The 57,671-nt window shown below is 43.6% G+C and carries 48 protein-coding genes (1 of these 48 running past the window's edge); 16 read left to right on the forward strand and 32 right to left on the reverse strand.

Annotated elements, in window-relative coordinates:
* Window positions 1–536: 536 nt before the first annotated feature.
* On the reverse strand, window positions 537–848 hold the full coding sequence (locus FZC79_RS19455) for a DUF3889 domain-containing protein (protein ID WP_252183404.1): 312 nt from the start codon (window positions 846–848) through the stop codon (window positions 537–539).
* 166 nt (window positions 849–1,014) lie between these two features.
* Between FZC79_RS19455 and FZC79_RS19460 the strand changes: the two genes are divergently transcribed.
* A complete protein-coding gene (locus FZC79_RS19460; RefSeq protein ID WP_148940975.1) occupies window positions 1,015–1,269 on the forward strand; it encodes a YhdB family protein in 255 nt (84 codons plus the stop codon).
* A 524-nt stretch (window positions 1,270–1,793) separates the two neighbouring features.
* Here the strand turns inward: FZC79_RS19460 and FZC79_RS19465 are convergent.
* From FZC79_RS19465 to FZC79_RS19495, 7 genes are all read right to left on the reverse strand, one after another.
* On the reverse strand, window positions 1,794–6,137 hold the full coding sequence (locus FZC79_RS19465; protein ID WP_148948385.1) for a S8 family peptidase: 4,344 nt from the start codon (window positions 6,135–6,137) through the stop codon (window positions 1,794–1,796).
* Between the two features lie 837 nt (window positions 6,138–6,974).
* Complete coding sequence (locus FZC79_RS19470) at window positions 6,975–7,613, reverse strand: response regulator (protein ID WP_148948386.1); 639 nt, start codon at window positions 7,611–7,613, stop codon at window positions 6,975–6,977.
* A 12-nt stretch (window positions 7,614–7,625) separates the two neighbouring features.
* On the reverse strand, window positions 7,626–8,741 hold the full coding sequence (locus FZC79_RS19475; RefSeq protein WP_148948387.1) for a GAF domain-containing sensor histidine kinase: 1,116 nt from the start codon (window positions 8,739–8,741) through the stop codon (window positions 7,626–7,628).
* A 373-nt stretch (window positions 8,742–9,114) separates the two neighbouring features.
* Complete coding sequence (locus tag FZC79_RS19480; protein ID WP_148948388.1) at window positions 9,115–9,843, reverse strand: SDR family oxidoreductase; 729 nt, start codon at window positions 9,841–9,843, stop codon at window positions 9,115–9,117.
* 143 nt (window positions 9,844–9,986) lie between these two features.
* The gene (locus tag FZC79_RS19485) at window positions 9,987–11,732 is read right to left on the reverse strand and encodes a phospho-sugar mutase (RefSeq protein WP_148948389.1); all 1,746 of its coding nucleotides are present in this window, start codon (window positions 11,730–11,732) and stop codon (window positions 9,987–9,989) included.
* Between the two features lie 435 nt (window positions 11,733–12,167).
* Complete coding sequence (locus FZC79_RS19490; protein WP_148948390.1) at window positions 12,168–13,709, reverse strand: bifunctional GNAT family N-acetyltransferase/carbon-nitrogen hydrolase family protein; 1,542 nt, start codon at window positions 13,707–13,709, stop codon at window positions 12,168–12,170.
* A 62-nt stretch (window positions 13,710–13,771) separates the two neighbouring features.
* Window positions 13,772–14,323 carry a hypothetical protein gene (locus tag FZC79_RS19495; RefSeq protein WP_148948391.1) on the reverse strand — a complete coding sequence of 184 codons (552 nt, stop codon included), beginning with the start codon at window positions 14,321–14,323 and terminating at the stop codon, window positions 13,772–13,774.
* 178 nt (window positions 14,324–14,501) lie between these two features.
* On the opposite strand from FZC79_RS19495, the gene FZC79_RS19500 reads away from it, so the two are divergent.
* The 3 genes from FZC79_RS19500 (at window position 14,502) to FZC79_RS19510 (ending at window position 16,891) form a co-directional block, all read left to right on the forward strand.
* Entirely contained in the window at window positions 14,502–14,930 is a 429-nt protein-coding gene (locus tag FZC79_RS19500) for a disulfide oxidoreductase (protein ID WP_148948392.1), read from the forward strand.
* Complete coding sequence (locus tag FZC79_RS19505) at window positions 14,927–15,394, forward strand: thioredoxin family protein (RefSeq protein WP_148948393.1); 468 nt, start codon at window positions 14,927–14,929, stop codon at window positions 15,392–15,394. Before FZC79_RS19500 ends, FZC79_RS19505 begins: the two co-directional genes overlap by 4 nt.
* Before the next feature lie 585 nt (window positions 15,395–15,979).
* The gene (locus FZC79_RS19510) at window positions 15,980–16,891 is read left to right on the forward strand and encodes a nuclease-related domain-containing protein (RefSeq protein ID WP_252183406.1); all 912 of its coding nucleotides are present in this window, start codon (window positions 15,980–15,982) and stop codon (window positions 16,889–16,891) included.
* A 540-nt stretch (window positions 16,892–17,431) separates the two neighbouring features.
* Here the strand turns inward: FZC79_RS19510 and FZC79_RS19515 are convergent.
* Window positions 17,432–17,827: a DUF5365 family protein gene (locus FZC79_RS19515; RefSeq protein ID WP_148948394.1), complete on the reverse strand. Its 396-nt coding sequence runs from the start codon at window positions 17,825–17,827 to the stop codon at window positions 17,432–17,434.
* A gap of 174 nt (window positions 17,828–18,001) precedes the next feature.
* Here FZC79_RS19515 and FZC79_RS19520 point away from each other — a divergent pair, with 174 nt between their 5' ends.
* Window positions 18,002–18,913 carry an RluA family pseudouridine synthase gene (locus FZC79_RS19520; RefSeq protein ID WP_148948395.1) on the forward strand — a complete coding sequence of 304 codons (912 nt, stop codon included), beginning with the start codon at window positions 18,002–18,004 and terminating at the stop codon, window positions 18,911–18,913.
* 60 nt (window positions 18,914–18,973) lie between these two features.
* Here the strand turns inward: FZC79_RS19520 and wrbA are convergent, their stop codons facing one another.
* The 7 genes from wrbA to FZC79_RS19555 all read right to left on the reverse strand — a co-directional run bounded on the left by wrbA (window position 18,974) and on the right by FZC79_RS19555 (window position 26,532).
* Window positions 18,974–19,579, reverse strand: a complete 606-nt coding sequence (gene wrbA / locus FZC79_RS19525; protein WP_148948396.1) for an NAD(P)H:quinone oxidoreductase — start codon at window positions 19,577–19,579, stop codon at window positions 18,974–18,976.
* 292 nt (window positions 19,580–19,871) lie between these two features.
* Window positions 19,872–20,702 (reverse strand): aldo/keto reductase, encoded by an 831-nt coding sequence (locus FZC79_RS19530; RefSeq protein ID WP_148948397.1) that lies wholly within the window; start codon window positions 20,700–20,702, stop codon window positions 19,872–19,874.
* Between the two features lie 132 nt (window positions 20,703–20,834).
* On the reverse strand, window positions 20,835–23,105 hold the full coding sequence (helD, locus tag FZC79_RS19535; protein ID WP_148948398.1) for an RNA polymerase recycling motor HelD: 2,271 nt from the start codon (window positions 23,103–23,105) through the stop codon (window positions 20,835–20,837).
* A gap of 871 nt (window positions 23,106–23,976) precedes the next feature.
* Entirely contained in the window at window positions 23,977–24,186 is a 210-nt protein-coding gene (locus FZC79_RS19540; RefSeq protein ID WP_148948399.1) for a hypothetical protein, read from the reverse strand.
* Between the two features lie 411 nt (window positions 24,187–24,597).
* Window positions 24,598–25,035, reverse strand: a complete 438-nt coding sequence (mscL, locus tag FZC79_RS19545; RefSeq protein ID WP_148948400.1) for a large conductance mechanosensitive channel protein MscL — start codon at window positions 25,033–25,035, stop codon at window positions 24,598–24,600.
* 61 nt (window positions 25,036–25,096) lie between these two features.
* Window positions 25,097–25,654 (reverse strand): hypothetical protein, encoded by a 558-nt coding sequence (locus FZC79_RS19550; protein ID WP_148948401.1) that lies wholly within the window; start codon window positions 25,652–25,654, stop codon window positions 25,097–25,099.
* The gene (locus tag FZC79_RS19555) at window positions 25,654–26,532 is read right to left on the reverse strand and encodes a hypothetical protein (RefSeq protein WP_148948402.1); all 879 of its coding nucleotides are present in this window, start codon (window positions 26,530–26,532) and stop codon (window positions 25,654–25,656) included. The genes FZC79_RS19550 and FZC79_RS19555 overlap by 1 nt, the downstream gene beginning before the upstream one ends.
* A gap of 521 nt (window positions 26,533–27,053) precedes the next feature.
* On the opposite strand from FZC79_RS19555, the gene FZC79_RS19560 reads away from it, so the two are divergent.
* The gene (locus tag FZC79_RS19560; protein ID WP_252183408.1) at window positions 27,054–27,671 is read left to right on the forward strand and encodes a nitroreductase family protein; all 618 of its coding nucleotides are present in this window, start codon (window positions 27,054–27,056) and stop codon (window positions 27,669–27,671) included.
* 889 nt (window positions 27,672–28,560) lie between these two features.
* Here FZC79_RS19560 and FZC79_RS19565 read toward each other — a convergent pair.
* Window positions 28,561–30,210 (reverse strand): M20/M25/M40 family metallo-hydrolase, encoded by a 1,650-nt coding sequence (locus FZC79_RS19565; protein ID WP_148948404.1) that lies wholly within the window; start codon window positions 30,208–30,210, stop codon window positions 28,561–28,563.
* A gap of 176 nt (window positions 30,211–30,386) precedes the next feature.
* Between FZC79_RS19565 and FZC79_RS19570 the strand changes: the two genes are divergently transcribed.
* The 4 genes from FZC79_RS19570 (at window position 30,387) to FZC79_RS19585 (ending at window position 35,095) form a co-directional block, all read left to right on the forward strand.
* Entirely contained in the window at window positions 30,387–31,685 is a 1,299-nt protein-coding gene (locus FZC79_RS19570) for an NCS2 family permease (protein ID WP_148948405.1), read from the forward strand.
* A 1,274-nt stretch (window positions 31,686–32,959) separates the two neighbouring features.
* Entirely contained in the window at window positions 32,960–33,907 is a 948-nt protein-coding gene (locus FZC79_RS19575; protein ID WP_148948406.1) for an L-lactate dehydrogenase, read from the forward strand.
* A 93-nt stretch (window positions 33,908–34,000) separates the two neighbouring features.
* Entirely contained in the window at window positions 34,001–34,423 is a 423-nt protein-coding gene (locus tag FZC79_RS19580) for a transporter (RefSeq protein WP_187442899.1), read from the forward strand.
* A 9-nt stretch (window positions 34,424–34,432) separates the two neighbouring features.
* Complete coding sequence (locus FZC79_RS19585) at window positions 34,433–35,095, forward strand: SIMPL domain-containing protein (protein WP_187442900.1); 663 nt, start codon at window positions 34,433–34,435, stop codon at window positions 35,093–35,095.
* 25 nt (window positions 35,096–35,120) lie between these two features.
* Here the strand turns inward: FZC79_RS19585 and FZC79_RS19590 are convergent, their stop codons facing one another.
* A complete protein-coding gene (locus FZC79_RS19590) occupies window positions 35,121–35,966 on the reverse strand; it encodes an alpha/beta fold hydrolase (protein WP_148948408.1) in 846 nt (281 codons plus the stop codon).
* A 246-nt stretch (window positions 35,967–36,212) separates the two neighbouring features.
* Between FZC79_RS19590 and FZC79_RS19595 the strand changes: the two genes are divergently transcribed.
* Window positions 36,213–36,830 (forward strand): spore coat protein, encoded by a 618-nt coding sequence (locus FZC79_RS19595; RefSeq protein WP_148948445.1) that lies wholly within the window; start codon window positions 36,213–36,215, stop codon window positions 36,828–36,830.
* A gap of 143 nt (window positions 36,831–36,973) precedes the next feature.
* Here the strand turns inward: FZC79_RS19595 and proC are convergent, their stop codons facing one another.
* The 7 genes from proC to FZC79_RS19630 form a co-directional block, all read right to left on the reverse strand.
* Complete coding sequence (gene proC, locus FZC79_RS19600) at window positions 36,974–37,780, reverse strand: pyrroline-5-carboxylate reductase (protein WP_148948409.1); 807 nt, start codon at window positions 37,778–37,780, stop codon at window positions 36,974–36,976.
* A 75-nt stretch (window positions 37,781–37,855) separates the two neighbouring features.
* Window positions 37,856–38,872, reverse strand: a complete 1,017-nt coding sequence (locus tag FZC79_RS19605) for a phosphotransferase enzyme family protein (protein WP_148948410.1) — start codon at window positions 38,870–38,872, stop codon at window positions 37,856–37,858.
* A 218-nt stretch (window positions 38,873–39,090) separates the two neighbouring features.
* Window positions 39,091–40,257: a sporulation protein YhbH gene (gene yhbH, locus FZC79_RS19610; RefSeq protein ID WP_148948411.1), complete on the reverse strand. Its 1,167-nt coding sequence runs from the start codon at window positions 40,255–40,257 to the stop codon at window positions 39,091–39,093.
* 1,214 nt (window positions 40,258–41,471) lie between these two features.
* A complete protein-coding gene (locus FZC79_RS19615; protein WP_148948412.1) occupies window positions 41,472–43,367 on the reverse strand; it encodes a PrkA family serine protein kinase in 1,896 nt (631 codons plus the stop codon).
* 364 nt (window positions 43,368–43,731) lie between these two features.
* Window positions 43,732–44,481 carry an oxygen-insensitive NADPH nitroreductase gene (gene nfsA / locus FZC79_RS19620; RefSeq protein ID WP_148948413.1) on the reverse strand — a complete coding sequence of 250 codons (750 nt, stop codon included), beginning with the start codon at window positions 44,479–44,481 and terminating at the stop codon, window positions 43,732–43,734.
* 535 nt (window positions 44,482–45,016) lie between these two features.
* Complete coding sequence (gene trmL / locus FZC79_RS19625; protein ID WP_148948414.1) at window positions 45,017–45,490, reverse strand: tRNA (uridine(34)/cytosine(34)/5-carboxymethylaminomethyluridine(34)-2'-O)-methyltransferase TrmL; 474 nt, start codon at window positions 45,488–45,490, stop codon at window positions 45,017–45,019.
* Window positions 45,491–45,557: 67 nt separating this feature from the next.
* On the reverse strand, window positions 45,558–46,424 hold the full coding sequence (locus FZC79_RS19630) for an amidase domain-containing protein (protein WP_148948415.1): 867 nt from the start codon (window positions 46,422–46,424) through the stop codon (window positions 45,558–45,560).
* Between the two features lie 383 nt (window positions 46,425–46,807).
* On the opposite strand from FZC79_RS19630, the gene FZC79_RS19635 reads away from it, so the two are divergent.
* The gene (locus FZC79_RS19635; protein ID WP_187442901.1) at window positions 46,808–47,689 is read left to right on the forward strand and encodes a glycerophosphodiester phosphodiesterase; all 882 of its coding nucleotides are present in this window, start codon (window positions 46,808–46,810) and stop codon (window positions 47,687–47,689) included.
* Between the two features lie 207 nt (window positions 47,690–47,896).
* Here the strand turns inward: FZC79_RS19635 and FZC79_RS19640 are convergent, their stop codons facing one another.
* Window positions 47,897–48,181: a protein mistic gene (locus tag FZC79_RS19640; RefSeq protein WP_187442902.1), complete on the reverse strand. Its 285-nt coding sequence runs from the start codon at window positions 48,179–48,181 to the stop codon at window positions 47,897–47,899.
* 188 nt (window positions 48,182–48,369) lie between these two features.
* On the opposite strand from FZC79_RS19640, the gene FZC79_RS19645 reads away from it, so the two are divergent.
* Both FZC79_RS19645 and FZC79_RS19650 read left to right on the forward strand, forming a co-directional pair.
* The gene (locus tag FZC79_RS19645; RefSeq protein WP_252183407.1) at window positions 48,370–49,761 is read left to right on the forward strand and encodes a sodium/glutamate symporter; all 1,392 of its coding nucleotides are present in this window, start codon (window positions 48,370–48,372) and stop codon (window positions 49,759–49,761) included.
* Window positions 49,762–49,848: 87 nt separating this feature from the next.
* On the forward strand, window positions 49,849–50,121 hold the full coding sequence (locus FZC79_RS19650; RefSeq protein WP_148948419.1) for a DUF1292 domain-containing protein: 273 nt from the start codon (window positions 49,849–49,851) through the stop codon (window positions 50,119–50,121).
* A gap of 166 nt (window positions 50,122–50,287) precedes the next feature.
* On the opposite strand, the gene FZC79_RS19655 is transcribed toward FZC79_RS19650, so the two are convergent.
* From FZC79_RS19655 to FZC79_RS19670, 4 genes are all read right to left on the reverse strand, one after another.
* A complete protein-coding gene (locus tag FZC79_RS19655) occupies window positions 50,288–50,704 on the reverse strand; it encodes an NUDIX hydrolase (protein ID WP_148948420.1) in 417 nt (138 codons plus the stop codon).
* An 18-nt stretch (window positions 50,705–50,722) separates the two neighbouring features.
* Window positions 50,723–52,003, reverse strand: a complete 1,281-nt coding sequence (locus tag FZC79_RS19660) for an MFS transporter (protein WP_148948421.1) — start codon at window positions 52,001–52,003, stop codon at window positions 50,723–50,725.
* Between the two features lie 12 nt (window positions 52,004–52,015).
* A complete protein-coding gene (locus FZC79_RS19665; RefSeq protein ID WP_148948422.1) occupies window positions 52,016–52,624 on the reverse strand; it encodes a TetR/AcrR family transcriptional regulator in 609 nt (202 codons plus the stop codon).
* A 150-nt stretch (window positions 52,625–52,774) separates the two neighbouring features.
* A complete protein-coding gene (locus FZC79_RS19670) occupies window positions 52,775–54,004 on the reverse strand; it encodes a Bcr/CflA family efflux MFS transporter (RefSeq protein WP_148948423.1) in 1,230 nt (409 codons plus the stop codon).
* 208 nt (window positions 54,005–54,212) lie between these two features.
* Between FZC79_RS19670 and FZC79_RS19675 the strand changes: the two genes are divergently transcribed.
* Entirely contained in the window at window positions 54,213–54,926 is a 714-nt protein-coding gene (locus tag FZC79_RS19675; RefSeq protein ID WP_148948424.1) for a hypothetical protein, read from the forward strand.
* 129 nt (window positions 54,927–55,055) lie between these two features.
* On the opposite strand, the gene queG is transcribed toward FZC79_RS19675, so the two are convergent.
* Window positions 55,056–56,192 carry a tRNA epoxyqueuosine(34) reductase QueG gene (gene queG / locus FZC79_RS19680; RefSeq protein WP_148948425.1) on the reverse strand — a complete coding sequence of 379 codons (1,137 nt, stop codon included), beginning with the start codon at window positions 56,190–56,192 and terminating at the stop codon, window positions 55,056–55,058.
* Window positions 56,193–56,334: 142 nt separating this feature from the next.
* On the opposite strand from queG, the gene FZC79_RS19685 reads away from it, so the two are divergent.
* Window positions 56,335–57,006: a B3/B4 domain-containing protein gene (locus tag FZC79_RS19685; protein WP_148948426.1), complete on the forward strand. Its 672-nt coding sequence runs from the start codon at window positions 56,335–56,337 to the stop codon at window positions 57,004–57,006.
* A gap of 339 nt (window positions 57,007–57,345) precedes the next feature.
* Here FZC79_RS19685 and FZC79_RS19690 read toward each other — a convergent pair whose 3' ends face one another.
* A protein-coding gene (locus tag FZC79_RS19690; protein WP_148948427.1) for a phosphotransferase family protein crosses the window boundary here: on the reverse strand, window positions 57,346–57,671 show its final stretch. It continues 538 nt past the right edge of the window; 326 of the gene's 864 nt are visible here — the last part of the coding sequence; the start codon falls outside the window, past its right edge; the stop codon is at window positions 57,346–57,348.

Raw genomic sequence — 57,671 nt, forward strand, 5'->3', positions numbered from 1 at the left:
TACTTTTAACAATTGCTTATAACATTCTAAAAACAAAAGAACCCTATCAGGAACTAGGCCCTGATTATTATCAGCAGAAAGAACAAAACAAAGACCAAAAAATAATTCAATATCTAAAGAAGAAAGGCTACAACATAGAATTGAGAGAAGATAAGTCTGCCTAATAATCAATAAGTAATAAATTAGCTAACAGATGATCCTTGGCCCCCAAAAAAATGAGAAGATGGAGGGCTTAGCTTAGTGTTGCCTTCTGGCCAAAGGAGTTTTCATACAAAGAGCTATATAAAAAGTATAGTATTTATTATTTTAAAATTCCAATAAAACACAATATAGCGAGTAGAAAGCAGCAGTAGCACTCACCTCAAGCTTTAAAACCAAGGTGGGAAAGGATGTATTACCAACGCCTCCGAGGGACAACAAGCCAAAAAAATTCCGCAGTTCATGTACCCGCTCTGCCTCTTAGCTTCTCAAAGTGTACAAAAAAATGATGCACCCCGCTTATTAAGCAAGATACATCAAATTCGGTAAACATCCACCTATTTTACTTCAATCACTGAGAGGCTCAATTCGGTTGGCTTTGCAGGATTATGCACAACGTTCACTTTGACAATTATTTCCTTGCTCCCTTTTACAACTTCAAAAGTAAAGCTGTCTTGAACCTGGCCGCCGGATAGTGTTTTCCTGCCATCATATTTGTAATCCGCCAGTTTTTCTCCTGTGTAATCTTCTTTGACAACCGCTGTTGCAATGCGGCCGAATTTTTGATAATCAGGCTGCTGTGCCAGGGCTGGCTGAACCGACAAAAGGAGTAATGCCATGGAGATAATAGAGATCCATTTTTTCATCATTGCTTCACCTCTGCATATAATTTCATCCTTAATATGCTTTTTTATTTTGAACACTATTCATCCAATAGAAGGAAAGCCTTTAAGGACAAGATAACCAACTTTTTCAGTGAAATTCTCAAGCCTTCGCGAACATACTACTAGTAACCCTTCAGAAGGAGGGAGTTTATTGAATAAAGTTGATTATGACAGAGCTTTGTACTATACACACCGCAGTGAATGGGATAACCTTCTCATTCTTATGGTACGGACGAAAGATGATCTTTTAGCCAAAAGAATTGAGCAGTTTCTGCATGCTTACCATTTTTCCCGTGATTACTCAATCATTGAACAAAACATGTATACCCTTCTCAGATATATTGAGCACGCCAACCTGACTGCCAGTGAAAGAGAACCAATGGAAGAACATGCAATGAAAATATAGGATTCCACCAATCCTGCGGGCTGATTCGTTCAGCCCGCTTTCATTTTTGAAGAAGAGGTGACATGTGAAAGACATACATAAATCAAAAAATATTACCGGCAAATGTCGTAGAACAGTCAAAATATTTTTAACAAGAAAGGTTAGGCTGTGAAGTACAGAGTGGCGGGTGACAAGGGAAGGTTTCACCGGTCTTGACCTACACAGAATCACTGGAAGATGTGCAGCCAAATAAACCGGTAAAAGTGACGGAAACAGGGTTTGATCTGTGTTGTAATACATAATATTGGAAGTCACTGAACAAGCTTTATTAAGTGGTTGTTGCTGTTCGGTCTTGTGTTGAGGAGGAGAAAGGTTCCTGGAAGAAATTGATGCTTGCTGGATTGCGTTAAGCGGCACCGACAAAGGTTGGCTTGGAACTTCGTTTGCTGTCTTTCTCTAACGAAAAGGGAGCTGCAAACAGCTTATGAAACATCTCAAGAAAAGCAAAAAGGAGAGCCAATCAATCGGCTCTCCTTCCTTACTGTTTATTTCTTTGTATTGATATACAGCTTGCCTTCTGCTCTCTTCGTGCTCACATTTCCAAACTCATCAGATACCTTCACTTCGATGACAGCACCAGGTGCTTTGACATTCGAGGTGGCAGTATAGTATCCGACATAGTGTCCTTCCGATGTTTCCATCATAGGCAATTCAGTGGCATTCGCAACAAGAGATTTGGCATTTGTCAGCGGCATATGAATCACAAACGCTGCATCTAATCCAGGTTCACTGTCAAATTCGATCTTAACTGATTCACCTTTTTTCAGCTGTTTGTCTTCTCCCGGAAGAAGGTTGTCAATGGCCAAATCACCAAATTTCGCTTCCACTGTGACGGTTTGTTTCTTTTTGTTGCCGGCTTTGTCTTTGGCAATGACTTGAATGACGTTCTCACCTTCATTCAAAAGCATTCTATGGCTGAATTGACCTTCATTTACAGAAGCCTTTTGGCCGTTCACTTTTACCCATGCAAGGTTCTCATCGGCTACTGTTCCAGTTACGGTAATGGCTTCTTTATTTGTTTTGAGTCCTTCTTCTGGAGATGTGATCTCTAATTCAGGTTTTTCCTGATCGAGCGTGATTGTTACAGGCTCTGAAGGTCCTGTAGCGCCTTGCTCTGTCGATGCTTTGGCTGTGATTGTATTTTCGCCGGGCTGTAGTGCTGCCTCAGCCGAAAATGTACCATCCTCAGATGTTTGAACTGCAGCCACTTCTTCTTCTCCATTGAACACAAGAACTGTTGTAGATGGTGCCGATGTCCCTTCCACTGTGACTGTATCATTTTTAGTGAAGGATCCGTCTTTTGGTGAAGTAATCACTGGAGCGGTTACTTCGTAATTGACAGTTGCCCGGATCATGTAGTTTCCTTCATCTTCAGGTGATGGAGACCATGCCCCTCCAACCATCTGCCAGTTTCTTCCTGAGTACTCTCCATTTTCATCTGTACCGAGACCAGGTGAATTTGGATTTGCATGGGTCTGGATATAAACCATGTAGAAGTCACCTTCGACCATGATTCCATGCTGACTTAAATCAACATGTGTCCATTCGCCATTACGTAATGCAGCTGCATCAAAAGGACCAGCCACTTTCTTGCCTGGTGCACCGTCTGTACCTGAAGCATCATAGATGGCAACTTCAAACTCCGTTCCACCAGGTACTGGCCATTCCATATCCCAGAATCGGAACAATCCGCCTGTCACTAAGGCAGCTTCATTTCCATCTTCAAGGGACATCTTCACTGCCCAGCCATTTCCGGCAGCATTGAAGGCGCGGGCATTTTCAGCTGTTCCGTCATCATAGGAGATTTCACCTGGGTAGCCGATGAATGGTTCCAAAGAGACATCCGCACCGGTAGTTTCTCCGCCCTCAACCGTTATGGTAACTTCCTGGCTGTTGTAGTATGGAGCAACAACTTTCAGCGTATATTCTCCTTCATAAGCATTAAGTTCGTATACACCGTTCTCATTGGTTTCAACCGGTTCCACTACTGCATCTTCCAGAAGGAAAATAGTTGCTCCTTCAACCGGTTCTCCAGAAGCCTGATTTGTTACCGTACCCGTCACAGTTCCTCTAGGAATTTCTTCAAGAGTGAAATTGGCCGTTGATACTGCACCCTCTTGAATTGTCACACTTTGAGATTGCGATCTGTAGCCATAAGTTGATGCCTGCAGTGTAAAATCGCCAGCTGCATGCGTCATAGAGTAAGATCCGTCAGCAGGATTTGTGTAGACAGAGCGCCCAGTTTCAAGCACATTCACTTCTGCCTGTAATGGAAGAAGCACTGGCGCAGGACTGCTGTCTTCCGGTACACCCGCAGATTTCTTAACTGCTACAGTAATCTTGTTTGGATTCACTTTCGGTTTTTTAGAAACAGAAGCAGATGGTTCATCCTTTGATTTCAGTCCAAGATTCTTTTGCTTGGAAGGAAGGATGGATTCACCGCTCAATTTCACATCGTCTAAATACCAGCCCTGTTTCACGACACTTCCATCAGTCGTTACATTAAAGGCGATATAAATCCGCTGTCCGGCATATTCACTAAGATCAACTTCTCCATCAACCCATTCTCCCGTGTCTCCATTTACGCGAAGTACTTGAGTCCAGTTTTCCGCGTCTGTAGATACGAAGACGTGTCCGTAATCGTAGTTGTTCTCAAGTTCATGCCATTGCTTGAACTGCAAGAATGAGTTTCCTTCAGGCAGATCTACAGGAGGCATTTGCAGTGACATGTTAGCACTGTTAGCATACGTTCCTGCCAGGCTTGTGGCAAAAACATTTTCCCCTGAAACAGCTGTACCCGGTCCGTTTTCAGGTACTCCGCGTTCCCAGCTGTTCTGCTCTCCATAAGAAGTCCAGCCTGCCGGATTGGATTCAAAGTCATGCTCATATCCAACTGAAATGCCGGGCAGAAGAGTAACAGTGTATTCCTCTGTCTCCACTTCATTTCCGCCAAAATCAAGTGCACTCCACTTATACGCTACACTTTCTCCGGTTAAGTCCTCGCCAGGGATTGAAGCTTCATAGGTTCCTGACGTGTGGTCGCCGGCCGTTCTTACAGCATCAATAGTCGTCCATTCACCAGAAGCATTTTGATACTGCAGTGTCACATTGGTTACACTGATATTATCGGCTGCTTCCGCTTGAAGAGGAAGATTCATTTGGTTGAAAGCTTCACCAGGAGCTTCATGACTGATTGAAGGCGCTTCTGAATCATCGCCTTCTTTTGATACCTGACCTTCAACTTGACCGATTCCGCTCATAACCGAAGAGACGGCATCGAAAGCATTGACCAATCCTTTTCCATAGCCATTGTTCGGTGACTCCGGGAAGGTGCTATCTGTTAATGGTACAGCTGTATTCAACAAAATTTCTTCCATTTCATCAACGGTAAGGCTTGCATCAACCTGTCTTAATAGTGCAGCAACAGCTGAAACATGCGGCCCCGCCATGGAAGTGCCGTTCCACCCTCCTTCATAATTGCTGCCAGGGACTGCAGACCGAATATTCACGCCAGGTGCAGAAATGTCCGGCTTTACCTCATCATAAGGTGAAGGGCCTTGAAGAGAGAAGCTTCCCAATTGATCATTTATGTCTGTCGCTCCTGTAGCAAAAGATTCAGGGTAATTTGCTGGAGTAGCAATTGATCCTGGACCTCCCGGATTAAAGAGCGTCGTGTTGCCAGCGGAAAATTCCGGAAAGATTTCAGCTGCTCTCCAGGCTTCCACCATTGGACGGTACCATTCATCCAGTCCTGATCCTCCTCCCCAAGAGTTGTTGACAACATCAGGCGCCATCTCTGGATGGGGATTTCCTTCTGCATCCTTTGGAGCCAAAATCCATTCTCCTGCGGCAAGAAGGTCCGCATCAGTGCCTCCATCAGCAGTGAACGCCTTGACAGCGATCCACTTCGCTCCCGGGGCAACTCCGATTTGATTGCTGCCATCCGATTCTGCACCGACCATTGTTCCTGTCACGTGAGTACCGTGACCTTGATCATCATAAGGTGCAGATTGGCCTGCTGTAGCATCGAACCAGTTGAATTCGTTTTGTGGCGAGTCAGGGTTTTGCGGGTCGAACCCACGATACTTTTCCTTCAGCGCAGGGTGATTCCACTGAACACCTGTATCGATCGATGCAACGACTGTCCCTGCACCGTCAATTCCCATATCCCATACTGCCGGAGCACCAACCCGGTCGATATTCCACTCGATGTTGGAAGGTGAGTTCTGTGCACTCTTTTCCTTTACTGCAGCACTTGTAGAAGCTTCAGTTTTTACTGGCTGGATAAGCTGGCGCGTCTCATTAGGCATAATTTTCTCCACTTCAGAAAATGCCGCAATTTCTTCCATAACCTCTTTTGTACTCGTCACAGCCATGCCGTTTACTACATAAAAATCTTTTACTTCTTTGACGGCTCCGGACTTTTTCTGTTTCGTTAAGTATTTTTTCACTTCTGCCTGAGTCTTAAGTGCAGTTGAGCGAAGTTCCGAAACGACCATGTTCCGCTTTAATAACTTTTGGCCATTTGCCGATAGCTTTTGTTTCTTCGCACTATCAGCTGCACTCTTCGCTATAGCTGCAGGATCGGCCTGCTCCTTGAACTTCACTAGATAGGTTACATGCTTATCTTTTTTAAATTGGTCTTGTAATTTGGATGTTATCTTGGATTGAGGTTTAATCTTGGCTGTTTCATTTGCTGAAACGGAAGGCCTTTCTTTTGCCTGTGCGGGATTCGCTGCTGCTGAATTGGGTGGAAACATCAAAGGAATAAATAGTACAAGTGTCAGTACAATGGACAACCATTTTACTCTGTTTCTTCTTCCTCTCATTCAATTCCCTCCTGATATAAGTTTGGCAATTCCAGTCATGGTCTCCTTTCGATTTATTCACCTGGAATTATGTAGGTGTTGTACCAAAGATACCCAAACCAATATGTTGAAGGTTGTATTATTGTGTCGACCAATAACTGAATATTCAGAAAATAAACAGAAAGTTACATTGCTCTCTTTTTTTTATAAGCCAATAGCAGGAGAAATTTTATAACTTCAGGCATATAACAGCCAAGTCGTAATCAATGAATAGGTAGATAGGAGTTTTTTTGAATTCCCGAATATCGTAATTTTAATAAAAGAGGATATTTGGTTCAGGGGCGGAAAGATGAATAATAGGAGGTGGTATTTTATACCAGATGAAGACAGAATTTATAATTGATAAAAATTCCCAAAAGAATATTGTGCTGTTTTATCCCGGGTTTGAGCTGGCTTTGAAAATCAAAATGTGACTTATCTCACAACCCAACAAAGGAGGCATGGATCTTTAAGCGTATAGAAAAGCTCAATTTGGATGCATCCTCTTGCAGCCAGCCCCTTCACTTACTGGGTAACACAGAGCAGTCTTCAAGTTGAAGCAATCTCTCCCACACTTGTTTTACCAATGCTGCGGGGAGATTTCCTTCATTACTCAGGTGTCCATACTATCTAAATTCGTTTCCAACAAGGGTACGCCTTCACGGCTATAAGCCTTACCGTCATAGGACTTATACCCCGGCAGAAGTTTACATATATATCCAAATGACTATAAAGGAATAAATCGCAGCTTGCACTCTTATTAATGTCTCATATGCCGCTGAAACTCTTTCTGGCAAAACCTCCCCCCTTGTTAAGGTCTTACTCCCCCAATTTATGCTTGACCGCATAGAGGGCTGCCTGTGTCCGGTCTGCCACCTCAAGTTTTGCAAAGATATTAGAGATATGGGTTTTGACTGTTTTCTCAGTGATAAAGAGGCTGGAGGCAATTTCTTTATTGCTTTTGCCTTTGGTCAGTTGAAGCAAAACATCTTTTTCCCGTTTCGTAAGCTGATGAATTTGATGAGGAAGCTGATGATTACGCGATACCCTTTTCAACAGGTGGTTTGTTGCCTTTGAATGAAGAGAATTTTCCCCGCGTACAAGCTTCCGGATGGATTCAACCAGCTCATCCGGTTCAATATCTTTCAGCTGATATCCTGATGCCCCTGCTTCAATTGCGGGAATAACATGATCTTGATCGGAGAAGCTTGTCAGCATCATAATCTCTATATTTTCATGAGATTTTTTAATGAGTTTTGTTGCTTGAATCCCATCCATCTCCGGCATGACCAAGTCCATCAGAATCAAATCAGGCTGAAGTTTCTCCGCCAACTCTACTGCTTCCCTGCCATTCGCTGCTTCTCCAACAATTTCAATATCCTTTTGTGTCTTCAGAAAAAAAACGAGTCCTCTTCTAACCACATGATGGTCATCCGCAATCAGCACACGTATCGTCATATATCTTCCTCCTTAATATGGAATCTTCACTACTATTTCTGTACCGGTCCCCGGCTCGCTCTTCAACTGAAATCGACCTTCAAGCTGGTTCACTCGTTCCTGCATACCCCTGATGCCCATCGAGGGGATGAATTGAACAGGGATATAATGAAATCCGCATCCAAAATCTTTAATCTTCAGAGTCACAAGATTGGGAGAGGCATTAAGCTGGAAATAAATCGCTTCTTCTCCAGAATGCTTCTTGGCATTATTAATGGCCTCCTGTCCGATTCTCCAAAGTGCTTCTTCAATTTTCGATGGAAGGGCGACAACTCCATCCACCTTCACTTCCACGTTCATTCCAAGCATTTCCCCATACCCATTCAGTGCTTCGCTGAGGCCGTTTTCAAGTCCATGAGGCTTCAGCTGCCAAATCAATGCCCTCATTTCAGTCAAGGCTTCCTGCGCAAGGCCTTGAATAGTTGTAAAAGTTTCCTTCACTTGCTCATCCTCGCTCAGCAAGGTCCCTCCTCTGGCAGTCAAAGTCAGTGAAAACAGCAATTGATTTACAGAGTCATGCAAATCCCTCGCCAATCGGTTTCTTTCCTGCATCAGCGCTATCTCCTGTTCTTTCTTGGTTAAAACAATCCTTTTAATTGCCGACCCGATTTGAAAAGCTACAGATTCCAACAGAGCAAGTTCGTGCTCATGAAAATGAGTCTTTCCAGGAGCTGCTACATTCAGCAGTCCAAATGATTCTTTTCCTGATTGAAGCGGAACCGTTGCATGGTACTCTATATTCCCTGTATCACCCTTATTTTGCGCAATCGATTTTTCAATTCTCTGGCATTCAATGATATTGGAGGCCTTGGTCAATTTACCGGTTCGAAACCGGTTGACACACCAGCAGCCTCCATTCTTTAAGAGGCTACATCCATCATCAGATAAGGATGAAGGAATGTTATGATAGGCTTCCAGCGAATGTCCCTTCTCCTTGTTTATAAAAAAGATCCAGCCTGTTGTAAACTCGGTACCGTTCAGGAAGACCTGAAGAGCACACGAAAGCATCTTCTCCAATTCCGTCTCTTCATTAAGGAGTTCGGCAATCTTTTTTAATAAGTGTATGTTGGCGTTATTCTCTATGTTCAAAAGGCTGACCTCCTTTATAAAAAGCTCTAAACACTCAGATTCTGCTGCACTACAATAAGATAACTATCGTTCGGGAAGGTTTTTATACCCCATAACCGCCTTATATAACAGTATATTAATTCCCCCTGCCCAGGGTATCGCCTAGAAGCAGGATTCCCTTCTACGACTTTAGTTGCAGAACATATTTTCAACTTCGACTTTCCATGAGTTAATAACGTCTGCCCGTGCTGGACAGCGGCAACGGAAATATTATTTCTATATGAACCTAGTTGACTTCATTTTAATGACAGAGACTCCAGTCGGTGGGAATGGTCTCCAGACTAGTTAAAAAATCACCAGGCGTAATGAAACCTGCCTGGTGCAGCCGCAATCCTCAGCTTATTGGGTAATCTTGTACCAGAGGATGAATTTTCATCTCATCGATCACCATGTGCTTGGGTGCTGATGCCATATACAATACAGCGCTGGCTATATCTTCAACCTTCAGCAAATCCCCCTTTTCGGGCAGCCCCTGGGTGGAGCCGGCAAAGTACGTATCCACCATTCCGGGATTCACTGTGCCCACTCTTATACCGTGTTCTCTTACTTCCTGAGCCAGCGAACCGCAGAACCCTTGAACCGCGTACTTACTGGCGACATAGGCAGAACCATTAGGAATGGTGTAACGGGCAACATCTGAAGTGATGGTGATGATGGTGCCTGACTTCTGCAGCTTCATATAAGGAAGGACTGCTTTGGAGAAGTAAAACACTCCGTGCACATTGACATCAAACAGTTTTTTCCACTCTTCAGAGGTTACTTCCTCAGTTGGTTTAAAGAAGCCGATTCCCGCATTATTTACAAGGAGGTCGACCTTTCCAAACTTATTGACCGTTTCCTCAGCAGCTCTCGACACATCCTGCTCATTTCCTGCATCTGCTTGAATAGAGTAAATTTCATTGTAGCCTTCAGCCTTTAACTTTCCTGCTGTTTTATGTATTTGCTTAGAACTTCCGACTACAGAAACTTTAAAAGAGTTTCTTAATAATTGTCGTGCAATTTCAGTCCCTATTCCTCTGGAAGCACCTGTTACGATGGCGACTTTATTTCCCACGGCAAACATCCTTTCCTGATGTAAAATCACAGCAAGCCTGTCAGCCCTTAGCTGGTGCTGGGTTAGGCAGCAATTGAACAACACCCCGCTGCTGCGTCATATGTATAATATTTTCACTGAAAACCCCTAAAAAACAGGAAAAGGCAAATGCCTTATCCTGCGAAAGAGTTCACCATATTTTCGATTTTTTCCATAAGCGCCTTCTTCAGTCCCTCTAACTTTTCCTGACTTTGCTCGAGGGATTTACCAGTGACGCTGAAGTAAAACTTGATTTTAGGCTCCGTGCCTGAAGGACGAAGGCAGATCCATGAACCGTCTTCAAGGAAATATTTGATCACGTTGGATTTCGGAAGTGAGATCGTTTCTTCCAACCCATCCTCAAGCCTCGTGCTCAAGCTTGTTTTGTAATCCTCCACTTTTGCCACGGCAAGTCCCTTGATTTCTTTAAGAGGCTCTTCCCTGAAGGATGAAAGGATAGACTGAATCTGCTCTGCACCTTCTTTTCCTTTTAACGTCAGTGACTCCAGACCCTCTTGGTAATACCCGAATCGCTCATAAAGATCTAAAAGGGCATCATACAGCGTTTTGCCCTGCTGTTTGAAGTATGCAGCTGCTTCGACAGCCATTAACACAGCCTGAACTGCATCCTTATCGCGGGCGAAGTCTCCGATCAAATAACCATAGCTTTCTTCGTAGCCAAACAGGAACTGATACTCTCCGGACTCTTCATAGTTTTTGATTTTTTCACCAATGAATTTAAAGCCTGTCAGGACATCCTCGACAGACGCGCCGTAGGACTCGGCTACTTTTCTGCCAAGCTCGGAGGTTACGATCGTCTTAAACACTCTTCCATTAGCCGGGATCATGTTCTTCTCTTTTTTCCTGCCGAGAATATAATCAATCAGGACCGCTCCTGTTTGGTTGCCTGTCAGCAGGACGTACTCTCCATCTTTGTCCTTTACAGCCACGCCAAGACGGTCTGCATCTGGATCAGTGGCAATGAGGATATCCGCATCCTTTTCTTTACCATCACGGATCGCAAGCTCAAATGCTGCCTTATCCTCTGGGTTCGGCGATTTCACTGTCGAGAATTCAGGATCAGGGACAGACTGTTCTTTGACAATATGGACGTCCGTATAGCCTAATGCATCCAGCCCTCTTTCAACCATCTTTAAAGCTGTGCCGTGCAGCGGCGAAAACACGATGCTCAGGTCTGTTTCCTTTGAAATCTGAGGTTTCTCTGAGATTGAGAGAAGGTGCTCAAGATAGGATTGATCAATTTCTTCCCCAATCATTTTGATAAGACCCTCTTCTTTTAATTCATCTTCAGATTTCACATCGATTCTAAGTTCATTTTCAATTTCATTCACTTTGGCAATCACTTCATCCGCTTCTTTTGGGGGAAGCTGCGCACCATCTTCACCATACACTTTATATCCGTTGTATTCCGGCGGGTTATGGCTTGCTGTCACCACAATCCCGGAGTAGGCTTTCAGAGATCTCACGGCAAAAGAAAGCTCTGGTGTCGGCTTCAATTCATCAAACACGTATGTCTGGATACCGCGGGAAGCCAACGTTTTCGCTGCCTCCATTGCAAACTCAGGAGACTTATGGCGGGAATCATAAGCGATTGCCACACCGCGCTTCTTCGCTTCTTCTCCATGAGACAAGATGTATTGAGCTAAGCCTTCTGATGCTTTTCGTACTGTATAGACATTCATTCGGTTGATGCCTGCACCGATTTCTCCGCGCATGCCGCCTGTTCCAAACTCTAAATCTTTATAAAACGCATCTTCCAGACTCTTTTCATTGTCTTTCATTTCAGTCAAAAGACTGCGCATTTCCTGGTCAAGTTCCTGATGGGAATCCCATTTCTCCCAAGCCGTTTTCCAATTCAAGTTAATCTCCTCCTGTCGATGACTTACTATATGTAATTCTTGGTGGATGACCCTTTTCCTTTTAAAAGAATCCGCCTTTTTTTGACAAAGCTGTTTTTGTTTGATGGCTGCTTTTGATTTACCTATAATACTTAGACTCTTCCTAAACTCTTCTCCAGCCCGGAATCGGACGCTGGAACTGGACCACTCGCTGGATTTGAAGGGTCTCAAGCGGCTTCCCTTCCAATCCCTTTTAAAAGATGTGGCAGAAAGATAGCAAAAAACCAATCCTTGAAAAAGAGCGTTTGACAACCTTTTCATTCGTTTCATTTTAACATAAAAAAGGGTATTTTGGGCGGTATGCAAATAGGTCATTTCGAAGACTCCACCATGTAAAAACAGCACACAATTCTCTCCTTCTCAAAAAAAGACCGCTAATCAGCGGCCTTTTCATTGTTATCTGTTATATTTTACTCCATAAACATCATGGCGGCGGTCTTTCAGCTGTCTGACAGTACCAGATTGGCGCTGGCGCCTGAGGACTTCAAGGTCGACATCACCAATCATCACCATTTCGATATTCGGATTCGTTTCTCCGACTATGCCGTCACGGGCAAACTCAAAGTCTGAAGGAGCGAAAATCCCTGACTGTGCGTATTGGATATCCATATTCTCGGTCTGAGGAAGATTTCCAACTGTACCGGAAATGACTGTGTAAATTTGATTTTCAACAGCACGCGCCTGTGCACAGTAACGGACCCTGAGGTACCCTTGACGGTCTTCCGTACAGAAAGGCGTGAAGATAATCTTGGCTCCCCGGTCAGTGGCGATGCGCGCGAGCTCCGGAAACTCAATGTCATAGCAAATTTGGATGGCGATTCTGCCGCAGTCTGTATCAAAGACTTTGACACGGTCGCCAGGACTGATTCCCCACCATTTCCGTTCATTCGGTGTGATGTGAATCTTATACTGCTTTTCTATTGTTCCATCACGGCGGAACAGATAAGCAATGTTGTAAATCTCATCGTCTTCCTCTTTAACGAAGTGAGAACCTCCAATGATATTGACATTGTAGCGGACGGCAAGATCTGTGAACAGTTCTATATATTCTTCTGTGTACTCAGTCAACTTGCGGATGGCCAAACTTGGTGACTTTTCATCAAGGAAAGACATCAGCTGGGATGTGAAGATTTCAGGAAAGACCACGAAGTCTGACTTGGCATCGGATGCTACGTCTGTAAAGTACTCAACCTGATTCGCAAACTCTTCAAAAGAGTTGATTTTCCTCATCATGTATTGAACGACACAAATTCTGACAGGGTAACTGGTTTTAAAATGCCTCTTGCTGGATGGCCGGTAATCAACATTGTTCCATTCCATCAAAGTGGCGTATTTTTTTGATTTCGTATCATCCGGCAAGTAGTTCGGGTTAATTCTCATAAGCGTGAATCCATTCATCAACTGAAATGAAAGTACCGGATCATAAATTTTATGCCTTGATACAGAATCAACATACTCTCTCGGTAACATCTCATCTGAATGCAAATGGAAATTAGGGATCCGTCCGCCTATGATGATGCTTTTCAGATTGAGCTGGCGGGCAAGTTCCTTCCTTGCTTCATATAAACGATGGCCGACCTTCATCCTGCGGTAATCAGGGTGAACCATCACTTCGATTCCATATAAATTGTAACCTTCAGGGTTATGATTGGTGATATACCCGTTATCCGTTACATCGTCCCATGAATGGCGGTCATCATATTCATCAAAGTTGATGACCAGGCTGGAACAGGAACCAATAATTTCTCCCTCCAGTTCCGCCACCAGCTGTCCTTCCGGGAATACCTCCAAATGGCTTTCCAGATGCTCCCTCTTCCAAGGCTCCATATCCGGGAAGCAGACACTCTGCATCTTGATGATATTCTCTATGTCCTTATGCTGCGTCTGCCTTATGATCATTTTTTTCTCAAACTGAGATAAATCCAGTTTTTCAGACATTTATCGTAACACTCCTTTTGCACTCATCTTTATGTTTTACCCTGAAAAAAGCAGGCCATAAACTAATAACCTGGCCGCCTGTGACATGGCTCTGTAATACCTGTGATTATAACGGGAATCCGTGTTTCTAAAGCTGCATTAACTCCCTCAGAAATCTCTGCATTAGTCAGCCACCGGGATTCTCCATCCTCTATTTTAAACCCTAAAATGATATGATGCATGTTTATTGACTGAAAATGATTTTCAGGAAGAGGCTGATACGCTGCCGAACTGCCATGCAGCCTGAAAACATCCAAGTGTCCGCAGGTTTTGCTTAAAAATTCCATGACTGCCTCAAAGGATTCCCCTGCCGAACTCCTCATCCATATCACAGCCTCATCAAACATTCCATTGAGTTTAATATGCTCCATCAAGGCTCTTATCAATGCGCTGGTGTCAAAATAATCCTCCTGAAGAAATGCCGCTTCCTGCTCCGAGAGGCCATACCTTTCCAGCATTCTGGTAAATTTCTCTCTCGACCTTGCCAGAACAGTAACCTTCTCGCCTTTTCTCACAAGGTGATCAACCACTCCGCCAAGCATTCCTGTGCCGCCGATAATCAAGGTCCTCTTCACACCCAGCCACTCCTTTCTATTAATCCCCCTCAAAACGCAAAGCCATTGGGATAAAATACCCTATTTATAAAAGAGAATTATTTTTGTAAACTTTTATGATAAACTCAGTACAAGAGGTTTTACTTTATCTGTTCACCCATACTATAATCTGAGGTAGAACAATTGAAAGGAAACAATCATGGATAAAAAAATAGAAAATCTGTTACTTACGGCATTCGCTGCCGCATTGATTGCCATGCTGGGAAGCTTGTACTTTTCTGAAATCAAACAGTATGAACCCTGCGTCCTTTGCTGGTACCAGCGCATCATCATGTATCCGATGGCTGTCATCCTCGGAATTGCTGCCGTGAAAAAAGATGCGTTCATAGCCATCTATACGCTCGTTTTATCCGGAATCGGCATTTTGACTTCCCTGTATCATTATTCTTTGCAAAAAGTCGATTTCCTCTATAATACCGCACCTTCATGCGGCCGCGTCCCATGTACGGGTGAATATATCAACTGGCTTGGATTCATCACGATTCCATTCTTAGCATTAACCGCATTCATCGTTATCTTTATAAGCAGCCTTTTACTTATCAAAACAGCAAGGGAGAATAAAGAATGAAAAAAGTCATCATCTTTTTAGCAGTCATTATCGGTATCTTCGCTGCCATCGCGGTCGTCACGACCATGCAGCAAAACCAGGCAGCAGAAGGCAATCCATACAATAAGGCAGACCTGGAACCAGCTACAATCGACCAGCTCGATGACCCCAACTATCAGAATCTGATTCTGCCGGATGAACTTCAAACCAAACTGGAAAATGAAGAGGATGTTACGGTCTACTTCTACAGTCCGACCTGCTCGCACTGTCAAGCTACGACACCAGTAGTAGCTCCGATGGCAGAAGACATGGGTATCGACCTCCTCCAATACAACGTCCTGGAATTTGAACAAGCCTGGAACCAGTTCAATATCGAAGGAACACCAACCATCATCCATTTTGAAGATGGTCAAGAAACAGCACGAATCGTAAGCTCTCAGCCTGCGGAAACGTTTGAAGCCTGGTTTAATGAAAATGTGAAATAGACTATAGTACACAAAACGCCCAGAGGCTTCTGGGCGTTTTTGTATTTGGCTCTTTTCGTAAACTTTGTTGCTATTCTATACTAATTCCAAAAAAACTAATCATAACTCACCTTAATAACCTGGTAATCATGATAAGAAAAGAGCTGCTTTCTTTGACTAGAGAGAAATCCCTTAGTATCCGGGGAAAAATCCGGCTCCTGGGATTTTTCCGAAAGCAACAATCTATGCGAAAACAGCCTTTTTTTTAAGAGCTTAGGAATGTTACTTGCAGGAAACAGATCAATAGAGGGCGAGGAAATTTTGGTCAACTACCGGCGTCTTGTTGCTATCTATGCAGGCTTCCTTAGCTTATTCAAGGGAGTTATAGTTAGAGACAAAAGCTATTGAGAAGAGGAAGATTGTTATGGTAGTAGAGATGAAGAATTTGTTTTTTGTTTTCACATATAATCTCCTTTTTGTGATTTGTATCTTATTATTGATCTTAACATAAATATTCCACAATATTTTCTTACCCACGCAAAGCTCCCTAAGAGGACTACTAAATGAAAAATATGGTAAAATCAAACTGAAAGGAGTGCTGCTGATTTGAAAATAAAGGAACGCACTGAATCAAAGGAATTAATTATTCTTAGAGCTGTAGATTCTCGTAAAAACTTAAATTACGAAGAGGAAAAGCATTTTTTTAACATTGAGAAAGGGTTCCTTGGTGAAAAACAATTCGATGAGTGGCTGCAGCCGGTTCTGAATGACAGGATTCTGCTGCCTGACATGCAGTTTATGAGGAACAGCAATTTTACTCAAATTGATACCATTCTCTTAACCTCACAGCTGAATTATCTTTTTGAAGTAAAAAACTATGAAGGTGACTTTATTTTGGAAGGAGACAACTTGAATAGGACTGATGGAATTGACTTTAAAAACCCTCTAATTCAGATGAAAAGAAACGAGCCACTAGTTCGCAATGTGTTTCAAAGCCTTGGTTGCAATATTCCAATAGTGTCTCTAGCTGTATTTGTAAACCCTTATTTTCACCTCTACAATGCTCCCAAAAACTTACCAATCATTTATCCCGCCCAGTTGCCGCGTTTTATTGAAAAGATCAATCAGAAACCCTCTCAGCTGAATAAAACCCAAATTGATCTTGCAAAAAAGCTGGTTTCTCGCACTCTGGCTGAGAATCCATATGAACGCTTACCGGTCTATAAATATGAGGAATTAAAAAAAGGTATTGTTTGTCCTTTCTGCGGCTGGTTTTACCGCTCTTATTCAAGGGTTCTGAAATGCGAGAGCTGTAATGGAAAAGAAGATTCACTTATAGCTGTATTACGAAGTTTGGAAGAGTTTAGACTATTGTTTCCGGATAGAAGGCTTAGTGTTTCGCAGGCGTTTGATTGGTGTGGAATTATTAAGGATAAGAAGACTATTAAGAACATTCTCTCTAAACACTTTAATTTGATCAAATTAGGGAAGGCTTCGTACTATGATGACTTAAACTGAACTATTTTAAATTTCATCAGCCTTTATTTACTATTAACGGTCCGTTATCTCTCTGTTTCTCCTATCTCATTGGCCCGTATCTACTCTTTACGGGCCGTTATCTCCCCGTTTTTCAATCTCATTGGCCCGTATCTACTCTTTGCGGGCCGTTATCTCCCTGTTTCTCCTATCTCATTGGCCCGTATCTACTCTTTGCGGACCGTTATCTCTCTGTTTCTCCTATCTCATTGGCCCGTATCTACTCTTTGCGGGCCGTTATCTCCCTGTTTCTCCTATCTCATTGGCCCGTATCTACTCTTTGCGGGCCGTTATCTCCCCGTTTTTCAATCTCATTGGCCCGTATTTCTTTGCGGGTCCCATGCCCCCAAACCAACAAAAAAAACCACCAAGCAAAAACACTCAGTGGTCGATTATCCTGCCGAAGCAGAATATAGAGGAGAATTACAAGATGAATCAATGAAGAGATTGGTGAAGATCTCTTCTTGATTATCTAATAGTATGCTCCTTCCTACATCTTTTATTCACACTTAACGAATTTTTTTAAACAAGCAGCTGGTTGGCCGGTTTGGCGTACACACTGACCTTGTCTTCATAGCTGAAGCAATCCCGGAAATGATTCAGATCAAATGGGAAGAAGAGATTGAAGCTCTTTAGGATAGATAGATTATGGTCGTACATTTCCTCGTAATCGGATTTCGTCGTATCCGCCTCGATTAAGGAGATAAGCGTCTGAAGACTCGAGATTACTTGGAATGCTTCTTTTAAGGTACCGTTATACCTGGTGTAATCCGTATCCGTATGTAATACTTCAAGCTGTTCAAATTGCTCGATTTCATCATCTGTAAAATAACGAGGGAAAATAGTACAATAAATATACGTAATAAGTTCTTGAATGGTTTCTTCCTGTTCCTCCGTGGAGGCCAATAGGATTTTCACTTTAAACCCACCTTTGTAACGTTTGTCATCTCTATGTAATAGTTATTCTTAGAATACCATAAATATAGTTCTTTCCGGGTGGTAATTATAGCCATGGTGACATCGGAACTAAATGATTTAAATGAATATATACCTATATAATAACGCTAACACATTGAAAAAAGGAGTTTTTTGATGAACGAACAGGGCAAAGGTCCTAATTTTATTATTTCCATTCCGTCTAAATGGGAGAATGTTACAGCCGAAGCGTTGATGCGGGTGGTTTGGCAGGCTCCCAAAAAAACGGTTCATCAACTGAGGATGGACAAAGCGGTCATGTTAAATGGCGTGCCCGTGAATTGGACATATCCACTCAGAAAAGGAGATAAACTTCACTTCTCAATCGAGGAAAAAGATTATGGGGTCATCCCTGCAGAGATGCCGCTCCGTGTACTTTACGAAGATGAGCATATGCTGATCGTCAATAAGCCAGCCGGGATGAACACACATCCCAATGATCCGGCAGTGGAAAAAGATACGCTTGCCAATGCCGCTGCCTGGCATCTTCAGCAAAATGGGGAAAAAGCAGAAGTGCAGCATATCCACAGGCTTGACAGGGATACAACAGGGGCTGTCATTTTCGCCAAGCATGCTTTGGTCAAAGGAATTTTAGACCGCCTTCTTGCGGAAAGAAAAATTAAAAGAACCTATTGGGCAATCGTCCAGGGGCTAATGAAAACGAAGAAAGGCACTATCAACCAGGCAATCGGCCGGGACAGGCACCATAATACACGCCGGCGGGTTTCTCCATCCGGCCAGGCTGCCACTACTCATTATCAAGTCCTGCAACTCAATAAAACCAAAGGGCTGAGTCTTGTGCAACTGGTTCTGGATACTGGAAGGACCCATCAAATCAGAGTTCATATGAGTGCAATCGGACACCCTCTTGCGGGGGACACGCTGTACGGGGGAAAATCAATCGTAAAGAGGCAGGCCCTTCATGCAAAGTATATTGAGCTGCTTCACCCGCTGACTGAGGAAAAGATATCCCTGGAGGCTCCATTTTTAGATGAAATTCCACTCTTCACTGTATTCTTTGATCTATAAGCAGCTTACAGACACAAAAAAACAGGCATCCAATCGGATACCTGTTTTTTTATAAATCGATTATTTTAAACCGTTTTTCACAGCTTCTGTTACAGCTACAGTACGTTTTGCCTGATGCTTGACAGCTGCTTGCACATCCTCGACCATGTTGCCTTCCTGATCGACTGTTACACTTGTGCCGTATGGGTTTCCGCCAGCTGCGAATAATACTGGGTCAGTGTAACCTGGTGCAGCAAGGATAGCACCCCAGTGCATCATCGTTGTGTAAAGGGCAAGGATTGTTTGTTCTTGGCCGCCGTGTGTGTTGGCAGCTGAAGACATTCCGCTCACTACTTTATTCGCAAGTTTGCCTTGTGCCCAAAGTCCGCCTGTGGAATCAAGGAACTGCTTAACTTGGCCAGGTACGTTTCCGTAACGTGTCGGTACACTGAAAATGATACCGTCTGCCCACTCAAGGTCATCTGTAGTTGCTACAGGTACGTCTTTTGTGTTTTCAAGATGCTGTTTCCAAGCCGGGTTGGAAGATACAGCTACTTCCGGTGCGATTTCTTCAACTCTTAATAGTTTTACTTCTGCACCAGCTTCTCTAGCCGCCTCTTCTGCCCATTGTGCAAGTTGATAGTTAGTTCCAGTAGAACTGTAGTAAATTACCGCGATATTCGCCATTTAAAATCTCTCCTTTTCCTTCTCTATATTTTTAACCTGGGGACAGGTTAAATTCTTCCCAATACATCTGGGTACTAGACCCATTCGCTACCTATTAATTTTCCCTATGTAGCCCGCAATAAACTTAATGAATTCGTTTATTACGAAAATATTTATCTTTAATTCGAGATAATTATATCGCTTATAGAGCTTGTCTGTCAAATGAGAAAATTAAATAATTTCGCTATGGTACTTTTATACGTTATAGCACTGAGAAGGACAGTCCCTCTCAGCGCTTTTGAAGCTGTATAGTTTAAAAATCAAAATTATCGGGATCGGCCCCGAATCTTTCGTCCATATTGAGTGAGTTGATTTGAGTCATGTCTTCGAGAGTAAGGCTGAAGTCAAAGATCTCACTGTTTTCTTTCATTCGGTTTACGTGGATCGATTTGGGAATGATGATGGTATTATTTTGCAAATGCCAGCGAAGAATGACCTGCGCCGGTGTTTTACCATGTTTATCGGCGATATGGTTCAAAGTCGGTTCTTCAAGAAGTTTTCCTCTTGCAATCGGTGACCATGCCTCTACCGCAATGCTGTTTTTAAAGCAGTATTCTCTTAGAGACTGCTGGCTTAACCGTGGATGAAGTTCCACTTGATTGATGACCGGTTTTTCATTGCTTGTCTTCATTAAGTCATCCAAGTGATGTTCCTTGAAGTTGCTGACACCAATCGCCTTGACAGTCCCTTCCTCATACAGCCGCTCAAGGGCTTTCCAGGTGTCTTTGTATTTCTCTGCCACAGGCCAGTGGATCAAATAGAGATCAAGGTAATCCATGTCCAGCTTTTTCATGCTGTCTTCAAAGGCTCTTAACGTACTATCATACCCTTGGTCAGTATTCCATACCTTGGAAGTAATGAACAGGTTTTCCCTTCCGACTGAGGATTCTTTTACAGCTTGGCCGACGCTTTCCTCATTATTATAGAGAGAGGCTGTATCGATAGATTTGTATCCTAAATCTATTGCCGTTTTAATAGCACTCACTGCTTCCTCATGGTCTTCCATTTGATAGACTCCAAGACCGAGATAAGGAATTTCCACCCCGTTATGAAGCTTAAAAGTGCTTTGCAGATTCTTAACCATTTGCATTACCTCCTTTTTTCTATTGTACAAATCCCATCATAAAAACGCTAAAAAAATGCCCTCTCCCGGCTCTCGCAGGAAAGGACTTTTTTCATACTATACTAATTCCGTTCGCTCTACATCCTAGGTGTTTTATTCCAACAAAAAGTCAGCTTTATCTTTTCCGAAAAAATACAGCCTGTGCAAGGGCCTGGTCATTCCGACATAAAGAAGTTTAATATCAAGCTCGTTTGCTTCACTATATTGTTCATCTATTGAGGCAATGATGACAGCATCAAATTCGAGGCCTTTTGATAGATAGGAAGGAACGACGACAATCTTATTTTTAGGAATGCTTTCCTGCTCGGCAAGAAGCTTCACTCCTTCAGGAAATCTATTTTCCAAGAGGGCAGCAATTTTTTCACAGTCCCTCATTGTTTTGCCTATTACAGCAAAGGTATGGAAATCCTCTTCTTTCCGCAGTTCGGAAATCAGCTTGGACAGCCTCTCTGTTAATTCTTCTTCCTCTGTATAAGAGAAGAATTCCGGCTTATTTCCATGCCTGACAACCGGTGTGACTTGTGGAAAGTCATTGGGCAGTTTTTTTAACAGTTTATTGGCTTCTCCCATAATTTCAATCGTGGTTCTGTAGCTTTTTTGCAGCTCCGTATAGGTCGCACGCGGAAAAATCTCTTTGTAAACGGGCTCCCATGATTTCAACCCGCGGTAGGAATGAATCCCCTGGGCAAGGTCGCCGACAAGGGTAAACATGTCCGTTTGCAATGCGGTTTTCAGTGCATACAGCTGCAGGTAACTGTAATCTTGAGCTTCATCAATGACGACGTTTTTTGCTTTGTAAAAAGGGTCGATCCCATACAGAGCGGTCTGCAGGTACAGCAGCGGAGCAAGGTCTTCCATCTCAAAGGTTTTTTTCTTTAACCTTTTCAAGGTGTATTCACAAATTTCCCTTGCCTGTGCAGTCGACAGTTTTTCGTTACTGTAATAAACGAGTTTATCCCAATCCGAGAATAATTCTTCATAATATCGAAAGAGTGATTTTTTCTCAAATTGCTTCATGTACTGAGTCAGGCCTGTTCTGATCGACTTTTGGACATCCTTCATTCTTTCCGCTTTTTTATCCAGTGCTTTCGAAATATACTCTTTTCGATTGGCAGCATATTTCTTATGGTAGAGTGCTTTTTCAATTTTTTCATCAAAAAATTTCTCCACTTTATCAACCATCATCTTCTTATTGGAACGCACATAGCTTTGCAGCAGCAGTTTCAATTTTTCAACTCTTCTATAGAGGGGCATGTACGTATAGTCATCTTTCAGAAGAGAGGTGAATTTCTTCGCAGAAAAAAGCCGGTACTTATCGATGACAAAATCCTCTTCTGGATAAAATCTGGTTTCAATGTCGGCTAGGTAGGCATCCAGAATCTTTCTGAAATCCCTTGACCCTTTCCAGCCCGATATCCAGGCGGCCTGCTTGGCTTCCTCATCTGTTTTTTCAATCAGACGGATCAGCTTGTTATCCTCAGCAAGCTTCAGTTCCTTTTCAAGGCAGGTCATGACGTAATCACTGAAGGTCGTCTGGCGCACTCTTTCCACTCCAAGTTCCGGCAGAGCCTCCGAGATGTAGTCGATGAACAGATTGCTGGGCGCAAGAATCATCAGCTGCCGCGGATCGAAATGCTGTTTGTAGTTGTAAATAAAATAGGAAATTCTGTGAAGGGCAATGGTTGTTTTCCCGCTTCCCGCTGCTCCCTGGACAATAATTGGTTTATTAAGATCGGCACGGATAATCCGGTTCTGTTCCTCCTGAATGGTGGAAATGATTTCGGTCAAGCGGTTGCTGGAGCTTTTCGAAAGAGACTCTTGAAGCAGTTCATCAGTAGTGGTCAAGTCAATATCCCGGATTTCTTCCAGGCTGCCGTCCTCGATCATATACTGCCTCTTCAATGATAGATTGCCCTGGTAGGTTTCATCTTCAGCTTCATAAGAAACCTCTCCAATTCGCCCCTCATAATAAAGGTTCGCAATTGGTGAGCGCCAGTCCACAATGATTTGCTCCTGGTTTTCACGCTGATAAAGCGACGTCTTTCCGATATAATGCCTCTCTTCTTCCTCAGAATCGTCATGTTTAAAATCAATCCTGGCGAAATAAGGTTTCTTCTTGGCTTTAAGAAGCGCTTCCAACTCTTCCTTCGACATCTCGAAAAAACTGGCGTTGGTTAGGATATCAATGTAGGCGGCGGAAGATTCCAGCCAGTCGACATCACCGAAGGCACTTTCTATATTCTCTTTGAATTTGTCTTTGCTTGTCTGGGCAGTTTGAATGACAACATCGATGTAGCGTTTCGTAAATTCGAGCCTGTCTTTTTCTTTAAGAAAATCGGGGTGGTATTGAGTTTCGTTCGTCATGTATTTCTCCTTTCCATGTGATTTCAGCCGCAATGGAGAAAGTTGACAATTATGTAGGCGTTTTAGTGAGCAGAAGAATATATTATCAGAAAAATATAACGAATACAATAACTATTCTCGGAAAAAAGATGGGTTACATGTTATTACGGTGTTAGTGTCACATAAATGGGCGCTGGTTACCCTAAGGTGTCCCTCGAAAACCCTATGAAGGACACCTGGACACTGTTTTTCCACTTCAGGTGGCTCTCATGGCTTCCACGAAGGACACATGAGCTCCATTTTCGCCCTTTTGGTGCCCCTCGAAAACTCCACGAGGGACACCTGGACACTATTTTTCCACTTCAGGTGGCTCTCATGGCTTCCACGAAGGACACATGAGCTCCATTTTCGCCCTTTTGGTGCCCCTCGAAAACTCCACGAGGGACACCTGGACACTATTTTTCCACTTCAGGTGGCTCTCGTGGCTTCCACGAAGAACACCTGAGCTCCATTTTCGCCCTTTTGGTGCCCCTCGAAAACTCCATGAGGGACACCTGGACACTATTTTTCCACTTCAGGTGGCTCTCGTGGCTTCCACGAAGAACACATGAGCTCCATTTTTGCTCTTTTGGTGTCCCTCGAAACCCCCACGAGGGACACCTGGACACTGTTTTTCCACTTCAGGTGGCTCTCATGGCTTCCACGAAGGACACCTGAGCTCCATTTTCGCCCTTTTGGTGTCCCTCGAAAACTCCATGAAGAACACCTGGACACTGTTTTTCCACTTCAGGTGGCTCTCATGGCTTTCACGAAGGACACATGAGCTCCATTTTCACCCTTTTGGTGTCCCTCGAAAACTCCACGAGGGACACCTGGACACTGTTTTTCCACTTCAGGTGGCTCTCATGGCTTCCACGAAGAACACATGAGCTCCATTTTTGCTCTTTTGGTGTCCCTCGAAAACCCTATGAAGGACACCTGGACACTGTTTTTCCACTTCAGTGGCTCTCATGGCTTTCACGAAGGACACATGAGCTCCATTTTCGCCCTTTTGGTGTCCCTCGAAAACTCCATGAAGAACACCTGGACACTGTTTTTCCACTTCAGGTGGCTCTCATGGCTTTCACGAAGAACACATGAGTGCTTTTTTCACCCTTTTGGTGTCCCTCGAAACCCCCACGAGGGACACCTGCGGACACTGTTTTTCCACTTCAGGTGGCTCTCATGGCTTCCACGAAGAACACCTGAGCTCCATTTTCGCCCTTTTGGTGTCCCTCGAAATCTCCATGAGGGACACCTGGACACTGTTTTTCCACTTCAGGTGGCTCTCATGGCTTTCACGAAGGACACCTGAGCTCCATTTTTGCTCTTTTGGTGTCCCTCGAAAGCCCCACGAGGGACACCTGGACACTGCTTTTTCCCCTGATATCTTTCAGAACTCGTTCGCCCATCTCCTCCCCTTTCAACACCGGTCATTGAGCCCCAAAAAATATGAGACTGACGCATCCAGCCATCAGTCTCTTTTCTTGAATCGTATGGATGTCCTTCTGCCTTTGACCGCCGGAAGATCATCATCTTTTTCATCTTGCATTCTCTTTAAAATTTCCCGGATTTCGGCCAGGACTTCCAATTGAGTTGCTGCCTTGATTTCATAGGAATCGCCTTTTCCACGCAGTCGGTTGAAGATTTTTATCATGAGGAAGATCGACGCCGCCACGAGGAAGAAGTCGACCAGGGCCTGAATGAAAGCTCCATAGTAGATGACTTCAGCCTTGATTCTGTAGCTCATCCCTGCAAAATTGACGCCGCCAAAAAGTATTCCAATGACCGGCATCATCATATCTTTGACCAAGGATTCCACGATTTTGCTGAAGGCTGCTCCGATCATGACAGCCACAGCCAAGTCAAATACATTTCCTCTTGAGATGAACTCCTTGAATTCTTTATACATGATGTCCTCCAAGCCCGTTACAATTTTTCACCTTGTAACACTCTATGCGGCAGAACGCTTCTTAAGAAGCAAGATCTTGTGGAGGAACAATCCCTTTGAAGGAATTCACTTTGACAATATAAACAATCTCAACTATCATTCCGACAATAAGTGCTGCAAACAAGAATACGGACACGATATCGTTGAAAATCAAAATTAATGGAAGCGCCATAATCAAAATTAGATTGAATATAAGATAAAAGGTTTTAAATCCAGAGACAGACCCCTGCAGTTCATCCTCATCCTGTACCGTCTCCTGCAGAGCTGACAGCAGGTTCATATGAAAGAAAAGAGACAGGATGGACACGATTCCTCCTATGATTACATACCAAGTGACATCCTGCCCCGTTTCATTCAAATTAATAGTAGTAAACCCAAAAATCTCAGTTATAGACAATAGTCCAAGTATAACTGCGGCACCCTTTGCATATGACACCCACTTTGAATAGGGCAGTTCATTCAATCCTTTATATAAAAGAATATAGCCAATTCCATCATGGACAAGATCCAAGGTGACAATCCTTATATCGATCAGCACAAAAAGCAGACCCCAGACAAGCAATTTGACTCCCCGTTCCATTACTGACCACCCTCTTCCCTGATTTTTTTAAGTTCTTTTATCTGTTTGGAAGTTAAATAGGGTTGTTCGGTAATCCGGATCAAGCTCTGCTCTATCTCTTCATCTCCAGTTTGGAAAACTCCTCTGACGTCTGCTTCTATTGCGTGGATATTGTTTTTATACATAAGGGATTTATCAACCACCGCATTTACTTTTATCTTCTCACCTCTTGCTGCTTTGATTGGAAGAGCGATGTCTGCTGCGCTCTGTTTTTCATTAGAGCTTAACAATTGTTCATGATTGCCGGGTGAATAATTTCTTCTCATCTTTTCCACATCCAGTTTCAAAACAGGTTCTACCATTTCCGGAAACGGAAGAGCGATTTCTGTTAACTCTCCATCTCTCTTTACGTCTCCAACCGTATAGGATTCCCCTGTATTGCTGCTGCCGCTTGTAGAAAAATGAACGACAAGGTCTTCTGGGTTTGAATCTTTCATGGGACTCAGCTTGATTGATCCGATATCCCCTTGAATTGCTGTCCCGTTTGAAAAATGAAAAATCAATTCATCCAGAATCACTTCCTCCTGCAGACCATCAATACTGATGATCGCTTCGTGCTGTTTGTATATCCCTTCTCTACCGGTGATAGAATCATGCTCAACGAAAATCATTTGACCAGGAAGTGCTTCTGACTCTACGCTTACCAACTGAAAATGATCATCTTGGTTGGTAATATAGTACAGAGGTATATAATCAATCTTTGATTGTAAGTACTCTTTTTCATAATAATGGGTTAAAAGCAGCGGCTCTTTCAGCTCGGATAATTTTAAATATGTAATAATGCCGCAAAACAAGAGTCCATAGGCCAGCATAATAATCATCAATGTCTTTATTTTCATCTCTTTTCCCCCTTCCATTTATTTTATCAAAAGCTCAATGCCCACAGACCATTTCACACGAAAAAACCGGGGAAGCAGTAAAATGATTTCCCGGTTCGATAAAAATTCAGCCCGACTAAGAGTCTTTTTAAAGATCATACTGTGGTCAAATGATAAACTTAATGACGATTACGACTAAAAGTAAAAAGGCGAGCGCAAACATGGTAATGATCAGAATTTTTTCTTCTTTATTTCCCTGCAACAAAATCACCCTTTCTGCTCTAAGTATTAGTGATTTTTCCTGTTTCGTTTCAGAGCCCGGACAGCAAATTGCTGCTATATGACTCGTATCTTTTTTATCTTTAGTAAATACTACTGTGTAAGCACTGATTATGAAAAAAATGTGCAGCTATGTACTTCTGTATACCAGATCCTTGACGCGTAATGGCATCTTCTATAAGATGTCACTATTAAACCTTACATAGAGTAAGAGAATCTCTAAAAGATACCATATTTATTTTCTATAAACAATTCAGGGGGTTATCATCTTGGAAAACATCTTTGATGCAATGAAAGAAAGACGTTCCACTAAAAGTTATGATCCAACCAAAGAGATAGCAACAGATGAACTTGTAGAAATACTTCAATTAGCGGGCAGAGCTCCGTCAGCCTGGAACTTGCAGCAATGGCATTTTCTAACTTTCCACAATAAAGAAGCTCAGGAAAAGCTGCTGCCAATCGCATACAATCAACAGCAAATTGTCGACGCTTCAGCTGTCATTGCGGTTCTTGGTGATCTGGAAGCAAATAAAAATGCCGATCCCGTTCTGGATCCTTCCATCGAAAAAGGCGAAATGACACAAGAGTTAAAAGATATTCTTGTACGGCAAATCGAAGGTGCTTATTCACGGGAGCTTTATCCCCGGGACGCCGCATTCAGCAACGCCTCTCTGGCGGCAATGCAATTAATGCTGGCTGCCAAAGGAAAAGGCTGGGATACCTGTCCAATCGGCGGATTCAACCCGCAGAAACTGATGGAAGAGTTTGATGTTTCAGACCGGTATGTACCTATCATGCTGATCACCATAGGAAAACCCATTCAGGAAGCACGAAAGACGGACAGGCTTGATATCAAAAGCCTTATCACGTGGGCAAAGTAAATTCAAATGTATTAAAAGGAGCTGATGTTTAGTAACAGGTTCTGTTTTGAAGTACAAACTTCTAATTAGACAAAGAAATGGTTGAGTTATTCGCACCCCCAAAATGTCTATTGATCTCCACTCCAGCTGCGTGACTCCCCGGGGCGTGCGGTGAGCCTCCTCGGCTTCGCCTGCGGGGTCTCACCTGTCACGCTAGTCCCGCAGGAGGTCACGCACCTTCCGTTCCATCAAATCTTTGCTAGCTTTATATAATTTACTACCTTCATTCGTATTAATACTGGGATGAAAATGTAAAGGAAATAGTGCCACAAATTTTTAATTTTGTTCTCGCAAACAGAACTCGTTAGATGTCTAGCTTCTTTTTTGTGTTTGTTTGTTTATTACCCCTGTTAACTATATTTATGTGTTTTGAAAGCAATATCATGAGGGAATCTTGGGAATGCCGGCGAATTTTTGTTTTGCTGGACTCTTCTTAATAGCCAGTAGTAATGAGGCTGGTAGTGGTTTCTTCATCCTTGCTGGCTGTTAACTGCGCAGGGCTTGTTCTCATTGGTCCGTATTCACCGGGTTGCTGGCCGCTAACTGTGCAGGGGCTTCTCCTTATTGGGCCGCATCCACTCTTTGCGGGCCGCTAACTGCGCAGGGGCTTCTCCTTATTGGGCCGCATCCATCCATTGCGGACCTTTATCTGCACAACCTCTTCTTCTCAATGGACCGCATTCAACCGTAGCGGACCACTATTTGCACAATCTCTTCTCCTCATTGGGCCGCATCCACTCATTGCGGACCAATCTCTGTACAATCTCTTATTATTAGCCCGAATTGAGGGTGTTTATGTCTTCTCGACAGCAATAATGGCTGACAGCCTAAGCCGCCAGCCACTCTTCAATTACTCTATTTTTAAAAGCTCTTTAGTCACTCCCCGGATGATTTCAGGGAGAGTTGAAAAGGTGTATGGTTTATAGACTCTCTCTGTCCATTGGTGGCCGTCTTTTCCGTACACACCTATGTTGATGGATGGGATATTGAGCTCACGGATGCGGTCAATCGGCACAGGGTAAAGTGATTCGATCATCGGCATGTTGTCTTTGAAGGCTTCGATTTCTTCATCACTTTCATGCAGCGAAAGGAAGCTTCCGTCCGCCAGATAGGGGAAAAATCGTTTGATTTCGAATTCCTCTCCCGTTTCTTCGGCGGTTTTTTCTAAGCATGCCTTCAATACTGAATTCACTTTTTTTCCGTATTCATTTTCGTTGTTTAAGTAGTTATGCGGCAGAAACGGAGGTGCGAAAAAAATGATGACCCTGGGTGTTTTGTCAGGATCCAGCTTCTGCAGCGCCTCTACAATGGCGAAGGCAATCTCACGGTTATCTTCGCCCTTCATTTCACTCAGTGTATCATTCATCACCTTTTCAGGATTCAATCCTTTTTTGCTCAGGTCTTCTACTAAATCTTCGAAGGCGGTTACCTCAACTTTCCATGAAACCTCCCTTTCCGGAAAGTCATGCAGGGTGCGGTATTTTTCATAGGTTTCCTTTGAAGAGGCTTCTAATTCCATGACCGAGTCTTTGGCAATGTTCAAAAGCTCCTCCAGCACCTCTTTAGATGTCTTTTCATACACAAAATAGTTGAAATACATCCGGGTTTCCAGGGGAGTCTGTACATTATAGACGTTCTTCTTATCTTTAAGGTACAGACAGGACGGCGGGAGGACAAATTCTCCCTCTATGTCTTCAAGCAGGTCAATGTTCTGATTGACCCTGAGATTGATATGAGATGCAATCCTGGTCGGATCAATGGATGTCAGGATATCGCCGACATGTGCTTCACGACCGGCTATATAAAAACAAGGCAGCAGCTTTCCGGCAGCACCTGTGTATATATATCGTTTACAATCACCATCATAGACAGGAGATATAAAGTCATTGTTGATGGCAGCGAGAAATTGAGTTCCTTCCATCTTTAAACGGTACAATTCATCAATGGCCGTAATCATACCAGCGTGTTCACTTTCTTCATCAGGATTAAACAGGAAAAGAAGGCTTCCTTCCAATTCTTCAGATATACTTGAAAAATACAGAAGATTCGCCAGGTGTACAGCTATTCCGCTCTGCATATCAAGCGAGCCCCGGCCGAACATCCACTTGCCTGACTGAGCATCATTCTTTACCTTCTCATCCCCTTCATACCTGGAGAAAAACGTTTCCAGAAATTCAGGGTCGTGTGCAGCTGGTTTAAGGATTCCGTAATCATCTGTCCCTACAGTGTCCAGATGTGCATGGAAAAGCAGGGTTCGTTCCGATTTTCCACTTATTTTCGCAAAAACGTTGAAACGTCCGTGCTCGTCACCTGGAACGGGCTGGGTCCAGAGGTGCCCCGGATTCTGTTGAAAATAAGGAAACGTTGCAATAATATCCTTGATCTGCTCAGCTTTTCTTCTTTCTCCATCGGTGTTATTATAGCTTTCCTGATCGATTAGAGCTTTCGTTAAAAATTCAATCTGATCATAGACAGATTTTCCTTGAATTTCACTATACACTTCTGAACACCCTTTCATTTCTGTGTTTTAACTATCTTACCGAAGTCACCTTCCATTTGGAAGTAAATGCGGTTAAAAAATTGTATAGATTTTAAGAATCCTCTTGAAAAAACACCTGTTAACGAATAATATAGAATTTGTGTTTAAAAATTGTTCGTCTTTTTGGAGGTCTCTTTATGTTTAAATTAAAAGAACATAATACAAGTGTCAGAACTGAAATCATCGCAGGTATAACAACCTTTTTAACAATGGTATACATCGTGATTGTCAACCCGGTTATCCTGGCAGATGCAGGGGTCCCTTTTGACCAGGTATTCACAGCCACGATCATCTCGGCTATTGTCGGTACATTATGGATGGCTCTGTTCGCCAACTATCCGATCGCGATTGCTCCCGGAATGGGCTTGAACGCTTACTTCACTTATTCAGTAGTAGGTGCCAATGAAAATATCTCTTATGAAACAGCTTTTGCAGCCGTATTTGTTGCCGGGATTATCTTTGTGATTTTGTCCCTGACACCTTTTAGAAAAAAATTGATTGAAGCAATTCCCGAAAACCTAAAGCACGGAATCACCGCTGGTATCGGGTTATTCATCGCTTTTATAGGCTTGCGCCTGACCGGGATCATTACTTCTCATCCAGAAAACCTGGTAGCCCTGGGTGACCTTCATTCTTCTTCAGTAGTGCTGGCGTTGGTCGGCCTGGCTGTCACGTTGGTTCTGATGGTCCGCAATATTCACGGTGCCCTGTTCCTTGGCATGATCGTTACTGGAATCATCGCATTCTTCACAGGTGATTTAAAGTTTGAAGGAATCGCTTCTCTTCCTTCCCTTCCTGAAGGATTGATTGTGGGAAATCCTTTGACCGCATTTGCCGATGTTTTTCAACACAGCTTGTATGCAGTCGTTTTCTCTTTCCTTCTTGTAACAATTTTTGATACTACTGGAACAATGATCGGTGTTGCCGAGCAGGCAGGATTGATGAAAGGCAAATCAATGCCTCGTGCTAGAGCGGCCCTTTTGGCTGATTCTGCTGGAACAACGATCGGAGCTATGTTTGGTACAAGCCCGACGACAGCCTATATTGAATCTTCAGCGGGTGTTGCTGCAGGAGGACGAACAGGGCTGACATCTTTAACCGTTTCCGTTCTGTTTGTAGCTGCAGCATTCTTTGGTCCTTTGGTGAGTGCGGTTTCAGGCATTTCGGCTATCACAGCTCCTGCCCTGATCATCGTCGGCAGCCTGATGATGGGAAGCATCTCTCATATTAAATGGGGAGAGCTGGACGAAGCATTCCCTGCCTTTTTAATTATCCTCAGCATGCCGCTGACTTCCAGTATCGCAACAGGCATCGCCCTTGGATTTATTTCTTACCCGCTGTTAAAAGTGGTGAAAGGACAATGGAAACAAGTTCATCCGCTTGTATACCTGTTCGCCGTCCTGTTTATGTATCAATTAGCATTCCTGCCTCACTAATATAGCACCCGAAGCCTGAACTCCGTAAGTAGAGTTCAGGCTTTTTTTATTTGGGGATATATTAGAGGTGGTTTTTCCTAGTTACTCTACCCATGCAGACTCTTTGGAGACATGTTTTTGGGAGGTCTGGCTCGTTCATGTACTCACGTCCGCACTTTGGAGACATGTTCTTTGAATTTCGCCTCCGTTCATGTACCCAAGACGGCCCTTTGGGGACATGTTCTTTGGAGTTCGACCTCGTTCATGTACCCAAGACGGCTCTTTGGGGACATGTTCTTTAGAGTACGCCCCCGTTCATGTACCCAAGACGGCTCTTTGGAGGCATGTTCTCTAGAGGATGCACTCGTTCATGTACCCAAGACGGCCCTTTGGGGACATGTTCTTTAGAGTACGCCCCCGTTCATGTACCCAAGACGGCCCTTTGGAGACATGTTCTTTGGAGTTCGACCCCGTTCATGTACCCAAGACGGCTCTTTGGGGACATGTTCTCTGGAGTTTGACCCCGTTCATGTACCCAAGACGGCTCTTTGGAGACATGTTCTTTGTATTACGATCTCGTTCATGTACCCAAGGCGGCTCTTTGGGGACATGTTCTTTGGAGTTCGACCTCGTTCATGTATCCAAGGCGGCCCTTTGGGGACATGTTCTTTGTATTTTGATCTCGTTAAGGGAAGTGATTACCCTTATCCAAAGAAATAGCGCCTATTTCCAGTGTTTAAATCAATAAGGAAAAAATTTCTTCCACTATTTAAACTCTTTCCGATGCTACTTAGAAAATAAGGGAACTTTTTACCGCTATTTTTAGTTGAGAGCTCATTTTGCTCGTGAATAAGGGAAGTTTTTCCCCTTATTTAAAGATAAATCACTTTTTTTCAGTGGTTTAAGTTAAATAAGGGAACTTTCTTCCTCTATTTAAGCTTTTTCCGATGATATTTAGAGAATAAGGGAACTTTTTACCGTTATTTTTAGATGAAAGCTCATTTTGCTCGTGAATGGGGAAGCACCTAATTCCAATTCTTTTACATTTACCCAAGACATCTCTTCGCGGACCTGTCCACCGGATGCAGCACTCGTTCATGTCTTCTCTCAGCAGGACAAACCTAACGATTTACACTTATGCAGGAGTCAAACTTGGGAAAAACTTTAAAGTCACTAAATTTTCTCGTGATTTTTCAAATAGCTTATGGTATATTTAACTTGTGAAATAATTCACAAACAAATATTATACAAACACAAACAACATAAACAAAAAAACTTAAACAAGGGTGATTACATTGGCAAATTTCAAAAGTAAAGTTGCTTTAATTGGAACTGGATTCGTTGGATCAAGTTATGCCTTTGCATTATTGAATCAAGGGGCCGCCCGTGAGCTTGTACTAATTGACTTGAATAAAGAAAAAGCAGAAGGAGATGCACGCGATCTCAACCACGGCCTTCCCTTTTCTTCTCCATTAAAAATCTGGGCCGGTGATTACAGTGACTGCAGCGATGCCGACCTTGTTGTCATAACGGCTGGCGCCAATCAGGCACCTGGCGAAACCCGATTAGACCTTGTTGAAAAAAATATAAAGATTTTCAAAAGCATAGTTGGAGAAGTAATGAAGAGCGGATTCGACGGCATATTCCTGGTAGCAACCAATCCGGTTGACATATTGACCTATGCGACATGGAAGTTTTCCGGGCTGCCGAAGGAAAGGGTAATCGGATCTGGAACAATTCTTGACACTGCCCGCCTGCGTTATCTTCTCGGCGATCATTTTGACATTGATGCCCGAAACGTCCATGCCTATATCATGGGTGAACATGGAGATACTGAATTTCCTGTTTGGAGCCATGCAACCATCGGAGCGAGTCCTTTACGGGAGATGATTGATATGGATGCACCTCAAACCCAAAAGGAGCTGGAAGAGATTTTTGTCAATGTGCGTGACGCTGCCTATCACATTATTGAAAGAAAAGGTGCCACCTATTATGGAATTGCCATGGGGCTGGTGAGAATTACGAAAGCCATTTTCAATAACGAAAACAGTATCCTGACCGTTTCTGCTCTGTTGGAAGGAGAATATGGCATGGATGACCTTTATATCGGAGTACCGGCGATCATTAACCGTGACGGCATTAAAAAAGTGATCGAAATGCCTTTGAATGATAAGGAAAAGGAACAGTTTGACAACTCTGCCACTACCTTAAAAAATGTTATCCAGACAGCTTTTCAACAATAAAGATTAAATTCCGGGCGCCATTACAGCTCCTGGCACAGGCGAATACCCCTTTGCATATAGTGAAAGTGACTATATTTGAGAGGGGTATTTTCTATGTTTGATTATCGGCAAATGCAATTTCCCGGGTTTCCTCCCGGACAAGGCGGACCCGGATTTCCTTCTTTTCCTCCTGGCGGCCAAGGGCAGGGCTTTCCAGGATATCCTCCCGGTCAGCAAGGGATGGGCCAGGGGCAGCAGGCTCCGGCTGGACCTCCGCCTGCCTTTACACCAACACAGGCCACAGCACAGACACTCAGCACAGGAGGACAGGGACCAAGTGCTTTTGCAGTCGATCCCGGAGCCATCCGCGGATGCTTGTTCCGTTACACATACCTTTGGCTGACCAGCGGCCAGTCCTTCTGGTTCTACCCAACTTTCATCGGACGCCAGTCAATTTCCGGTTTTAGATGGACCGGTTTCAGATGGGTGTTCTATGGAACCGACCTGCGGAGAGTCCGTTCCTTCCAGTGCTTTTAGGTGATGGGCATGTATTATCAACAGCCATACAGGAATGTAACGGAAAAGAAGAGCAGCAGAACGGTGACCGTCACAGGCGAACAAACAATAGATGCCCGGCCTGATATGGCGGTTGCCCAGATTGGAGCAGTAACCAGTGATAAGGAATTAACAGAAGCACAAAGAATGAATACAGAGATAAGCTCGGCCATCTTAAATTCCTTCAAGCAGAACGGAATCGCTGAGAAGGATATTCAAACATCGACTTATCAAATCTATCCGCAGTATGATTATCAGGATGGAAAGCAGTTATTCAAAGGTTATGAAGTCAGGCAGGTTTTTTCAGTTAACATCAGAAACATTGAAAAAATTGGTGAAGTCATTGATGATGCTGTTCAAAGCGGGGCTAACATTATTGAAAGAGTCCAATTCGCTATTGCGGAACCTGGGATCTTTTATCAACAGGCATTAACGGAAGCTTATGCTGATGCGTTTGAAAAGGCGCAAGTCCTTGCAGCATCGTCAGGAATGACACTAAGCCCTGCCCCGCTGGAAATCAACGAAGATACCAGTATTCCAATGATTCCAGGACCCGGTAAAGCATTTGTGCTGGCTGCCGAAAGCACCGCCCCCGTACAGCCCGGGGAGATTGGAATCACTGCCCGGCTGACGGTGAAATATAAGTTGATGTAAAAACACCATTTTTGGTGTTTTTTTATTACATGCCCATTATCCACTCTCTCATTATACTTGCCACCTTCTCAGGCTCATCCCATTGAAGCATATGCCCTGATCCATTGATCCTCGTTACAGAAATATCACAAATTTCCTTTCTCATTTGGGCTACGCCTCTCTGCCTGGCTGATTCCAATTCTTCTGGTTTTTCAGCAAGAAGAAGTAAAACTGGTAACTGGATATGTCGATAAGCAGAATAAAAAGGTTCCTTAAAAAAGGCTTTTATAATAGCTAATATGGTAAATTCAGAAGCAACTAAAGAATATTTTCCATCATTCTTTATTATGGTCTTTAGGGATTCTTCTTTTAACTGGTTCCAGCTTGTTGTGTATAGCTGATACTCATTTATGACATCTTGCCATTGACTATATTCAGCTTTTTCAACGTACTCTTTCCATCCGTTATAACTGATATCGAACGTCATCTCCTCCTGAAAATGAGGATAAGTAATGGCACCGTCCAATAAAATCAACCCCTTAATCTTCCAGCCGAATTTCCGGGTGTAATGGAGTGCCACATCTGCTCCCCATGAATGCCCTGCCAGATAAAAAGGCCGGCCGATAACTTTTTCAAATACTTTGTCATACCATATTGCCATGCTGGAGAATAAGTAATCCTCTTCTTGGCCAAAAGGAGTACTCTTGCCGTGTCCAGGCTGATCAATCAAAATAAGATGAAATTCCTCTTTCAGCAGTTGTACTAGTTCAAAGAAGCTGAAAAGTGAACTTCCCGCCAAGCCATGGAGTAATATTACCGCCGGTTGTGATTCATCGCCGTAGACATAATAGCTAACCGTCTTTCCCTCTATCATCATTACCTTATTTCTCATAATTTTCTCTCCTGTTTTACTTCTAATCATTTTACGGCTAGTCCCGTTATTGTGCCTTTATAGTCATTACTGGCTGTTTAAAATGGGAGACACCCATAAATATTTCGCTAATCGCTTTGTCTTTTCCTCTAAAAAATTTACGGATAAACTCTCTGCATCTGAACAAAATAAAGAAGTCCCAATAGGACATATGAATTCAGGGAGGTCATCAATTTGCAGATAAACAATCAAGCACAGCAGCAGCCAATGTCTATGCCTATCCAGCCATCCCCTGCAGGACAGCCGCAAGCAAACCACGGCGGCCATGAAGTTTTCGATGCTCATGAAAATTTATCGACAATGGTGGATGTACTGGATCAGTATTTGATGTTTCAGCAATATATCACTGACCCTGAACTCAATACAATTCTTACACAGCAGCGCAGTTTTATTGAACAAACTTACAATTGCGCAGTTGAAGTCTTTTCAACAGGAAAGGACCCATCTCAGCCGACACAGCAATATAAAATGAACGAAAATAACACTGTCACTTATGGACTTACTCCTTCGCAGCCAAGAAAACCAGCGGAAAGTCTTCCAGAAATCAATGATTTGAAGATATCCGGCCAGATGCTTGGTTTGACCAAGTCAACAGCCTCTCTTCTGACGATGACGGCTTTAGAAGTGACCAACCCTGTTCTTCGCAGAGTATATGCTGACAGCGTGCCTAACTTCATTGAGATGAGCTATGAGATCTTTTTATACCAAAACAAGCATAAGTATTATCAGGTGCCGCGTCTTCAGCAGCAGGATATGCAGCAGATGCTTCAAGGATTTGCCCCTGCGACAGGAGCTCCTTTGACTCAAAATAATAAGCTTCAATAAGCAAAGAGGGATTTCCTGATAATAGGAAATCCCTCTTTTCATAAAGCTGTATTCGAATAAACTGTTGCTTTCTAAAAAAACGAAGGTCTGATTCCTCCACGAGGTTTTTCATTCAAAGCGAGAGAACCGCAAAGGTTAAAACATTAATCAATCAGATTGGCTGATTTTTTATAACAGCTTTCCATAGCCGACAGGACAGAAGCACGGAATCCTGTTTTTTCAAGAGTGCTGACGGCTTCGATCGTTGCACCTCCGGGAGAACAAACGGCATCTTTCAAAGCTCCTGGGTGGGTTTCAGTTTCGAGTACCATTTTCGCAGCACCGAGAACAGCCTGGGCAGCCATCTTATAGGCTTTTTCCCTTGAGATCCCCTGCTTGACCGCCCCATCAGCAAGAGCCTCGATGAACATGAACACGTAAGCCGGCGATGATCCGCTGACGGCAGGAACCGCATCCATTAAGTGCTCCTCCAGCACCTCTGCACGTCCGAAGCTTGAAAACAGCTCGACTACTTCTGCCAGTTCATCAGCTGTCACATTTTCATTTGGGCAAAGGGCGCTCATTCCTTCTCCTACCAAGGAAGGTGTATTTGGCATCGTCCGAACAATTTTCACTTCTTGGCCGAGCTGTTCTCCCAAGGAACGCAATGTGACACCAGCAGCAATCGTAATGACAATAGCCTTCTCTTTTAGAGCGCCTCTCACTTCTTCAATCACTGCCTTATATTGATCGGGTTTAACCGCAAGAAAAAGGTAGTCAGAGGATTGAGCGACGGCCACATTATCCTTTGTCGTTTTTATATGGAACTCCTTATTGATTTCGCTGATCGTTTTTTCTGTCAAAGCGCTTGCTGTAACACTTTCCGCAGATGCAATCCCTGAAGACAGCAGACCTCCTAAAATGGCCTTTGCCATATTCCCGCTACCTATGAAACCTATCTTTTTTTCCATCCTATTCACATCCTGTATCGTATAATTGCTTACTGTTACAGTATTATAACGGAAGTGCGTTTTCAAGGAATTACGCTATTTCACTTTATGGAGGATGCTCTCGTAATCGAGTTCCACTATCAATTCATTGTTCACCAGCCTTTTCTTTATGCCTGCAACAGCTCCTGCTTCTCTTTCTGATAAGCTGCTCATATCGAACTTTTTATGAAAAACAGTGTAAAGAACGATATCCCTGAGCCTCAAGAATAATGGTATCCGTTTAATCCATTCCTCATCAAGAGTATTTTCCTCGAAGTAGCCGGACAAAAAGCTTGTCAGAAATTCCCCGCCGAAGCGTGAACGTTCATCCAGTTCTTTTCCTGACATCTTAGCCCATACCGCATAAAAAAGCGGGATGGCGATATCACTCGCAAACCAGTGGTAGGAGCAGTCATCAAAATCAAAGACGTGGATCTCCCCTTCATGAAAAAAGAAGTTTCCAGAATGTATATCAGAATGAATCAGTCCATATTCCTCCCTGCCTGTCGAGAGGGAATGAAGTTTTTCAATTAATTCTTCTCCTTCTTTAATAATTGCTGTATCCTCTTCGGACAGGTAAGTACTCATATTCTTTAAAAGGTCATCTTCGTACCAGTGTTCCCGTTGCGCTTTCCCTTCAAAGAATCCCTTTGCCGCCTTGTTCATCTTTCCAACCGTTTTCCCCCACTCTTTGAAAAGCGCAGCTGAAAATAAGTCAGATTGGACCCCGACCGGTTCCCCAGGGGCTTTATCAAATAAGCAGACAAAGAAGAACGTATCACCCGCTGGTATTTCTTCTACCAGGTTTCCGTTTATAGAATGACTGACCAATGATACATTCACACCTTGTGCGTTAAGGTAATTCACCCATTTCAATTCCGCCTCCACTTCAGCCCTGCCTCTGTGGGAACTGTGTGTCAGCCTAAGGATATAGGGAATCCCCTCTCTATGTACTTCGTATACGTAATTCTCGAAATCTCCAAGCTTTTTTGCTTTTGTAATCTCTGCACCGTAAAAACCGGCTGCTTTCTTTAGAATTCCTTCATCAAAAAGGTCTTCAACCCAGTTTTCCATTTGTATACCCCCATTTCTAATATGTCTATACTATTCGGCACCCGGGGGCGGAATCCTCTGCAAGGCTTTAAAGTGCTAAGAGGGACTGTCCCCTTCTACGCTTTAAAGCGATAAGAGGGACTGTCCCTTTCAGCAGATTACAGCGTTAAAGCAGCTGATCGCCTTGTTCAGCACCGGCAGGCAGCTTAACAGAGAAAAAGACAGGTTTCCCTGTCTTTTCATGCGTACATTTTGTTTTCTTCCTGTTTAAAAAAGCTTTTCATAGCATGGAAGACGTCTGCCTTTTGTTTCAGTATAAAGTATCGGAATTGTTCATCCTTGATGTTCTTATATGCACTCATCAAGGTGGAATGTCGGTTGTACTGGTTGACCTCTCCGTAGCCGAACATATTCGAAACCTTCATCAGCTCTTCGACAAGCTTTACGCACCTGACATTATCGGATGTAAGATTATCGCCATCCGAGAAGTGGAACGGGTAGATGTTGTAACGAGAAGGCTGGTATTTCGTGTCAATAAGCTCCAATGCTTTTCGGTATGCAGATGAACAAATCGTTCCCCCGCTTTCTCCCCTTGAAAAGAAATGCTCTTCTGTTACCACTTTTGCTTCCGTATGATGGGCAATGAACTCGATCTCCACTGTCTCATACTTCGTGCGGAGGAAGCGGGTCATCCAGAAGAAGAAGCTCCTGGCCATATACTTTTCCCATACTCCCATTGATCCGCTCGTGTCCATCATGGCCAGCACGACGGCTTTTGACTCCGGCTTCAGCACTTCGTTCCATGTCCTGAATTGCAGATCTTCCTGATAAATCGGGTGAAAGCTTGGTTTTCCGCTTATAGCGTTTCTTTTGAATGCTGTCATCATCGTTTTCTTTTTATCAATATTGCCCATCAATCCAGTTTTACGGATATCATTGAATTCTATATTCTCCACCGTTTGGACGTCTTGTTCTTTTTTCTTCAAGTTGGGCAGTTCCAATTGGCTGAACAACGCCTCTTCGATTTCCATCATTGATACTTCCGCTTCATAGTAATCTTCTCCAGCCTGATCCCCTGCACCTTGGCCTTTACCAGGACCTTTTTGCTGTGAGCCGTCTCTAGCTACCACATCTCCAACCTGACTGTCTCCCTGTCCCTGGCCGACATGTTTATTCTTATCATGATTATAACGGATTTTGTACTCATCAAGTGAGCGGATCGGAATCTTTACTACGTCTTGGCCATTTGACATGATGATATTTTCTTCAGAGATTAAATCGGGGAGATTATTTCTTATCGCATCTTGAACTTTTTCCTGGTGTCTTTGTTGATCATCATAGCCTTTGCGGTGGAGGGACCAGTCTTCCTTCGAAATCACAAACTGATGTTTATCCATTTGACTCATTCTATTCCCCTCCTTATAAGATTTTTTCACAAAGATACAAAAAGTTGCATATACTGTCTTGAGTGCCAAAATTAGAAAAGCAACAGAGTTAAAAACTATTGCTGATTACTCTATACTATGCAGAACCGCCGATTAATTTACAAATAATTTCGACAATTGTACATTCACCTATAAAATGGACAAGCCTGCTTTTTCCGGGTAATCAGCTGTGTATAAATAAGTATTAAAGGGATTGGCTGCTTATGAGTAAAAACTTCAGAAAGTAAAAAATGGGCGCTGGGTCATCTGAACAATAAAGTATTCAGGGACCTTGGGCAGTTAGAACTCCTCTTGGTGACCTTCTTCACTCACACCCTCTGGCTTTGGGCACCTAGAACCCTTCTTGGTTACCTTCTTCATCAATACCTTGGCACTTTGGGCAGCTAGAACTCCTCTTGGTTACCTTTTTCATCAATACCCTGGCACTTTGGGCACCTAGAACCCTTCTTGGTTACCTTTTTCATCAATACTCTGGCACTTTGGGCAGCTAGACCCCTTCTTGGTTACCTTTTTCTCTCACACCCTCTGGCTTTGGGAAGCTAGAACTCTTCTTGGTTACCTTTTTCATCAATACCCTGGCACTTTGGGCAGCTAGAACTCTTCTTGGTTACCTCTTTCATCAATACCCTGGCACTTTGGGCACCTAGAACCCTTCTTGGTTACCTCTTTCATCAATACCTTGGCACTTTGGGCAGCTAGAACCCTTCTTGGTTACCTTTTTCATCAAAACTCTGACGCTTTGGGCAGCTAGGACCCTTCTTGGTTACCTTTTTCACTAAAACCATGGCACTTTGGGCACCTAGAACTCTTCTTGGTTACCTTTTTCATCAATACTCTGGCACTTTGGGCACCTAGAACCCTTCTTGGTTACCTTTTTCATCAATACCCTGGCACTTTGGGCAGCTAGAACCCTTCTTGGTTACCTCTTTCATCAAAACTCTGACACTTTGGGCAGCTAGAACCCTTCTTGATTACCTTTTTCACTCACACCCTCTGGCTTTGGGCAGCTAGCCCACTTCTTGATGACCTTTTTCTCCAAACCCCTCTCGCTATGGGCAGCTAGAACCCTCATGATGATCCTCTTTATTAAACTCCTCTCTCAAATTTCCCCACATCACAGCCTCCATAATAAACAGAAAGCCGGCAGCCCCAAATAAAGGCTGCCAGCTCTGAATTTAACGGTTCAATAAGCTTCCAACATATTTCAATAGATCATTGGCTGATGTGGAATTATAGCCATGCTCATCTATCAACCGTGCAACGACTTCATTAACCTTCTTAAGCTGCTGCTCATCCGGTGTTTTGGAAGATGTCGTGATTTTTACGACGTCTTTCAGGTCGGCAAACAGCTTCTTTTGGATTGCTTCCCTCAAGCGGTCATGAGAGTTATAGTCAAACCTTTTACCTTTACGGGCATATGCGGAGATACGAATGAGAATTTCTTCACGGAATGCTTTCTTCGCATTTTCAGAAATGCCGATTTGCTCTTCAATGGAGCGCATCAACTTTTCATCCGGATTGATTTCCTCTCCAGTCAATGGATCGCGCAGCTTCGCTTTATTACAGTAGGCTTCTACATTATCAAGATAATTGTCCATAAGTGTTTTCGCGGATTCCTCATAAGAGTAAACGAATGCCTTTTGGACTTCTTTCTTGGCAATATCGTCATATTCTTTTCGGGCAACAGAAATGAAGTTAAGATACTTCTCTCTCAATTCCTGTGTAATGGAAGGATGCTGATCCAGTCCTTCTTTCAGGGATCGAAGAACATCCAGTGCGTTAATGGACGACATATCTTTCCTGATGATGGTGGACGAAATCCTATTGATGACATAGCGGGGATCGATTCCGCTCATTCCTTCATCCTGATACTCTTTTTTCATTTCTTCCAGATCTGCAGAATTGAAGCCTTCCACATTTTCTCCATCATATAATCTCATCTTTTTAATCAGATCGATGTCCCCGCGCTTCGGTTCTTTCAATCTTGTTAGAATCGTAAACATCGCAGCTACCCTAAGTGTATGCGGGGCAATGTGGAAATCCGCCACATCGCTTTCCCGGATCATTTTGTCATAGATTCTTTCTTCCTGGGTGACTTTCAAATTGTATGGAACCGGCATGACGATAATCCTGGAGTGCAGGGCCTCATTCTTTTTGTTGGAAATGAATGATCTGTACTCGGTCTCATTCGTATGAGCCACTACCAACTCATCTGCAGAAATGAGCGCAAACCTTCCTGCTTTAAAATTGCCTTCCTGTGTCAATGACAGCAAGTGCCACAGAAACTTCTCATCACACTTCAGCATCTCCTGGAATTCCATTAGTCCGCGGTTTGCTTTATTCAGCTCGCCATCGAATCGATAGGCACGCGGATCGGATTCCGATCCATATTCGGCAATGGTGGAAAAATCGATGCTGCCTGTCAGGTCGGCAATGTCCTGTGACTTAGGATCTGACGGGCTGAACGTACCGACACCGACCCTCTTGTCCTCAGAGAAGAAGATTCTTTCCACGAGAACATCTTCCATTCTTCCACTGTATTCTTTTTCAACTCTCATCGTATTTAACGGTGATAGATTGCCTTCGATTCTAATGCCATATTCTTCATAAAAGTCAGCCCGTAAATGCTGCGGGATCAAATGCAGCGGATCTTCATGCATCGGGCAGCCTTTAATCGCGTAAACTGCACCGTTGTCTGTCCGCGAATACGCCTCGATTCCCCTTTTCAGCATTGACACTAATGTTGATTTCCCCCCGCTGACCGGCCCCATCAGCAGAAGAATTCTCTTCCGGACATCCAGGCGTTTCGCAGCTGGATGGAAATACTCTTCCACCAGACGCTCTAAAGCCTCTTCCAGTCCAAACAGCTGACCACTGAAAAATTTATATTTCCTAACACCATTAACTTCTTCTACCCCTGCATCTTTAATCATATTGAACACACGTGAATGTGCTGACTGAGCTACAATTGGTCTTTCCTTGATAATGTTCAGGTAATCAGCAAATGTGCCTTCCCATTTTAACTTTTCTTCTTCTACACGATAGCCTTCAATCTTTTTTAAAATATCCATAAAGGACCTCCCCTGTCACTTGTTGAGAGCGATTATTATACTCTATGCCCGCCAAGAGACAATCATGCTAATTATAGAAAAATGGGACTCGTGTTTGAAATGTTGTCATAATATAGAAGAAAAATATCAGGCTTAACATTCACATCAGCAGGGAAATAGGCTATACTAAGAGAAGGATTGACTTCGAAACAATTATTGAGGAGGATTACATAGATATGGGTACAATTATAATCTTAGGCGTTACTGCCGCATTCCTTTCAGCGATCTTTACAGCCGGCTACAATAACAAGCCTGGCACAAACAAAGACTGATTAAAAACCCCCTGCCGTCACTCGGCAAGGGGTTTTTTCAGATTACAAGATACTTACTTCAAATCAAATTTCTTCTTCTCAACAAACTCTTTCATATACATACGCTTCTTACCTGAAAGCATTCTCGCCATCTGCGCTGACCATGTATCAACTCTCTGTCCATTCGTCCGTTCATGATAATAGCTGGCCACCGTTTCATCATACTCTTCCAGTTCTTTTGCCACAGTTTCCTTGTCAGAACGATACGTATTTTCATGATACACATGAGACAGCGGCCTTCTTGGCTTAAGATCGTTGTCTTCATCAGGAACACCCACTGCCAGACCGAATAAAGGAATGACTCTCTCAGGAATATCAAGGACTTCAGAGACAGCCCCAAGGTCATTTCGGATTCCGCCGATGTAGCAAATCCCTAATCCCATTGATTCAGCAGCAACACTTGCATTTTGTGCAGCAAGAGCAGCATCAATCAGCGCCACCATAAACTTCTCTGTACTTTCGAGTGAATGGGCTACATTCGCTTCTTCTTTTTCACCAATTACCTCATGACGGTAAAGATCGGCACAGAACACAAAGAAATGGCCGTTCTTTTCTACATAGCTCTGATTGCCGGCAATGGCGGCAAGTTCAGCTTTCTTACCAGGATCCGTCACACCAATGATGGTATACGCCTGGATCATGCTGGAAGTAGAGGCTGCCTGAGCGCTTCTTATCAGGGTTTCCACCTGCTCCCTTGTCAGTTTTTCATCCTTGAACTTTCGGACAGACTTATGAGATAAAATTGTTTCGATAGTTGTATTCATTTCGACCTCCATGACATCTTTTATATCCTCTATGTTAAGCTTCTCCTTTTTTCTATACAAGTAAAAGAGCGCAAGCGTCCTGACCAATCCAGAGAGGTAAATTTTCTCAAGAGAAAAAGAAAGCGCACTTTCCTTATATTCTCCAAGGGTGAATTGATCCTGAGGGGCTAAGTCCGTTCTAGTGGGTATGGACCCTCGGGCGCTGGATTCAGAGACGCTGGCTATATCCAGTTCCCAGGACCAATGCTTTCTTATTTTTATAAAAAGGCTCTATAATTAAATTTTAATTAATTGGTGTTTTAGAATGATATTTTATCTTCATCCCCCTTTACGTAGGAGGATTGAAGCGGAAGGCGTACGATCTCCTGCGGGACTAGCGGGACAGGTGAGACCCCGCAGGCGCAGCCGAGGAGGCTCACCGCCCGCCCCGCGGAGTCGTATGCCTGAAGTGGAAATCCATTTTGTTTAAGAAGTCACAATTTTTGCGAAAACAGCCTATAAAAAAGAACCGGAAAACCGGTCCTTGTAAAAAATCCTATTTTAAATGGAGATAATCCTGCTGGCGCAGCGCTTCATATATTAGAATCGCAGCGGTATTGGAAAGATTCAGGGAACGGACGTTATCATTCATCGGAATTCTCAGGCAGCGGTCCTTGTTGTTCTCGATGATGTCATCGGGCAGCCCGGTCGTTTCTCTTCCAAAGATGAAGAAGTAATCCTTATCCTTGCCGGTATAATCATAGCCGGAGTGAATATTCGTGCCGTATTTTGTAAGATAGAAGAACTCTCCGCCCGCATTCTTTTCAAAAAATTCCTCAATGGAATCATAATAAACAATCTCTACAAACTGCCAATAATCAAGACCTGCTCTCTTCAGCATCTTATCATCTGTTGAAAAGCCCAATGGCCTGATCAAATGCAGGGTCGTGTCTGTCGCTGCACAAGTTCGCGCAATATTGCCTGTGTTAGCCGGAATCTCTGGTTGATATAGTACTACATGTATACCCACTATTCGTCACCTCGTTAATAAACTCTATGTGACATTATACCACTGTTTTTTTTCTGAGAACAACACTCTAGGCATTATCCTCAATTGTGAAGAATTTGTATTTGATGTTGGGCGTGTAGGCAGTCGAGTCCTCATAGTTCCAGTACCGGAGCCTGCTGTTCGTCGTATGGGCGTTGACAAGCGGCATCCCAAAGGCGTCCTTGGACGTCACAATGGTGTTGTGATTGTACCTGCCGTCTCCCTCGAAGTCATAACAGATAACATCCCCAAGCTTGAGCTCATCCGGACTGCTCACTTCCCTGGCTTTCAATCCTGCATTGGAAGAGGGCAGATACATTCGAAGGGCATGAGCTACTGACCAGCTGAAACTCCAATTGTTATTTCTCATCCACCACCCCTTGCCTCGGCTCGGGTAGCCCCTCATGGGTGCGTTGCCGGCATGAAGGCACTGGGAAATAAAATTGGTGCAGTCGACTTCAAATTTTTTATAAGCAGGATTATAACTATTCCACCACTTCTCTGCATATTGAACGGCCTTCAACCGGTCGTATTGATACGACAACCGGTCACTCTCCTCCTCTTCCTGTTCGCGCAGGTTAATAGTGGGTGTCACCTGCTGGCTGTAATTAACCGGCAGCTCATCGTCACTCACCAGCTCTTCTCCATAAAAAAAAGCCTCTCTCGCCTCTATTTCTTCTTCAATATGAAGGAAGCCTTTTTGTTTGATGAGATATTTCAGGTGAACCGTATAATCCACACGGCTTCCATTTTCAACCTCAGCAATCGTTTCAACTTTTCCTATTCCTTCAACCTTCACAATCTCGCCTTGCCTGTCTCTTAATAACTCATTCTTTCTCTGAATCTTTTCAAAACCGTCGCCATCAACAAACTTTAAAATTCTTTCCTCCAGCACTGTCTTCAGTTGCTTTCTCATTTCCCCGCCTCCCTCTCTAGATATTTCTATGACAAAAGGAAGGCAGACAAAACTAATAATGGGGGAAAGCTTTTTAAAAGGTGGCTTTCGCAAAGATTGTGTTGTTTTAAGAGGATAGGATTTCCGCTCCAATCCTTCTAAGTAAAAGATGGTGGTGGATAAAATAGCATCCAAAAGCAGCAATCCTCTAGAAAAGAGCCTTTTAACATGATTGGATTGAGCCGGGCTCATATCCCGCTTTTTGAACCCCACTCAAAAATAGGTGTCACACATTGAAATTGTAAGAAAAAATGGGTATCACCCCCTGACCATCCGTCCCAATTTTGCATATTTTAGTTATATAGGGTTTGAAAATAAGGGAAGGAGGAAGCGTTATCAAAATATTGCTCTCATTGTTTCTCAGTTTCTCTTTGTTCTGTTTTCTTAACGGAATGGCCCAGTTTTCAGCCGCTGAGAAAACCGGAAGGACATTGATTGTTGCCCACAGGGGTGCTTCGGCTTTAGCGCCTGAAAATACTCTTTCTGCCTTTGATGCTGCTGTCAGTCTTGGAGCAGATTATATAGAAGTGGATGTTCAAATGACGAAGGATGGCAAGCTGGTTGCCATGCATGATGTGACTGTGGATCGTACAACGAACGGAACAGGGAGAGTGAAAAATCTTACCTTTTCTGAATTAGCCTCCCTGGATGCGGGCAGCTGGTTCGGCCCATGGTTCAAGGGAGAAAGAGTCCCCTCGCTTGAAAGCATACTTGACCGGTATAACGGCAGGACTGGTATTCTGATTGAACTTAAACATCCTTCCATTTATCCTGATATGGAAGAAGAGTTGGCGAAAATTTTATCAAACCGGCTATCCTCAAGTGAACCCCCTCCTAATTTAATCGTACAGTCTTTTGATAAGCAATCCATTCAGGAATTTCATAGATTGCTCCCAACTGTGCCTACTGGCCTAATTGTAGCGGCATCAGAGTACTCTTCTGAGGAAGACATGCTGGCGGTTGATGGCTTTCTCTCTTTCATTACCCCTCAATCTACGTTGGTTGATGCAGGCTTCATGAAGCAGGCAAAAGAACGAAACCTGAATGTCTTTTCCTGGACGGTTTCAGATCCAGGGACCGCTCGGACACTGCGCAATCTCAATGTAAATGGCATCATCACCAACTATCCGGTCAAGGAATACCACTACTCCAATGAAGTACACCAGAGGGTTTCCTTTCTCATTAGTGCTATTACCTTTATCGTTATGCTTATTCTAAAAAGATGACCCAGTTTTTTCATACCACCGCTTTAGCATCTAAGTGAGCATGTGCTGTAAGAGTCAATGTTCACTCTTCATGCAAATTTCCCCTAAATTTAAATCAGGAGCGTTATACCTGGTACAAATACACCCGCTTGAGCCGGGTGTTCAGTGCTCTGCGCCTTCCACATTTACGCAATAAGATTACACCATTTGGCTGAGGCAGCCAGCAATCTATTCCTCGCCAGCATCCTCAGTCTCTTTCCCTTCAGTCTCTACGTCATCAAGAGGCAGCCACTCAAGCAGTTCAGCGATCACTTTGTTCACTTTCCCATTCACCTCTTCGCCTCCGTACTTGATGATGGCTTTACTTAACAATCCTTCATTTGCTTCTGTCAACTGCAGCAGGGGCTTGTCTTCCACCGATTCATTATACAGCTCGATAAAGGCGTCAAGCCCTTCTGACAATTGGTCGATGGCCTGGCTGAGCTGATTCCTTTCCTTATCATCCACTTTCACTTGTATCCGCTCCTTCAATAGATTTCTTTTAGTATGTCCAGGTAAGAAGGAAATTTTTTATTGTTTTGAATTTGACTCAGGTGGAATGAAGTATAAAAGGATTGGCTTTTCTGAGTGTACATAGATGATTTTCAGCCATTCAATGCTTACATACTTACATGGACATAATCTTAAGGAGGCATACATTAGTGGATACACCTTCATTCATCCTCGCTCTAGTCGCTCTCAGTGCGCTTTTACTCATAAGCAAGTGGATAAGAATTTTAACTCCTTTATTCCAAAGATACTTTATACCAACTTCCATCATAGCCGGACTGCTGGGTTTGGCAGCAGGCCCTCAGGTGCTTGGTAAAATAGTTCCTGGTGAAACTTTTGATTCCGGTCTTTTTACAGAAGGCATCATGGAAACATTCGGACTCATGCCGGAAATCTTGATTACGATTATTTTTGCTGCCTTATTCCTGGGCAAATCCCTTCCAGGGCCAAAGTCAATATGGAAGCAGGCGGGACCTCAGTTATCGTACGGACTGACAGTCGGTTGGGGGCAATATGTCATTGGGCTGTTGCTGGCTTTGTTTGTTTTATCTACATTCTTTGATCTGCCCCCCGCAGCTGGAGCTCTGATTGAAATCAGCTTTCAGGGAGGACCGGGAACTGCAGCTGGTTTATCCAGTACATTTGAATCCCTGGACTTTGAAGACGGTGCCGATCTTGCCTTGGGGCTCGCGACAATAGGAATTCTGTCGGCAGTCATTGCCGGTATGATCATAGTTAACTGGGGAATTCGAAACAATAAGACGAAGCAGGCTGAGAAACCCTCCGAGCTTTCTCAATCGGAAAAGAAAGGCATCTTTACAGAGGAGGGGGTATCCGCCGGAAACTTGACCACACGGCAGCAATCGATCGAATCACTCACCATCCATGTTGCTCATATCGGTGCAGCAATCGGTATCGGATTGCTTGTGCAATGGGTCTTTGTGGAACTCGAAAAACTCACTTGGGGTGCAATGTTCGATGTGTATATTTTTGAATATGTCCCCCTCTTTCCGCTGGCTATGGCAGGCGGTGTTGTGGTGCAGCTTTTATCCAAGAGACTTTTTAAATTTACCATCATAAATAGAGAACTTATAAAACGCATTCAGGGACTGTCACTGGATTTGCTAATCACGGCATCCGTGGCGTCCTTGTCCCTTACAGTCATAGGCAACAACCTTCTGCCATTCCTGATTCTTGCTGCGGCGGGGATTCTCTGGAATGTCCTTTCTTTACTGTTTTTAGCACCAAGAATGATGCCTGATCATTGGTTTGAACGTGGAATTGTTGATTTTGGACAATCAATGGGAATGACTCCCACAGGGCTGCTTCTTCTGCAAATCGTTGATCCTGAAAGAAAGACACCAGCCTTTGACAGCTTCGGTTACAAACAGTTACTATTCGAGCCAGTGATGGGCGGCGGATTATTTACAGCTGCTTCCCTGCCTTTAATCGTGCAGTTTGGAGCAGTACCGATGCTCATTCTTACATCCGTCTTATTTGTCGTATGGCTTCTGATCGGACTGCTTCACTTTGGTAGAAAATAATAACCTCTATGGAAGAATATCTCAACATGAACCATGTAGTGCAAGGAAATGATAGTCACGACTACTTTTTAAAATGGGGGATGTTTTATGCACGATGTGTATAGGGATATGGTTACGGTTGAAGATGAAAACGGACAGCGTGAAGACTATACAGTAGAAGCTTTATTTGAAATGAAAGGCCGCTCTTACGCGATGCTCAAATCGGCTCATTCCAATCACACAATTGTCATGAAGGTGGAGGAAGAAGGAGACGATCAATATCTCGTCAGCATCAAAAATGAGGAGGATGTTGATTCTATTCTGGATGCGTACCAAGTGGCTGTGACAGAAACGGAAGATTTGGAAGTGGACAGGCACTAAACAGAAAGTACCGTAAATTCTGCTCCAGGTGTGAGGCATCCTTTGGACCAAGGTACTAAGGATGCCGCACCACTTTCGCTTTAATCCAGCCTGACCTTTTAAGGCCATTTTGAATTCAAAGTCCTAAGTCATTTACGACTCATTAGCACCGGCCTTTCTGTTAGAACTAACTCTTCCCCTGATAGGTATAACTCAGCTCCCCATTCAAAAGGCCTTGCACTCCACCGCGATGATAAGGCATCCTCTCATCTGCCGTTTCAATATCAACCCACTGGATTTCCTCTATTTCTTCTTGATCCAGAATTGAAACCTCACCCTCTAACACTCTTGTTTTAAAAGTAAAAAACAGGGGATGAACCTCTTTTTTCAAGAAGAAAGCTTCATTCACAGCAAGAAGTTCTTCCACTTCCACTGTTAGATTGGTTTCTTCCTTCACCTCGCGGATCACTGCCTCTTCAAGGGTTTCCCCTGTTTCAACAGCACCTCCCGGAAGCGTCCACACTGAACCGGCATTCTTGACCATGAGCACCCTTTTTTCGAGCTCATCAAAAATCAGAGCATACACAACATCTTCTCTTTTCATAAGCAACACTCCTTCCTATTAAGATGATACGGCTTCTTTTGTGTCAGGCTCACTCTCGGCTTCTTTTATTTGAAGTTTTTTCATGATAACAGCATAGAGGGACGTGCCGAAGAGCCCCAATGAAAGCAGCAGGATTCCCATGGATACGGGCGGAATCCATTCCCCTGCTATGATTAAAAGCGAGGCGACAATGGTGGCTCCGTAAAAAGTCATGCTGTAGCACGCCATGTAGGTGCTTCTTGCATGAGAAGGAGCAAGATCCCCTATCATGGCCTGCTTTATGGGAACATACATCAGTTCCCCGATTGTGCCGATAAACATCGCGATGAACAAGAACATTATGTTATTGGTAAAAGCAAAGGTGCTGTAGCAAACGCAAAAGATAAACATACCAGTCACAAGTGTCCAGCGGTCTTTCCATTTCTTCGTCAAAACTAATACGAAAGCCGACAGGAGGACGACCAGCAAAGTACTTTCCGTCCGCAGAAAACCAAGCATTTTTGTTCCATCGAACATGAAGTCAAACCTGAGCAAGGATACGGATTGTTCAGGGATATCCCTTTCCAGCCGGATTCCCACGTAGTTCGTCAGTGACTCCTCTAAAGACAGAATTAGTACTGCTCCAATAATATAAAACAAGAACAGTTTATCTTTCACCACAGCGGCATAATCCCGAAACATTGAAGCAGGGGCAGTCTTTTTCGCAGGTTCTGATGATGAGGAAGGTGTGTAGGTCTCTGAGATGAAGAAAACGGTGACAAGGACGGAAAGCAGGGAAATCGCCGACACTCCTATGAATAGTTGAAATAGATAGTCTTTAAAAAGGAACGCTCCGAAAATCCCTCCTATTGCGGACGCCAAGTTGCCCAGCCAATAACTGATTGTGAACACTAGCTTTCTCGAGCCTGTGTCAGTGACATCGATAATCATGGCCTGTGCAGCAGGCTGAAACAACCCTCCGCAGAACATGTTGATGATGAACAATCCAGCTGATACATAAGGAAGATCAAACCATGGAGAGTTGCACAGAGAGATCAACAGGTAGGAAAGTAAAACTCCCATTTCGGCATAAATCATGATTTTCCTGCGCCCGATCTTATCAGAGATATGTCCTCCGATAAAACCGCCGGCAACTCCGCAGATGACGATCAAAACAAGGAGGATTCCTGTTACCGCGGCACCAATCTTTTCAGCAAAATAAATCGCCAGAAAGGGAATCACCGCCATGGAGACGAGTCCCCCTAAAAATTGCATAATCAAACGCAGTCTAATATTGGGATGAATATCTTTCAGTCTCACTCCGTTTCCTCCTCATCCTTTCGTCACTGGGCCGAATAAACGCAGCGCCTGGATAGTCAGGCTATTCCATATAGAGTGAGTGGACTCATCGGTGAATGTCAGTCTCATACCATTGAGGATGGATAAATACGATTCGGCAATCAGCGAAGGAGACTCTTCATAAAAAACGCCCTCTCTCTGGCCTTCTTCAATGACAGGAATCACACTGCCTACAAAGTCATTGACAAAAGACGCCAATTCCTCAAACAGCACGGGAAATCGTTCTGGGCTTCCCAGTACCTGTTGAATTAATCGCAGGAATTCGCTTCTTTCAGAAAATAAATTGATATGACATTGAATCATCTCCTTGATTTTTTCCAAGGGGCTTCCCTTAAATTGATCATTCACCTCTAAAAAATATGGTTTGATTTCTTCGAGCGGCTCCAAGATGGCTGCTTCATACAGCGCTTGTTTGGTCTCAAAATAGGTAAAGACCGTCCCGAAGCTGACTCCCGCCTCTTTAGCCACGGCTGCGATGGTTGTTTCTGCAAAGCCATTTTCACTGAATTGCTTGACGGCTGCTTTTAAGATACTGCTTCGTTTCAATTTCTTCTTTTCGCTCATCAGTTGAGTTTCAGGCATAGATAAAACTCCTTATAAAAAATGATTGATTGATCAATCAAAATATATCACAATGTGAATAAATTGTAAATATTTCCTTTCTAAAACTGTAAAAAAAGCCAGCCACCTATCTCTTTACAAGATAAGCAGCCAGCTCTTAATTAACAATGATCAATTTCGTTTTGTACTAAGGTGCAGTCCTGAAACCCGCTTCTCTCCAGTAAAGGTGAAGAATGCGACGGCACCTAGGGCGGAGGTGATAAAAAGAGTCGCTCCCATCGGAACTGCAGTCGACTCATTGATGCCTACAAGCGGGGATACAATCGATCCCACAACAAGAGGAAGCATTCCTAAGACGGCACTGGCGCTTCCTGCGCGGTGGCCCTGATGTTCCATCGCCAGAGTGAAGGTGCTTGTCAGAACCATACCCATCGATGTCATATAAATGAAGATTGGAATAACGATTGCAGCCAGCGGGCCTTCAATAATTGTCATGACGAGCAGGAAAGAAGTCGCACTGACAGCGATGATGACCGCTGCTCTTAGCAACTTTCTTTCCGGGATAATGCCGCCCAGCCTGCCAATGAGGAAACTGCCTGTTATAATCGCCAGGCCGTTAATCCCAAAGAGAATGCTGAATACCTGTGGAGATACCCCGTAGATTCCCTGGTACACAAACGGCGTTCCTGCAACATAGGCAAAACTTCCTCCATGAATCAATCCGATGGTCAGCACGTATCCGATAAAGGACCGGTCCACAAGCAAGCTGCCCATTGTCCTGACAGTACTTCCAAGAGTACTCGGAATCCGCTTTTCGGGCGGAAGAGTTTCCTTCAGCTTCAGGGCGATGACTCCTACAATCACAAATCCAAGAAATCCAAGAAAATAAAATATGGTATTCCATGTTGAAAAAGGAAGAAGCAGTATAGCTCCGCCCGTTATCGGGGCAATCATCGGTGCAGTCGCATTGATGACCATCAGCAGAGCGAAGAATTTCGTTAACTCTCTTCCGCTGAACACATCCCGTACAACGGCACGTGAAAGCACTACTCCTGCCGACGCAGTGAAGCCCTGCAGAAAACGAGCAATAATAAGAACTGTGATACTAGGTGCGACAGCACAAAGAATCGAAGCCAGGGCAAACAAAAAGATAAAGAGCAGCAATGGGCTCCTTCGCCCTTTTGCATCACTGATCGGGCCTACCACAATCTGACCGGCTGCAAGTCCGATCAGACAGCTTGTCAAACTGAGCTGGACCTGTGACGCCGTTGTCCCAAGGTCACTGGCTATGCCAGGAAAACTCGGCAAGTACATATCGATATTCAGCGGGCCGAGCACACCCAGCATTCCCAGTAGAAAAGCCAGGGCTATCCGTTCCTTGCCTGTTGGTTGTTGTATCATGCTTGTTAAACTTCCTTCCTTTAATACACTTTCAAAGTATAAAACTCTTATACTTAAATTTCCAATAAGTTCAATTGATTCTAGCAAAAACCTATTCATAGGACAATCAATTTGTCTTTATATATATGATTAACTTTGTTCTGGTCCTTTCGTGTGCTTGTTTCCACGCAATTGCGCTTGGGAATAGGGAATACAAGGAGGTTGAAGAATGATTATACTTAGCTTTTTTCTTATCGTATTATTTGTGGGTGTCCACTTTTTTGTTAAGTACTTTACCAGTTTGATGGAGCAGCCTCGGAAACCGCTTCTTTCCATTTCCAGCGGAGCATCCATCGCATATGTGACCGTGCACTTATTCCCTGAATTTCAAAAGTTCCAAAAGGAATTCAACCTGTCATGGGACATACCGGAGAGATTTCACGACTATAGCTTGTACCTGATTGCCACCATCGGCTTCCTTGCCTTTTACTCTATCAACCATTTCGTCAAACGTGGCAATCAAAATGGGGAAAATCCTAGTTTTCTCATATTCAGCATCCATATCGGAGCATTTGTCATTTACAATTCCTTTATTGGGTATTATCTTATCAAAGGGGTGAAGCAGGAGCCGAAGCACTTGGTCATTTTTTCAGCAGCCTTCTTATTGCATCTCATGGTCAACGATGTCGGCTTACGGCTCGATCATAAAAAACGCTATGACCCGGAAGGTTCGACGGTTCTAGCCCTATCTCTCGTCGGAGGCTGGTTGTTAGGATGTTTCGTCACCCTCCCCACACCTGTCTTTGCCCTCTGGTTCAGCTGGCTTGCAGGCGGAATCCTTCTCAATACAATAAAAGAAGAACTGCCTAGTGAACGCAAGAGCAGGCTTCTTCCGTTTGTTCTCGGAATCGTTTTGGCTTCAGCGTTATTTGTCCTCTTATAGCAAACTTTTTTTAGAAATCCGGTAGAATAGGATGTTATCTTCCAGTAGTCATATTAAATAGCAGCAAAGTTAAGAGGACCCTATAGCAGACAACCAAAAACGGACCAGGCTTTTGCAGCAGGTCCGTTTTCAAGTAGCCGACAGCATCTCCAGCCCCTTATAAATTTCAGAAATCACTTCTTCATCCTTCTCTTTTTCAAGAAGCCTTTGCAGAGCTTCTTCCGCTTCCTTGCCGCCTATCTTCCCTGCTGCCCAGGCAGCTGTGCCTCTGATGACAGGTCTTACATCGTTCTCCATCACAGAGATCAGTTCAGATATCGCAGCTTCATCTTTATAATGAGCCAGGGCAATGATGGCATTCCGTTGAATCGGCTTCTTCCCTCTCCATGAACCGGATACGTGCCCATACTTCTCTTTAAAATCCCTGTTGCTTATCGTCAGCAAAGGTTTCAGCAGCGGCTTGGCGATTTCAGGATCCGGTTCCATTTCCCAATGGTTATGGAAGTCCTTCCCTTTGTTTTCAGGACAAACTGTCTGGCACGTATCACAGCCATACAGCCTGTTGCCAAGTTTGGTTCGAAATTCATCAGGCAGAAACCCTTTCGTCTGGGTCAGGAAGGCAATGCATCGCTGGGCATTGAGCTGTCCGCCTTCGATAAGTGCACCCGTCGGACAAACATCCACACACTTATTGCATGTACCGCAATTCTCTTCGATCGGCTCATCAGGAGCAAAAGGCAAATTAGTGATCATTTCACCAAGGTAGACATAAGAGCCAAACTCCGGTGTGATAATGGCGCAATTTTTTCCGCTCCAGCCAATTCCCGCACGTTCGGCAACAGCCCGGTCGACAAGTTCACCGGTATCCACCATGGATTTGAACTGAGCTTGAGGAACCTTAGAACGGATATAGTCTTCAAGCTTCGCCAAGCGGTCTCTTAGCACGGCATGGTAGTCTGTGCCCCAAGAGGCTCTGCAAAAAATGCCCCTGCGCTCTCCTCTCTTGCTTTGAGGAGCATCTTTCATCCGTGAAGGATAGGCAAGAGCAATTGCGATGATAGATTTCGGTCCGTCGAAAATCAATGAGGGATCGACTCGTTTTTCGATATCTTTTTCCTCAAACCCTGACTGATAACCAAGCATCTCCTGGCGCAGCAGGCGGTTCTTCATTTCCGAAAAAGTATCCGCTGTCGTAAACCCGATCTTATCAATACCGATTTCCTTGCTGTATTCAATGATATCCTGCTTCAGCCCATCAAAATCCATTGCTCTCTCCTCCTTTCTATTTAGTTTAGCTTACATATATGGTTTGATTATTTATTATAAATGTACATGACGAATTCGCTTATATGAAATATGACCGTGTACTATGATAAACTATTTTAAAATAAATGTGGAGGGAAAATAAGTGGAAATTACGATAAGCCCTGCAATTACAGAGAAAATAGATGGATTTAAAATTGGATTTATTCAATATAAGGATATCGAAGTCGGAGCTTCCCCGCAAATGCTGAAAGGAAGGCTTCAACTCTTTCAAGAATCCATCTTCTTCGACCTGCAGCAAAAAGGCGTCACCGAGATAGACGGCGTCGCCCAATGGAGAAAGATTTTCAAGACTGCCGGAAAAGATCCCAACCGCTACCGGCATTCGGCTGAGGCATTATTTCGCCGTATTCAAAAGCAGAACTACCTGCAGACAATCAATTCGGCCATCGATCTCAACAACTTCTTTTCTCTTCAATACGAAGTACCGATCGGCATCTATAACCTTGATAATCTGCAAGGGGAAAACATTGAATTAAGACTTGGAGAACCAGGTGAAACCTACATTGGCCTGAATGGCCGGGAAAACTCCCTTGAAAACCTGATTGTAGCAAGCGACAACAGCGGTCCCTTCGGCAGCCCGTTTGTTGACTCCTCCCGGGCTCCCGTTGAAGAGGAAACAAAGAACGCAGTACAAATTATTTTCCTCAAGCCTTCCCTCTCAGTCGAGGAAAGCGAAAAGCTGACAAAATCGCTGATGGATATGTTTGTTTCGATTCATGGTGGAGAAGGAACTTTTACTGTGGATGAGAATTAATAGAAAAAGCAGAGATCATATGCGGTCTCTGCTTTATGAATTACCATCTTTTCGCTAAAAATAATTGCTGCTGTAAATGCATTGGATTTCCGCTCCAGCCGTGCGACTCCGCGGGGCGGGCGGTGAGCCTCCTCGGCTTTGCCTGCGGGGTCTCACCTGTCCCGCTAGTCCCGCAGGAGATCACACAACTTCCACTCCAATCCCTTTACGTAAAGGGGTTGAGGTGAAAAAACATTACTACCAACAAACCTTTAGAAGTGAACCATTTTATATAATCGTTTTCAAAGGTGACATATGGTTCTTAACCTTACATTCTGGTATCAATTCTCTCAGACTATTTTATAACACCCAGTTATTCAACCTCGCTAAATTCTCTTCCAGAAATACAGCATTTTTTTCAATACCTCTGCGTTTACACCAGCCGATACTATTGAACGCATCAGCAAATCGGTAGAAAGGCAGTACACTTTCTAGATCAATCAATGGCCTGATGCTGGTATATCCCTCTTTATATGCCTTATACAAGTGATCATCCTCACTTAAAAAATCGCGGTGCAGTTTAGTAAAATCCACTTCTGTAGAACCAAATCTTACACTTTCAAAATCAATAATTCCTGAAACTTCATCATTATTGACTATAATATTTGCCGGACGAAAGTCCATGT

It is taken from the genome of Rossellomorea vietnamensis (genome assembly GCF_008180615.1).
Taxonomy (GTDB): Bacteria; Bacillota; Bacilli; order Bacillales; family Bacillaceae_B; genus Rossellomorea; species Rossellomorea vietnamensis_D.

Bases quoted from the DNA above. Each gene is read 5' to 3' on its own strand.
- FZC79_RS19455 (WP_252183404.1), bottom strand. From the start codon at position 848: ATGATGAAAAAATGGATCTCTATTATCTCCATGGCATTACTCCTTTTG.
- FZC79_RS19465 (WP_148948385.1), bottom strand. From the start codon at position 6,137: ATGAGAGGAAGAAGAAACAGAGTAAAATGGTTGTCCATTGTACTGACA.
- FZC79_RS19470 (WP_148948386.1), bottom strand. From the start codon at position 7,613: ATGACGATACGTGTGCTGATTGCGGATGACCATCATGTGGTTAGAAGA.
- FZC79_RS19480 (WP_148948388.1), bottom strand. From the start codon at position 9,843: ATGTTTGCCGTGGGAAATAAAGTCGCCATCGTAACAGGTGCTTCCAGA.
- FZC79_RS19490 (WP_148948390.1), bottom strand. From the start codon at position 13,709: ATGTCTGAAAAACTGGATTTATCTCAGTTTGAGAAAAAAATGATCATA.
- FZC79_RS19500 (WP_148948392.1), top strand. From the start codon at position 14,502: ATGGATAAAAAAATAGAAAATCTGTTACTTACGGCATTCGCTGCCGCA.
- FZC79_RS19505 (WP_148948393.1), top strand. From the start codon at position 14,927: ATGAAAAAAGTCATCATCTTTTTAGCAGTCATTATCGGTATCTTCGCT.
- FZC79_RS19520 (WP_148948395.1), top strand. From the start codon at position 18,002: ATGAACGAACAGGGCAAAGGTCCTAATTTTATTATTTCCATTCCGTCT.
- wrbA (WP_148948396.1), bottom strand. From the start codon at position 19,579: ATGGCGAATATCGCGGTAATTTACTACAGTTCTACTGGAACTAACTAT.
- FZC79_RS19530 (WP_148948397.1), bottom strand. From the start codon at position 20,702: ATGGTTAAGAATCTGCAAAGCACTTTTAAGCTTCATAACGGGGTGGAA.
- helD (WP_148948398.1), bottom strand. From the start codon at position 23,105: ATGACGAACGAAACTCAATACCACCCCGATTTTCTTAAAGAAAAAGAC.
- mscL (WP_148948400.1), bottom strand. From the start codon at position 25,035: ATGTATAAAGAATTCAAGGAGTTCATCTCAAGAGGAAATGTATTTGAC.
- FZC79_RS19550 (WP_148948401.1), bottom strand. From the start codon at position 25,654: ATGGAACGGGGAGTCAAATTGCTTGTCTGGGGTCTGCTTTTTGTGCTG.
- FZC79_RS19555 (WP_148948402.1), bottom strand. From the start codon at position 26,532: ATGAAAATAAAGACATTGATGATTATTATGCTGGCCTATGGACTCTTG.
- FZC79_RS19570 (WP_148948405.1), top strand. From the start codon at position 30,387: ATGTTTAAATTAAAAGAACATAATACAAGTGTCAGAACTGAAATCATC.
- FZC79_RS19580 (WP_187442899.1), top strand. From the start codon at position 34,001: ATGTTTGATTATCGGCAAATGCAATTTCCCGGGTTTCCTCCCGGACAA.
- FZC79_RS19585 (WP_187442900.1), top strand. From the start codon at position 34,433: ATGTATTATCAACAGCCATACAGGAATGTAACGGAAAAGAAGAGCAGC.
- FZC79_RS19590 (WP_148948408.1), bottom strand. From the start codon at position 35,966: ATGAGAAATAAGGTAATGATGATAGAGGGAAAGACGGTTAGCTATTAT.
- FZC79_RS19595 (WP_148948445.1), top strand. From the start codon at position 36,213: ATGTCTATGCCTATCCAGCCATCCCCTGCAGGACAGCCGCAAGCAAAC.
- proC (WP_148948409.1), bottom strand. From the start codon at position 37,780: ATGGAAAAAAAGATAGGTTTCATAGGTAGCGGGAATATGGCAAAGGCC.
- FZC79_RS19605 (WP_148948410.1), bottom strand. From the start codon at position 38,872: ATGGAAAACTGGGTTGAAGACCTTTTTGATGAAGGAATTCTAAAGAAA.
- yhbH (WP_148948411.1), bottom strand. From the start codon at position 40,257: ATGAGTCAAATGGATAAACATCAGTTTGTGATTTCGAAGGAAGACTGG.
- FZC79_RS19615 (WP_148948412.1), bottom strand. From the start codon at position 43,367: ATGGATATTTTAAAAAAGATTGAAGGCTATCGTGTAGAAGAAGAAAAG.
- nfsA (WP_148948413.1), bottom strand. From the start codon at position 44,481: ATGAATACAACTATCGAAACAATTTTATCTCATAAGTCTGTCCGAAAG.
- FZC79_RS19630 (WP_148948415.1), bottom strand. From the start codon at position 46,424: ATGAGAAAGCAACTGAAGACAGTGCTGGAGGAAAGAATTTTAAAGTTT.
- FZC79_RS19650 (WP_148948419.1), top strand. From the start codon at position 49,849: ATGCACGATGTGTATAGGGATATGGTTACGGTTGAAGATGAAAACGGA.
- FZC79_RS19655 (WP_148948420.1), bottom strand. From the start codon at position 50,704: ATGAAAAGAGAAGATGTTGTGTATGCTCTGATTTTTGATGAGCTCGAA.
- FZC79_RS19665 (WP_148948422.1), bottom strand. From the start codon at position 52,624: ATGCCTGAAACTCAACTGATGAGCGAAAAGAAGAAATTGAAACGAAGC.
- FZC79_RS19670 (WP_148948423.1), bottom strand. From the start codon at position 54,004: ATGATACAACAACCAACAGGCAAGGAACGGATAGCCCTGGCTTTTCTA.
- FZC79_RS19675 (WP_148948424.1), top strand. From the start codon at position 54,213: ATGATTATACTTAGCTTTTTTCTTATCGTATTATTTGTGGGTGTCCAC.
- queG (WP_148948425.1), bottom strand. From the start codon at position 56,192: ATGGATTTTGATGGGCTGAAGCAGGATATCATTGAATACAGCAAGGAA.